Source organism: Streptomyces sp. S6 (assembly GCF_054880855.1).
The window spans coordinates 1-49,840 of sequence record NZ_JBTYMC010000013.1 but is presented as its reverse complement, the minus strand read 5'-3'; the positions used below and the strand labels follow the sequence as shown (position 1 = coordinate 49,840).

The window sequence follows — 49,840 nt, the reverse complement described above, 5'->3', positions numbered from 1 at the left end:
AGGGCCAGTACGCCGACTCGGAGATGAACGGCCTCCTCACGCAAGCCCAGTTGGACCACATCCGCACCTCCGTCGCCAAGTCCCCCCTGTTCGAACGGGTGGCGGCCAACACCGCCGCGGCCCTGCGCGCCGGCGTCGCCCTCAACCCCGGCCACCCCTACTTCAGCGCCGAACCCCCGGCCCCCCACCTCCGGTTGAGCTTCGCGGCGGTCGCCGGGACGGCGGAGATCACCGAGGGGGTACGGCGGCTGCGCACGGCCTGCGACGAGGTGCTCCCGTAGGCCGAAACTCCCTCGACACCCCCTCGGCGGCCTGCCAGCCTCCTCCCATGAACGACACCTTTCCCCTCGCCGAGGGCTACGAGATCTCCCACGACACCGCCCGCGTCGACGCCGAGCGTGTGCACCACTGGCTGTCGACCGGCGCCTACTGGGCGCTCGGCAGGGCCCGGGAGAAGCAGGACGCGGCGATCGCCGGGTCGCTCAACTTCGGGGTGTACGAGGAGGGTTCGGGGGAGCAGGTGGCGTACGCGCGGGTCGTGACGGACCGGGCGACGTTCGCGTGGCTGTGTGACGTGTACGTCGATCCGGGGGTGCGGGGGAAGGGGATCGGGACGTCGATGGTGGCCGCCGTACGGGATCACCTGGAGCCGTTCGGCATCCGCCGGATGCTGCTCGCGACGCACGACGCGCACGGCGTGTACGCGAAGCTCGGGTTCGAGCCGCTGGAGAAGCCGGATCGGTGGATGGCCCTGTATTTCGGGTGAGAACAGGTGGGTTCAGGGCGTGCGGGTGTAACTCGTCGTCAGGACAAGGTCCTTGGCGGGGCCGCCGACCCGCCAGACCGAGTCCCAGTGGTCCGCGTCCCGGACGCTGAACTCGCCCCGGTAGAGGTCGGCCGCGCAGGGGTGGCCGGCGATGTGGTGGCCGGTGGTGAGGTCGAGGGTGTGGAAGGGGCGGCCGTCGGAGAAGCGGACGTCGGCCGTGCCCGGCACCGGCCCCGGCAGGAAGCGCAGGGTGCGTGTGGCGGGCCGGGGCACGCCCTGCCAGGTGAACGTGCCGGACTCCAGGTGCAGCAGCCCGCCGGCGCCGTCGCCGTCCGGCCGGAACTCGGTCGCCCCCGTGAACGCGCCCTCGTCCCCGCTCGCCAGGTCCCGCACGGTGCGCCGGACGTGCCAGGTTCCCGCCAGATGGCCCAGCACATCGGTGACCGGCCAGAACTCGCTCATCCGTCCCTCGCTTTCGACACTTTCGGTCCCGCGCGACTCATTGACGCTCCCCCGCCCCCTGCCTATCTTGCCGTGCGAAGTCGTGCACATGCGTTCGAAGTGCTGAACGACGTCTGATATCTCGAACCTCTGTCTTCGATCATCGAGCCGCGGAGCCCCCCATGTCACGCACCCGCTGGAGACTCGGTCTCGGCGTCACCGCCCTGCTGCTGGCCTCGGCCGGCCTCCCGGCGACCGCCCGCGCCGCCGACCCCACCGACTACACCCTCACCGTCGACCCGGCCGCGAAGGGCGCGCGGATCGCCGACACGATGTACGGCGTCTTCTTCGAGGACATCAACCGGGCCGCGGACGGCGGCATGTACGCCGAACTCGTCCAGAACCGGTCCTTCGAATACTCGACCGTCGACAACCGCACGTACACCCCGCTGACCTCCTGGACGGTCACCGGCTCGGCGAACGTCGTCGACGACACCGGCAGGCTGAACGACCGCAACCGCAACTACCTCTCCCTGGGCGCCGGTTCAGCGGTCACCAACTCCGGCTACAACACCGGCGTCAACGTCGAGCAGGGCAAGAAGTACGACTTCTCCGTCTGGGCCCGCACCGAGTCGGGCACCGCGCTCACCGTCACCCTCCAGGACGCGGACGGCGCCCTCGCGACCGCCCGACGGATCGCCGTGCGCGCGGGTGGCTGGGCCCAGTACCGGGCGACGTTCACCGCCGAACGCACCAGCAGCGCCGGCCGGTTGACCGTCGCCTCCACCGAGGCCGCCGCGCTCGACATGGTCTCCCTGTTCCCCCGGGACACCTTCCGGGGTGAACCCAACGGGCTGCGCAAGGACTTGGCCGAGAAGGTCGCCGCCCTGAAGCCCGGGTTCGTGCGCTTCCCCGGCGGGTGTCTCGTCAACACCGGCTCCATGCAGGACTACAGCGAGGCGTCGAACTGGCAGCGGGTGCGCTCGTACCAGTGGAAGGACACGATCGGCCCGGTCGAGACGCGTGCCGTGAACTCCAACGTCTGGGGCTACAACCAGAGTTACGGGCTCGGCTACTACGAGTACTTCCGCTTCGCCGAGGACATCGGCGCGATGCCGCTGCCCGTTGTCCCCGCCCTCGTCACCGGGTGCGAGCAGAACAAGGCGATCGACGACCCGGCGCTCCTGAAGCGGCACATCCAGGACACCCTGGACCTCGTCGAGTTCGCCAACGGGCCCGCCACCTCCAAGTGGGGCAAGGTCAGGGCGCAGATGGGGCACCCGAGGCCGTTCCACCTCACCCACATCGAGGTCGGCAACGAGGAGAACCTCCCCGTCGAGTTCTTCGCCCGCTTCAAGCAGTTCCGGGCCGCCATCGAGGCCAAGTACCCGTACCTGACGGTGATCTCCAACTCCGGCCCCGACGACGCAGGTTCGATCTTCGACACGGCCTGGAAACTCAACCGGGACGCCAAGGTCGGCATGGTCGACGAGCACTACTACAACAGCACGCAGTGGTTCCTCCAGAACAACGACCGCTACGACACGTATGACCGAGGCGGCCCCAAGGTCTTCCTCGGCGAATACGCCTCCTGGGGCAACGCGTTCAAGAACGGCCTCGCCGAAGCCGCCTACATGACCGGCCTCGAACGCAACGCGGACGTCGTGCGACTCGCCTCGTACGCGCCGCTGTTCGCGAACGAGGATTACGTCCAGTGGCGGCCCGACCTGATCTGGTTCAACAACCACGCCTCCTGGAACTCCGCCAACTACGAGGTCCAGAAGCTCTTCATGACCAACGTCGGCGACCGCGTCGTCCCCTCGACCGCCACCGGCACCCCCGCCCTCCAGGGCCCGATCACCGGCGCCGTCGGCCTCTCCACCTGGGCGACCAGCGCCGCCTACGACGACGTCGAGGTGACCGGCGCCGACGGGACGCTACTCCTGAGCGACGACTTCTCCGGTGACGGGGACGCCTCGAAGTGGACGCACACCGGTGGCGGCAACTGGGCTGTCCAGGACGGGAGTTACGTCCAGACGGACCCGGCGGCCGAGAACACCATGGTCTCCGCGGGCGACCCGCGCTGGCACGACTACGACCTGCACGTGAAGGCCACCAAGAAGTCCGGGAAGGAAGGGTTCCTCGTCGCGTTCGGCGTCAAGGACACCGGGAACTTCTACTGGTTCAACATCGGCGGCTGGAACAACACCCAGACCGCCGTCGAACAGGCCGTGGACGGCGGCAAGTCCACGCTGATCAGCAAGGCCGGCAGCGTCGAGACCGGCCGCGCCTACGACGTCGACGTCAAGGTCCGGGGCCGGCAGGTCACCCTCTCCATCGACGGCGAGGAGTGGGGGAGCTTCACCGACGACAAGCCGGCCGAGCCGTTCCGGCAGGTCGTCACACGCGACGCGAAGACCGGTGAGCTGATCGTCAAGGTGGTCAACGCGCAGGCCGCGCAGGCGCGTACGGAGATCGACCTCGGTACGTCCCGGGTGGCCGGGCGGGCGCGGGTGACCACCCTGAGCGCCGCCGCCGACGCCGTGAACACGGAGACGGCCACGCCGGTCGCACCCGTGACGTCCACGTTCGACGGGGTCGCCAGGAAGTTCACGTACACCTTCCCGGCGAACTCGGTGACGTTCCTGCGGATCAGACAGAGGTAGCCGGAGGGGTGTTCAGCAGGCCGCGCTCCTCGAAGACCTTCTTCGCGACGAACGTCGCGTTGAGGGCCTTCGGGAAGCCGCAGTACCCGGCGGAGTGCAGCAGCGCCTCGGTGATCTGCGCCGGCGTGAGGCCGACGTTCAGCGCGGCGTTGATGTGCACCTCCAGCTGGGGCTCGCAGCCGCCGAGCGCGGTGAGCATCCCGAGCGTCACCAACTGGCGGTCACGGGGCACGAGTCCGGGACGCGAGTAGATCTCGCCGAACCCCCACGCGACGACCTGGTGGCCGAGTTCGGGGTTGATGTCGGCCAGCGAGTCGATGACCCGCCGGCCGATCTCGCCGTCGACCGCGTTCAGTACTTCGAGGCCGCGGGCGAAACGCTCTTCACGGGTGGTGCTCTCGTTCTCGTTCGTCATGAGAGAGACCGTAGGAGTTGGAGCGCGCTCCAACGCAACTCCTCACACCCCGAAGTACTTCTGCGCCGCCCGCACCCCCTCCACCAGCGCCCCGACCTCGGCCTCCGTGTTGTAGACGTAGAAGCTCGCCCGGGTCGTCGCCGGGATCCCGTACCGCTTCACGATCGGCCGGGCGCAGTGGTGGCCGACGCGGACGGCGACGCCGCGCTCGTCGAGGATCTGGCCGACGTCGTGGGGGTGGACGCCCTCGACGGTGAAGGAGAGGGTCGCGCCCCGGTCGGCGAGATCGGTGGGGCCGATGATCCGCACGCCGGGGAGCTCCTGGAGGGCGTCGAGCGCCAGCGCCGTCAACCGGTCCTCGTGGGCGGCGACTTCACGCATGCCCAGCGCGTTGAGATAGTCGATCGCGGCGGCCAGGGCGACCGTCTGGGAGGTCATCGGGACGCCCGCCTCGAAGCGCTGGGGCGGCGGGAGGAACGTCGAGCGGTCCATCTCGACGATCTCGATCATCGAGCCGCCGGTGAGGAACGGCGGGAGCTGCGCGAGGAGTTCGGCCCGCCCCCACAGCACACCGATACCGTTCGGGGCGAGCATCTTGTGCCCCGAGAAGGCGAGGAAGTCCGCGCCCAGCTCCCGGACGTCGACCGGGCGGTGCGGCACCGACTGGGCGCCGTCCACCACCACGACCGTGCCGAACGCGTGGGCACGGTCGGCGAGTTCACGCACCGGGTTGACCGTGCCGAGGACGTTCGACTGGTGGGTGAGCGCGAGGACCTTCGTACGCTCGTCGAGGAGTTCGTCGATCCGCGTGAGGTCGAGACGGCCGTCGTCGGTGAGGCCGAACCAGTCCAGCGTGGCCCCCGTCCGCTGGGCGAGCTGCTGCCAGGGGACCAGGTTCGCGTGGTGCTCCATCTCCGTGACGACGATCCGGTCGCCGGGACCGAGGCGGCCCGCGTTGCCGAGGGAGTACGCCACCAGGTTGATGCCCTCGGTGGTGTTCTTCGTGAACACGATCTCGTCGTCCTCGGCGCCGACGAACGCCGCGACCGCGTGCCGCGCGTCCTCGTACCCCTCGGTCGCCTCCACCGACAACTGGTGCGCGCCGCGGTGCGGGGCGGCGTTGCGGGTGAGGTAGAACTCCCGCTCCGCGTCCAGGACTTGCAGCGGTTTCTGGGTGGTCGCGCCCGAGTCGAGGTAGACCAGCCGGGCGCCGGAGTCCAGGGTCCGGCGCAGGATCGGGAAGTCCTCGCGCACCACGTCCACGTCGAAGCCCACGGTCGGCCACCTCTCACGGTCTGTGCGTTGGTTCTCCGTGAGAATACGTGTTCGGCGGTGCCGCCTCGCGCATCACCGGCGCCCGGCCGCTGCCCGGGGTTCCTACAGGTACGGCCTGGTCAGGAGTTCGATCGCGTGGCCCGCCGGGTCCTTGAAGTAGACGCCCCGGCCGCCGTGCCCGGTGTTCGTCTCACCGGGGCGTTGCATCTGCGGGTCGGCCCAGTGGGTGATGCCGGCGTCGCACAGCCGCTGGTAGGCGCGGTCGAAGAGGTCGTCGTCCACGAGGAACGCGTAGTGCTGCATCTGGATCTCGACCGGCGGCTCCGCGAACTGGAGCAAGGTGCCGTCGGCGAGCTGGATGTTGGTGAACGGGCCCCAGGAAGGGGCCTCGCCGACTTCGAGGAGGTCCCGGAAGAACCGGGCGGACTCCTCGCGGTCCTTGGACACGATGATGGTGTGGTTGAAAGAGGCTGGCATGGGGTGGTCGCCCTCACTGCTCGGAACGGAAACTGCGGAACGCGTCTACGTCTCCGAGCGGACGGCGGGGCCCGGCCCCATCCAGGGGCCCTGAGGCCCCACCCGGGGGTCAGTCGCCCACCGGGTAGCCCATCCGTGAATGGCGCGTGCGCGCCGGTCCGGTGATCACGCCTCCGACCCTAGCGAAGCGGAACAGCCGGCGACAAGCGGGTAAACCTTTCCCGGACATCCGCACCCCCGCACAACCCACCCGCACCCCCACCCATCTCAGCCTGCGTGGAAACCCGCCCCCGCATCCGCCGCACCGCCTCCGGGCTCGCCGCGCTCGTCACGATCGCCGTGTTCTGCACGGCCGACGTCTTGGCCCGCAGCTACCCGTTCGGTCCGCGCACCCGCAGTGTCAACGACCTCGGCAACCAGTACCTGCCGTTCCACGCCCACCTGTGGGACCTCCTGCACGGCAGGTCGGACGGCGTTCTCGTCAACTGGCAGTCCGGGTTCGGCGCGAGCTTCCTCCCCGACTTCGCGACGTACGTCAGCAGCCCGTTCGCCCTCCTCGTCGGCGTCTTCCCGCGCGACGAGATCGACCTCGCCGTCTACGTCATCACCGCTCTGAAGACGGCGAGCGCGGCGGCGGCCATGACGTGGCTGCTGCTCACCCTGCGGCCGGGACCGCGCTGGGGCGCCGTCCTCATGGGGGTCTCGTACGCGCTGTGCGGGTGGAGCCTCGCCGACGCGTCGTACAACCTGATGTGGCTCGACGGGCTGATCGCGCTGCCGGTGCTGTGCCTGGTGGGGGAGTGGCTGATCGCCGGGCGGCGGCTGATCGCCGGCGTCCTGCTCGTCGCGCTCGCGTGGGTCGCCAACTTCTACACCGGGTACATGGCGACGCTCGGAGCCACGCTGGTGCTGGTCCTGCGGCTGGTGCTGATGTCCCCGGCCCGCCGCGAGACCTTCGCCGTGCTCGGCCGTGCCGCCCTCACCGTCGTCCTCGGCGTGGGGCTCGCCGCGCCGCTCGTCACCGTCGTCTACTTCGGCAGCAAGCACGCCTCCCCGACCCACTTCAGCGGCTTCGACCCCGCCGACGCCGAGGACGTCCTCGCCCGCATGATGCCGGGGACGTACGGGTTCGGCACGCCGGGGCTGTACGTCGGGACGACCGCGCTGCTGCTCGCGCTGGCCCTGCCGTTCCACACGAAGGTGCCGGTGCGGGTGCGGGTGGCCTTGTCGGGGCTCGTCGTCCTCATGTTCGCGTCGATGCAGTGGGGGCCGACGCAGCTCGCCTGGCACGGGTTCACGACGCCGCAGGGGTCGGGGTACCGGGAGGGGTTCGTGCTGTGCGCGTTCCTGGTGATCGCCGCCTGGTACGGGTTGTCGTACGGGGTGCCGGGGCGGCGGGCGCTGGGGCCGGCCGCCGGGATCCTGGTGGTGATGGCGGCGGTCGCGAGCGGCAGTTATCTGATGCGGCCGTTCGTGCTGCCGATGCTGGCGGTCGTGGCGGCGGGGGTGTTGTGGGGGTTGTGGCTGCTGAGGAAGGCGGACAGCGGGGGAGCGGTGAGTGGTGGGGGAGTGGAGAATGTGGGGGCTGATGATCGTACGAACGCCGGTCTGCGGCGTCTCCTCACCCGCCCCCTCCCCGCCACCCTCGCCGTAGCCCTCCTCCTGACCGTCCAACTCGGCGAGGCCACCGGCACCTCCGCCGTCATGACCCGCCTGCGCCTCGCCCACTTCGACGACTACGCCCCCTGGGGAGCCCGGCAGCAGGCCCAGGCGGACGCCATCGCCTCGGCGGACGGCTGGCCCGCCTACCGCACCGATCCCGGACGCGAGCAGACCGTCGGCAACGACCCGATGATGGTCGGCGGACAGGGCGCCCAGTACTACAGCAGCCACACCTCCGACGTCCTTTACCGCACGCTCACCGCGCTCGGCGACGGCTGGACCTCCGGCGGGCGCAGCCTCCAGAGCTTCGACAACGCCGTCACGGACACGGTCTTCTCGGTGGGCGCACGCGTGCACTCCCCGCCGGACCCGCACCAGAACTGGTTCCCGCAGGACGGCACCGGAGAGACGGTGACCAGGCAGGACGTGCCGCCGCTGGTGACGGTGAGGTCCGCAGGACCGCGCCCCGGGTTCGGTCCGTCGCCGTACCGCAACCAGGAACTCCTGCTGGGGACGCGCGTCTACACCGTCCCCCGGACGACCATCAGCCGGACGGCGATCACCGCCCGGTGCCCGGCGGGCAGCGAGGCGTACCTCTACGCCCCGCGCTTCGCGGGCACCGCGCGCCTCGACGGGAGCGACCTCACCGGCAGGTTCCGGGCGGGCCGCAACAAGATCGCGGCGATGCAGCGGCTGGGCACGGTTCCGGCGTCCGGCCAGGTCAGGATCGCCCTGTCCGCCAACGACGGCGGCGGCTCCCCGCGGCCCGGCGCACTCGGCTGCCTGGACACCGGCAGGCTGCGGACCGCTGTGGACCAGCTCCGGACCACCGGCGCGACGAAGGTGACCGTCTCCGACGACACGATCCGCGCCGAGCTCCCCCAGGGCAGCCGGGGCCTCGCCGTCGTCGCCGCCCCCCGCATCGCGGGCTGGCGATGCGCCGTCGGCGACGCCCCCGCCGTCCCCGCCCAGGACTTCCACGGCCTGATCGCCGCCCCCCTCAACCCCACCTCCACCACCCTGACCTGCACCTTCCACACCCCGGGCCTCCGCCTCGGCCTGAGCGTGGGCGCCCTCGGGCTGACCGGCGCCCTGCTGCTCGCCGCCTGGCAGACATTCCGCAGGCGGACCCGGACGACGGCACCGGCGGAGCCGCGTGAGCGGTTGGCGCCGGTCGCCTGACCGGGGCCCTGTGCGTGCCCGCGTCCGACGGCGGCGCCCCGGCCCCCTGGCAGTCGGCCGTGTGCCGTGAGATCGTCCGCAGGTGACCGATGTTGCTGGTGGGGATACGACCTCGGGACGACCGGACGACCGCGCCGCGTCCACCCTGCGCTTCGCGACGGAACTCGTCGCATGGGTGGCCACCCCCTGGGCCCTGGCCGGCCACTCATGGCTCCTCGCCGCCGCCTCCGTGGTGGCCCTGATCGGCCTTCCGACCCTCTTCTCCACCCCGGGGGACAAGGCCGGCGTGATCATCGCGGTGCCGGGCTGGGCCACGATCCTGCTGGTGCTGCTCCAACTCGCCGCAGCCGTGATCTCCTCGTGGCTGGCCTGGCCCGCCTGGGCGGCGCTCCCCGCGACCCTGCTGGCCGCCGGCACCCTGGTCACCGAGCGCCACCGCTGGCGGTGGCTGGTCTCCGCGGACCGACTCGCCTGAGGCGCTCAGGCACGTCGGCCGCCGCGAAACCGTATGCGATCGATTGCATAAACGTGCAGCGAGACGTATAGTCATGCCATTCAGGAGGAGGAGTTCATGGTGGTACGTGCGGCAGTCGCCGGGGCGAGCGGGTATGCGGGTGGTGAGGTGTTGCGCCTGCTGCTCGGTCACCCTGAGGTCGAGATCGGCGCGCTCACCGGGAACTCCAACGCCGGACAGCGTCTCGGTGGGCTTCAGCCGCATCTGCTGCCGCTGGCCGACCGGGTGCTGGCGGAGACGACGGCCGAGGTGCTCGCCGGGCACGACGTGGTCTTCCTCGCGCTTCCGCACGGGCAGTCCGCAGCCGTCGCCGAGCAGCTCGGGCCGGATGCGCTGGTCGTCGACATGGGGGCCGACTTCCGGCTGAAGGACGCCGGTGACTGGGAGAAGTTCTACGGCTCCCCGCACGCCGGTACCTGGCCCTACGGCCTGCCCGAACTGCCGGGAGGCCGCGCCGCGCTGGAGGGGTCCAAGCGCATCGCGGTCCCCGGCTGCTACCCGACGGCCGTCTCCCTCGCCCTGTTCCCGGCCTACGCCGCCGGACTCGCCGAGAACCAGGCCATCGTCGTCGCCGCCTCCGGCACCTCCGGCGCGGGCAAGGCGCCCAAGGCCAACCTCCTCGGCAGCGAGGTCATGGGCTCCATGTCGCCGTACGGCGTCGGCGGCGGCCACCGGCACACGCCCGAGATGATCCAGAACCTCAGCCTGGCTGCGGGCGAGCCGGTCACCGTCTCGTTCACGCCGACCCTCGCGCCCATGTCCCGAGGCATCCTCGCCACGTGCAGCGTCCAGGCGAAGCCCGGCGTCACCGCCGAGACCGTCCGCGCCGCCTACGAGAAGGCCCTCGCCGACGAGCCGTTCGTCCACCTCCTCCCCGAGGGCCAGTGGCCCGCGACGGCGTCCGTGCAGGGTTCCAACGCCGTTCAGATCCAGGTGGCCTACGACGCCGCCGTGCACCGGATCATCGCGATCAGCGCCATCGACAACCTCACCAAGGGCACCGCCGGCGGTGCCGTCCAGAGCATGAACATCGCCCTCGGCCTCCCCGAGGAGCTGGGCCTTTCCACGATCGGAGTCGCACCGTGAGCGTGACGGCAGCAAAGGGATTCACGGCGGCGGGCATCGCCGCCGGGATCAAGGAGAGCGGCAACCCGGACCTGGCCCTCGTGGTCAACACCGGGCCGCGCCGCGCCGCCGCCGGTGTCTTCACCTCCAACCGCGTGAAGGCCGCGCCGGTCCTGTGGTCGCAACAGGTCCTCACCAGCGGCGAGTTGACAGCCGTCGTCCTCAACTCCGGCGGCGCCAACGCCTGCACCGGACCGAAGGGCTTCCAGGACACGCACGCGACGGCCGAGAAGGTCGCCGAGGTGCTGGAGATCGGCGCGGGCGACGTCGCCGTCTGCTCGACCGGGCTCATCGGCGTCCTGCTCCCGATGGACAAGCTGCTCCCGGGAGTCGAGGCGGCTGCCGGTCAACTGTCCGAGCACGGCGGCGAGAAGGCCGCCATCGCCATCAAGACCACCGACACCGTCCACAAGACGTCCGTCGTCACGAAGGACGGCTGGACCGTCGGCGGCATGGCCAAGGGCGCGGGCATGCTCGCCCCCGGCCTCGCCACGATGCTGGTCGTCGTCACCACCGACGCGGACATCCCGAGCGACCTGCTCGACAAGGCACTTCGCGACGCGACCCGGACCACCTTCGACCGCGTCGACTCCGACGGCTGCATGTCGACCAACGACACCGTGCTCCTGCTGGCCTCCGGCGCCGCCGAAGTCACCCCGGAGTACACCGAGTTCGCGGAAGCCGTCCGCCAGGTCTGCGACGACCTCGGGCAGCAGCTCATCCGGGACGCCGAGGGCGCCAGCAAGGACATCAAGATCGAGGTGATCAACGCGGCGACCGAGGACGACGCCGTCGAGGTCGGCCGCTCCATCGCCCGCAACAACCTCCTCAAGTGCGCCATCCACGGCGAGGACCCCAACTGGGGCCGCGTCCTGTCCGCCATCGGCACCACTGGGGCCGCCTTCGAGGCCGACGAGTTGAACGTCGCCATCAACGGCGTCTGGGTCTGCAAGAACGGCGGCGTCGGCGAGGACCGCGAGAAGGTCGACATGCGCTACCGCGAGGTGCACATCGTCGCCGACCTCTCCGCCGGCACCGAGACCGCGACGATCTGGACCAACGACCTCACCGCCGACTACGTCCACGAGAACAGCGCGTACTCCTCATGAGCGAGACCCGCAAGCACAAGGCCCTCCCGAAAGCACAGATCCTCATCGAGGCGCTCCCCTGGCTGACTCGGCACAACGGCAAGACAGTTGTCGTCAAGTTCGGCGGGAACGCCATGGTCGACGAGGAGTTGAAGGCCGCGTTCGCCCAGGACGTCGTCTTCCTGCACCACGCCGGGCTCAAGCCGGTCGTCGTGCACGGCGGCGGCCCGCAGATCAACGCCGCGTTCGAGAAGCACGGCATCGTCAGCGAGTTCAAGGCCGGGCTGCGCGTCACCACCGAGGAGGCCATGGACGTCGTCCGCATGGTCCTCGCCGGACAGGTGCAGCGCGAGCTGGTCGGGCTCCTCAACCAACACGGGCCGCTCGCCGTCGGGTTGACCGGCGAGGACGCGCACACCATCACCGCCGTCAAGCACCGGCCCGAGATCGACGGCGAGTTGGTCGACATCGGCCGGGTCGGCGAGATCACCGCGATCGACACCGGCGCCATCGAGGCGCTGCTGGCCGACGGCCGGATCCCGGTCGTCTCGTCGATCGCCCGCAGCGAGGACGACGGACATGTCTACAACGTCAATGCTGATACGGCGGCTGCGGCACTCGCTGCGGCACTGGGCGCCGAAACCCTCCTCGTCCTCACCGACGTCGAGGGGCTCTACGAGGACTGGCCGAACTCCGACGAGGTGATCAGCCGCCTCACCGCTTCCCAACTGGAGAAGCTGCTCCCGGAGTTGAGCGCCGGCATGGTCCCCAAGATGGAGGGCTGCCTGCACGCGGTGCGCGGCGGCGTACAGACCGCGCGGGTCATCGACGGCCGCGTCCAGCACTCCATCCTGCTGGAGATCTTCACGGATGACGGGATCGGCACGATGGTCGTGCCCGACGAAGACGAGGGGGACTCGGAATGACCGGCAATCAGGAGCTGACCGCCCGCTGGCAGGGCTCGCTCATGAACAACTACGGCACCCCCCGCCTGCCCCTCGTGCGCGGCGCGGGCGCCAAGCTGTGGGACGCCGACGGCAACGAGTACCTCGACTTCGTCGGCGGGATCGCCGTCAACGCGCTCGGCCACGCCCACCCGGCGATCGTCGAGGCCGTCTCCACGCAGATCGCGTCCCTCGGCCACGTCTCCAACCTCTTCGTCGCCGAACCCCCCGTCGCCCTCGCCGAACGGCTCCTCGCCCGGTTCGGGCGCGACGGCAAGGTGTTCTTCTGCAACTCCGGCGCCGAGGCCAACGAGGGCGCGTTCAAGATCGGCCGGCTGACCGGGCGTACCCACATGGTCGCCACCACCGGCGGCTTCCACGGCCGCACCATGGGCGCCCTCGCGCTCACCGGCCAGCCTGGCAAGCAGGACGGCTTCCAGCCGCTCCCGGGCGACGTCACACACGTCCCCTACGGCGACGCGCAGGCGCTGGCCGCCGCCGTCACCGACGAGACCGCACTCGTCATCATCGAGCCGGTGCAGGGCGAGAACGGCGTCGTCGTGCCGCCCGCCGGGTACCTCAAGGCGGCGCGCGCCATCACCGCCGCGACGGGTGCGCTGCTCGTCCTCGACGAGGTGCAGACCGGCATCGGGCGGACCGGGAACTGGTTCGAGTACCAGGCCCACGAAGGCGTCCTGCCCGACGTCGTCACCCTCGCCAAGGGGCTCGGCGGCGGGCTGCCGCTCGGTGCGACCGTCGCCTTCGGGCGGGCCGCCGACCTCCTCCAGCCCGGTCAGCACGGGACCACCTTCGGCGGGAACCCCGTCGCCTGCGCCGCCGGGATCGCCGTCCTCGACACCATCGAGAACGACGGGCTGCTGGAGAACGTCAAGGCGCAGAGCGAGAAGCTGCGGGACGGGATCGAGGGTCTCGGACATCCGATGATCGATTATGTCCGGGGCGCGGGGCTCCTCCTGGGTATCGTGCTCACCGGGCCGTATGCCGCGCAGGTGCAGCAGGCGGCCCAGGATGCCGGGTTCCTGGTCAACGCGCCTGCCGCCGACGTCGTACGGCTCATGCCGCCGCTGAATCTGCGGGACGAGGAGGTGGCGGCGTTCCTCGGGGCGCTGCCCGGTGTCCTCGATGCCGTGAACGGGGACCGAGCCGGAGAATGAGACGACGATGAGTGATGCCGCCGCTGGGCCGGCCGTTCCGCAGACGCGTACGGCGCGTCATCGGAGGATCGTGGACATTCTCAACCGGGAGCCGGTGCGGTCGCAGAGCCAACTGGCGAAGCTGCTGTCCGATGACGGGTTGAGTGTCACGCAGGCCACTTTGTCGCGTGATCTCGACGAGTTGAACGCGGTGAAGATCCGTAACACCGACGGGGACCTGATCTATGCGGTGCCCAGTGAGGGCGGGTTCCGTACGCCTCGGGCGCCGTTGGGGGAGTCCGCGAAGGAAGAGCGGATGCGGCGGCTCTCTCAGGAGTTGCTGATCTCCGCGGAGGCTTCCGCGAATCTGGTGGTGCTGCGGACACCTCCGGGGGCTGCGCAGTTCTTGGCGTCCGCGATTGATCAGGCTGAACTGCATGACATCTTGGGGACCATTGCCGGGGATGACACGTTGCTGCTGATCAGCCGGGAGGCTACCGGGGGGCAGGCGCTCGCGGATCATTTGTTGCGGTTGGCTCAGAACGGGGGCTGAAGGGGTATCTCAACCTAGCCTTGTCGCAAGGCCCCCGGTGCATCTGACCTCGTCTCCCGCTGTGATCAGTAGGGCCTCTACGTCTGGCAGCGACTCCAGCCACTCCAGACCCTGCCTCGATCCCATTGCGAATGCCGCTGTCGCCCAGCAGTCCGCCCAGGTGAGAGTGGGGGCCACAACTGTTACCGCTACCAAGTCCGTTACCGCCGAGTGGCCTGTCTTCGGGTCGACGATATGCGCACCCCGCTCCGCCGTGCCCGATGTCGCCACCGCCAACTCCGGGGCGCCCGCTGCGGATACCACCGCCGCCAAGCCTCCCGGGCGGAGTGGGTCCGACACGCCCACCCGCCACGGGCGTTCGGGACCCGGTACCCCCAACAGCTGTACGTCTCCGCCTCCGTTGAGGCTCACCCCCGTCGCGCCGGCCGCCGCGAGCATGCGGGCTGCTCTCTCTATGGACCAGCCCTTGACGATGCCCGTGGGGTCCAGGTGGCCCTCGTAGCGCATGCTGAACCAGCCGTCGCTCAACTGCTCGGCCCGGGCGCCGAGTTCGAGGATCTCGGTGACTTCGGGGGAGCAGTCGGACAGGGTGAGTTCGCCTCGGGACAGCCGGGAGATCTCGCTGTCCTCGCGGTAGGTGCTGAAGACCGCGTCGGCGCGGTGGAGGGAGGCCACGGCTTCGGCGAGGGCGGTGCGGACCTGGACGGGATCCCCGCCGCGGACGTCGAAGGAGAAGACAGTCCCCATGACTTCTTCCACATGACGTACCGCGGCGGGAGTTTCGGAGGGGTCCGGCACCGGGGTCAGATCCCGGCCTGGTCGAGGGCTGACTGGAGGGACTTCTTGTACCCCTCGGAGGTGGAGGTGGCGCCGGAGACGGTGTCGAGGTTCGCGGACTGCTTCGTGAGGACTTCGGAGTTGAGCTTCGGCACCGACAGCTCGGTCTTCTGCGTCGAGGTCCCGCCCGAGGGCGCCTTGACGGCCTCCGCCTTGGTGACCTTGCCGCCCGCGACGGTGATGCGGACCTGGACGTCGCCGTACTGCGTCTGCGAGACGTTGCCGGTGAAGGTGCCGGACGCCTGCGCCTGGCCGCCACCCGACTGCTGACCCCCGCCCGACTGCTGTGAACCACCCTTCGAGGCACCGGCGTTGGCCTTGTCGATCGCCGACTGGAGGGACTTCTTGTACCCCTCGGACGTGGAGGTCGCCCCCGACACCGTGTCGACGTTCGCGGACTGCTTCGCCAGCACCTCGGAGTTGAGCTTCGGCACCGACAGCTCGGTCTTCTGCGTCGAGGTCCCGCCCGAAGGCGCCTTGACGGCCTCCGACTTGGTGATCTTCCCGTTCGCGACGGTGATGCGGACCTGGACGTCCCCGTACTGCGTCTGCGCCACGTCACCCGTGAAGCTGCCGGACGCCTGCGCCTGACCGCCGCCCTTCTGGCCGCCACCTTGCGCACCACCCGAGTTGGCCTTGTCGATCGCCGACTGGAGGGACTTCTTGTACCCCTCGGAGGTGTACGTCGCCCCCGAGACGGTGTCGATGTTCGGCGACTGCTTGGCGACGACGTCGGCGTTCAGCTTGGGAACGGCGTCCGCGGTCTTCTGCGTCGACGTACCCCCCGACGGCGCCTGCACGGCTTCCGCCTTGGTGATGCGGTTGTTGTCGATCGTCAGCTTGACCTGGACGTTGCCGAACTGCGTCTGGACGGCGTCCCCCGTGACCGTGCCCGTGACGGGCGCCCCGGCGCCGCCCTGGGCCGAGTCCTGCGCCTGCGCGCCCGAACCTGACGCCTGCGGGGAGGACGAACCGGGGTCGGAGGACGGCTTGAGCGTCAGCAGCAGCACGACCCCGGACACGGTGGCGGCACTGGCCAGCACGACACGCCGAAGCGGGTGGCTCTTCCTCATGTGTTTCTGGGCTCCTGTTATCCGTGGAAGGAGAGGTCAAGTGGGAGGTGGCGTGCGGCAGTCGGACCCGGAGGTCACATCTCGAACGACTCGTGGTGGATACGGCGGGCCGGGACCCCGGCGCCGCGCAGCGACTCGTACACCGACTGCGCGAACCCGCCGGGACCGCACATGAAGACGTCGTGCTCGGCGATGTCCGGGATCTTCCGCTCCAGGGACTCGGCGGAGATGTCCGGGCGTTCGCCGTCCGGGCTGTTCACGGCGTACATGAGGCGTGCGCCGCGCTCGTCGGCGATCTTCGCGAGTTCGTCCCACAGGGCGAGGTCGCGGGTGGTGTTGGCCCGGTAGAGGAGGGTCAGGTCGCCGGGGGCGCCCGGCAGGGTCTCGAACAGGGCGCGCATCGGGGTGATGCCGACACCGCCGGCCACCAGCAGCACCTTGCCCCGGCTGCGGCGGGACGCGGTCATCGCGCCGTACGGGCCCTCGGCCCACACCTTCGTGCCGGGTGCCAGTTCGCGCAGGGCCGCGCTGTGGTCGCCGTTCGCCTTCACGGTGATCCGCAGCATGCCGGGGCGCGGGGCGGCGGACAGCGAGTACGGGTGCGAGCTGAAGCGCATGCCGGGGGCGAGGAACCGCCAGCGGAAGAACTGGCCGGCCTCCGCGCCCATCCGGTGCAGTTTGCGCCCGCCGATCAGCACCGACACGACGCCGGGTGCCTCCTCGACGACCGCCTCGACGTACATGCGGTGCCGCAGGTTCAGCCGGATCGGCGTCAGCAGGCGGTACCAGACCACCAGCGCGGTGACCGTGCCGTACAGGCCGTACCAGACCGTCTTCGCCGTCGAGTTGACGACGAACTCGTTGCCCGTGGTGAGCTGGTGCCAGAACGTCATGAACACGGCCGAGTACGTCATCAGGTGGATGTGGTACCAGGTGTCGTACGGCATCCGCTTGCGGACCCCGCCGACCGAGACGACGCCGATCAGCACCAGCAGGCCCGTGCCGATGGCCGCTTTGCCCATGTCCGGGAGCTGGTTGACGAGGTCCAGCGTCTGCTGCACGAAGTCGCCGAGCGTCTTGCCCGCCTGGAGCGCGTAGCCCCACACGATCAGGAACACGTGCGCGAACGTCAGGCACAGCGTGTACCGGCCGCTCATCGCGTGCCACCGCGCGACCCGGTCCGAGCCGACCCACCGCTCCAGCACGGGCACCCGCGCCATCTGGAGCACGACGAGTGCCATCAGATATCCCGCCAACAGGCCGGTGATCCGGCCCGCGTTGAGAATCATGCTGTCGGTGTTCGCGACGTTCGGCGTGTTGTCCCACCACAGCCACAGCACACCCACGGCGCCCGCCCACACGGCGAGCAGGAGCGGGACGGCCGGGGACCGGCGCGGGCGGATGCGGCGCATCGTCTGGCGGCGGGCGGCACGTCCGCCTGCGATCGTGGTGGTCACGGTTCCTCCGGGGGACTTGACCCTTGGCCCACGAATACGTGGCGGAGGCGGGGAGTGTTCAGCCGGTTGGAGAGTCCGCGCGGAGTTTTCTACGGATCTTTCTACGAGCCTTCTTGCCGGGCGCAGGTCGTCACGGGCGTCACCGAGGTCACTTGAGCTGCGGGGAGCGGCGTTTCCCTGCCGTCCTTCTCCTTGATCCGTACGCCCTGCCGGCCCGCGCCGAGTAGTTCACCGCAGCGGTCACCGGTCGTCGTGCCCACCCGTACCAGGTGGGTGGGCGCCGGGTCGTCCGCCGTCGTCGTCCATACGACGATCACCGCTGCCGCCGCCAGGGTGATTCCGGCCAGACAGCACCACGTCGCGTAGCGGATGTACCGGGTGACCCGGGCGATTTCGCTCTTCGTCCACGTGCGGAGCGCCTGGCCCGCCAGCAGGATCCGGCTGTCCGGGGTGCCGTGCGCGGCGCGTACGGCCAGCACCGAGCCGGTGAGCAGGAGGACGAACGCGGTGACGACGAGTGCGCCGGCCGTCTGCCGGGACCAGTCCGGCACCTTCGCGAGGTCGTCGCCGCCTTTCAGGGTGACCAGGATCGCGAGGAGCGCGGTGAGGCCGGTGAGGCCGGAGCGCCAGCCTTCCGCTTGTCTTCTCAGCTCCGGGAGTTGGGTGAACTCCAGTTCTCTGGCGAGTTCGGCCCAGCGGCGGTTGCGTCTGTCTGTTGGGGATGCGGGTGCGGGTGCCATCAGGGGGTGCCTGCTTGGAGGTTGGTGAGGGTCCAGCTGGCTCCGCAGCCTATGAAGGGGACGTCCGGGGGGAGTTGGGGGTGGGGGTGGCCGCACTCGCAGTAGTGGACTTCTTGGAGGAGGGTGGATTCGGGGGTGGGAGCGGGGTGTTGGCGTCGGCTGAAGATGCCTTTTGTGCCGGTGCCGGGGAGGCCGTAGGCGTACTGGGAGGTGGTGGGGCCCTGGCAGCGGGGGCAGGTGCCTTGGAGGGTGAGGGAATTGCCGTCGGGGGAGGGGTGGTGGGTGAAGGGGGTTGGGGTGTCGCCGAGGTGGGTTTCGGCGTAGGGGGTGTCGTGGGTGTGGGTGGTCATGAGCTTGTCTGGTCCAAGGTCAGGTTGAACATGTCGGCGTAGAGGGATAGGCGGTTCGTCACCCAGGTTTCGGTCATGCCGGTGGCTTCTGCGGCGAACTGGATGTGTTGGTGGGTGACTTGGCCTTCCAGGGCGGGGAGGAGGCCGTCCAGGTGGCGGGTGAGGATGGAGAGGTCTTGCCAGAGGGGGATGAGGTCGGGGGTGGTGGGGAGGGGGGTGGGGGTTTCGGTGAGGGGGAGGTAGGGGGTGATGCGGGCGGCTGTGCGGGGGAGGGGTTCGCCTAGGCGGGCGGCGATGCTGAGGAGGTCGAGGGGGGTGTAGGGGGAGGTGGGTGGGGTGACGCGGTGGGTTTCGTCGAGGGCCAGGAGGTCGTGTTGGTCGGGGACTTGGGTGGGGAGGTCTTCGAGGTGGGCGGGGATGAGGGCGCCGATCTCGCGGAGGGGGAGGAGTTGTGCGTAGGCGGTGGCTGGGGCGATCGCCCTGTGGTGTGCGTAGGCCGCCAGGGCTCGGGGGCGCAGGGGCTTCCACACAGGGGTGCCGAGGGTTTGGTTCGGATTGCCCAAGTGGGACATCAGGGCGGTCACCATGTGCCCGGCCGGATGAAAGCCAACGAGGGACGCGGGGAGGTGGGGCAACGCGAACCCGAAGCGTTCGGTGTAGGCGCTCGCTGAATCCCACACCTCGCCCAGCGTCTCGTTGAGGCTGTTCGCGGCATTGAACAGGATGGCGGACGTCAACTCGTCGGCGGGATAGTCCTCCTCGGTCAGGGACGGTTCCGTGCCGGACAGGACATAGCGGTCGTGGAGCGGCAGGGCGTGCCATTCGAGGACGATCGAGATGTCGTCCGGCACGTCGACGCCGGCTCGCCGCAGATCAGCCATCGCGAGGTCCGGATCCTTGATGCCGGAATCCGCGACGTACGCCAGGGACAGGGACTCGACGGTCAGCCCGTTCTCCAGGACGACCCCCAGGAACGCGAGACGCCTCACCAGGATGGCCGCGTCGACCGATGGCCGCACTCGGGCCGCCTCGGTATCGGAGACGTACCGGCGTTCGTGGCATAGCCCGAGGTCTGCGGCCACTTGCGCGAGCCGCTTCTCCGCCGTTCGCAGGTCGGTGCCCAGAGTGTCGGCGAAGTCCACGGTCGCTGCCCACGGCAGCAGGTCTCCCCGGACGAAGGTGTCCACCACGTCCTGGAGGTCGTTGTCGAGGAGGGTCCAGGGAAGGATTGCCTCCCGGGTCGGGACCGTCCAGCCCAGCCAGGAGAAGTCGGTGAGATCCTGGAGCACTTCCAGCACGCTCAGGCCGACGTTCTTGGCAACCTGATGCAGGTCCATGGCCGTGGTGGGCAGAGCCCGGACAGGCCTGGTTTTCCCGGTGGGCGCGAGGAGGAAGATCCGCTGGAGGTTCACGTTTGTGCAGACGTAGTCCTGGTGGTGTTCCGGGACCACGGGCAGAGGTGTGGGAAGGAGAGGCTGGAAGGGGGTGAGCTGCCGCACCAACTCGCCGAGGGAGAGAGACGATCGGGCCGAGAGTGCGATCAGAGAGCCCCAGTGGAGGGCGCCATCGCCGCCGACCACCTGGGACATCGTTCCGCTGCCCGGATCGAGGAGCTTGAGGAGAGCGTCGTTCTCCGGCACCTGGGTCACCGTCTCTCCCCGGTGCGGGAGAGGTGCGTACTGCTGATGCATGACCCTCAGCCCTCTGAGCCGGCGCTGCACGTGTTCGGGGCTCGTCTCCTGCACAGCGGACCGGTACAGCACGTGATGCCAGGGGACGGGGATGTGCTGGACGAGGTCCGCGTCCCCCGGCACAGGAACCGGATACCCGGCGAGGTCGGCCGGCGCCGCCAGTTCCTGATAGCGCTGTGACATTCCGAAGACCTTCGCGCGCCAGGGCAGGTAAGTTCCTTGTCCCACAGCCGAGTTGGGGTTCTCGATCAGGGCCTCGTCTCGATGGAACCAGCCCACCTGGTCCAAGGGTGTGGGCTTCCTCCCTGGTACCTCGGCTCGCACCCCCTCACCTCGCCATTCCGAATCCAGCACTCTCGCCACAGCAGGACTCCGCTGATCCAGCCGCCACGTCCAGCGCTGCGACAGCAACGACGAACTGGGCAACACCCCCGCCCCCCTCCGCCACAGCGACTCCACCCACCTGGCGTCGTACCCCTGCAACTCCTTCCGGCTCACACTGAGTTTCCCCGCCTGCTCCCCACTCAGATTCACCACATACCCGAACGGCTCCTGATCGGTGGCGATCCCGTCGCACAGAATCGCCCCACCTCCGTCCACCCACCAAAGCATCCCGGGAACCGCTTCCGCATGCGGAAGTTCCTCCGCTTGCAAAGCCCCCGGACTCCACTCGTTCTCCAGTCCGCCCGAATCCTTGGCCTCCATCCGGAATTCACTCACCCACACCAGATCCTGCAACACCCGCACACACGAAAGATCCCGAATCCGCTCATCCTCCCGCAAATAGAGCCGAACCCGAGTACCCCCCTCCGCCACCCCGTCATCACGCCCATCATGCCGCTGAACCCGAAACAGACTCCCACTGCTCGGAATATCCACCCGCAACGCATACTCCGCAGGAATCCCCTCCGGACTCACCTGCCTCGTCACAATGCTCATCTCTTCGGCGAGCATGAAATAACTGAACACCCCGATCCCGAACCGGCTGTTGGGATAAAGCCGCAACTCAGGATCATGCCGCAACCACTTCGACTGCTCCCGCCGAAAAGAAGACGACCGCTCGAACCGACTCCCCGCCCGAGTGAACGTCTGCTTCAGCTGCTCCCTGCTCATCCCCACACCATTGTCCCGGCACTCCACATACCGCCCCCGCTCATCCTCCCCCTGACTGAAGACGATCCGCCCGCTCCACTCGACAGGATGAGCCCCCACACTCTCCAGATACCGCCACCGCATCTCCCGATACCGGCACGCGTCCATCGCGTTCTGATACAGCTCCCGAAGAGCCAACTCCGGCTCACCCCCGTAAAGCTGCTCCCCCATCAACAACTCCCGCACCTCGGTCTGCGCGAGATGAAACCGCAGCAACGGCACCTCGTAAGACTCCCGCCCCCCGATCCGGGACGGCCGCAGATCCCGATCGGTCACCCGCCCCGGCACATCCGCGAGCACCCCACCCCCGGACACCCGCCCGGCCACCCGATCCGCCTCCTCGACCACCTCCACCAGAGCCGCATGCACGGCCTGATGCGGACAGAGCGCATCCAGATGCAGCGCACTCCCTTCCCGATGCCAGCTCAACTCCCGTGCCACCCCCACCACTTGCTGAGGCAACACCGCATCGGACACAGCAAGATGATCCGCGACGACATCGGGCAGCACCCGCACATCCACCGCCAACAACGAGGCGAGCCGCAGCAAGGACCCCAACTCCCCGACCCGCAGCACCTGATGCCCCTTGCCGGGCAACAGGACCTTCCGGGAGGCCCCCCACACCTCATCGGACCCCACCCCCGAGGCCACCGCCCGCAACAACTCCCCGAGATCCAGCGCCCGATCCTCCGCGAGCCCCAACCGAGACGCCAGCGCCACAGCCGACGCCACCGGCATCACCTCGTCGTCCGTCTCGAACCGATCCGCGATCCACCGATGGACGAGCCACATGGTGAGCGCGGCGACATCCTCGACCCGCCCCCGAGCCCGACAGTCCGCCAACTTCCGGGCGATCCGCCCGTGCTGCTCGACGATCTGCTCGTAGTGCAGCCGATGCGCACTCCCACCCCGCCGCGAGACGTCGTACGGCTGCACCTCGACGGCCTGACTCACCCGCTCCGCCCAAGCCACCTCGTGCAGGAACGGCGCGGCGACCAGCGCGATCACCTCGACGGCGGACAACACGAGGTCGGGGGGCAGGAGTTCCGGCAGACGGTCACGCAACACGCGGACGGGGAAGGCGTCGTCGACCCAGGGATCGGCGTCCGGCAATCGCTCCTGCGCGCGATGCACGACCCGGGCACTGTCCTCGGCGAACTCCTCCAACACCCCCACCAGAGCGGCCCGTTCGCATTCCTCGACGTGGTTCCACAGGGGCGTCTCCCGAACGGCCCCCTGCCACGCCTCCAGCAGTGCGCGCCCCTCGCAGATCTCCGTCTTCCTGGTCCGCTCCTCCTCGTACGTCCCGTACCGGAACCAGGGCGTCTGCCGCACCCCGTGCCGCCGGGCGGACTTGACGGTCGCGGCGCGGGCGGCGGCGAGGACGTCCTCGACGGTCCGGGCCGGTGTCATGGGCCCGAGGGCCTCGGCGAGCCCCTTGGCGAAGAAGCTGCCCTCGCCGGTGTAGCCGCTGTACTCCCCGGCGGAACACCCGGCCATGACGGCGAACCCGCCCCGAGGCGGCCCGCTGTCGGCCTGGTTGGCGAACTGGACGCCGTCGCCCACGAGTTCGGTACGGCAGGCGTCGATGAACCAGAGAACGGTCCCCGCCTCGCAACCCCGCAGCAGGGGACTGATGTTGGCCGGCATCAGGGAGTCGAGGTGCAGCTCGCTCCACACCCCGTCGGCCGGGGCGATGGCGTCGGCGGGGACGAGGTAGTCCGTGCCGCCGACCCGCAGCCCGTGCCCGCTGAAGTACAGCAACAGCGTTCCGCCGGAGGGGACTTGACGGGCCGCACCGTCGATCGCCAGCTTGATCCGACTGCGCCCGGCGTCAGGCAGTACCTCGACCTCGTACCCCGACCCCCGCAACGTCGCCTCCAGCAGCCGCAGATCGGAGCCGACCGTCTCCTCCAGCGGCTCCAGCACCTCCACGGTCTCCGGCGCCCGCCCGACCCCGATGAGCAGAGCCCTGCGTGCCACCTGTGCCATGTCCCCAACCCCTCCCCGATCAGGAGAACATGATGGCACCGAGCGACCACGACGAAGGGGCCCTCGGCGACACCGAGAGCCCCACGACGCGAGCGGGGTCCTCAGCCGCCGCTGAGAACCCCATATCGCCGAAATCTCACCTCACGGAGAGCCCCGCGGAGAGCCCCATCCCCGCGAAGACACACGCGACAGCCGCCCCGGCCGGCGTTTCCTCGGGGCGGCCACCGCGACCTGTCACGTCACTGGTTGACCGTGCAGGCCGCCAGCGCGTCCAGACCGACCGGCTTCTCACCCTGTCGCCCGATGGCCGTCGCGATGCGGTTGATCGTGGAGACGCGCTTGTCCTTGAGCGGGCCGACGATCGCGTTCTGGACGAAGTTCGGGCCGCCCTGGCCGACCGTCTTCACGATCCGGTCGTTGGCCTCGTTGATCTGCGTCTGGAGCAGCTGGAGGTTACGGGTGACCTCGGCCTGCGCGGAGGCGGGGATGTTCGCCGGGAGCTGCGAGGCGACGTCCGGGCAGGAGATCTTGCCGGCACCGGCCGCGTTGCCGGCGTTGCCCGCGTTCCCGGCATTGCCCGCGTTCCCGTTGTTGTTCTTCCCGCCGTTGTTGTTACCCGCGTTGGCGTTGTTGCCCGCGTTCCCGGCATTGCCGTTGTTGTTGCCCGCGTTGCCCTTGTTCCCGCCCGCGTTCGTCCCCGCGTTGCCCACGCTGCACGCGGCCAGCGCGTCCAGGCCGACCGGCTTCACGCCCTGTCGCCCGATGGCCGTCGCGATGCGGTTGATCGTGGCGACACGCTTGTCCTTGAGCGGGCCGACGATCGCGTTCTGGACGAAGTTCGGGCCGCCCTGGCCGACCGTCTTCACGATCCGCTCGTTCGCTTCCTGGATCTGCGTCTGGAGCAGCTGGAGGTTACGGGTGACCTCGGCCTGCGCGGAGGCGGGGATGTTCGCCGGGAGCTGCGAGGCGACGTCCGGGCAGGAGACTGTCCCTGGGCCTGCCGCGAGGGTCTGGGCGTTCGCTGTGGTGTTGTCGTTCGACGAGTCCTGCCCGGCGAGAGCGGTGCCGGCGATGACCGCGCCGGAGAGTACGACCGCGGCGGCGCCGCCGATGAGACCGACGCGACGCTTGTTGTACTTCGGAAGAGCCCTGGACATGGCAATGCCTCACTTGGGTCAGGAGTGGTGGGTCAAACGCGGCGCCGTTGCGTTCGCCGTGAAGTACGGGCAAGCGGTTGACGTTGTTCAACCCCACCCCAAACGTCGGCCAAGGGATCTTCACAGGCGGGTCGGGAAAGTGAACGCCGTCACCTGCCGCGAACCCCGGATTGACGAACCATGCAGAGTTCTGCATACTCATGCATGTCAGCGAATGCACTGTGAGGAGAAACCCGTGACCGAGCGCGTCGTACTCGCCTACTCAGGCGGATTGGACACCTCCGTCGCCATCGGCTGGATCGCCGAGGAGACGGGCGCCGAGGTCATCGCCGTCGCGGTCGACGTCGGCCAGGGCGGCGAAGACCTGGACGTCATCCGCAAGCGCGCCCTCGCGTGCGGCGCGGTCGAGGCCGAGGTGGCCGACGCGAAGGACGAGTTCGCCGAGGAGTACTGCCTCCCCGCGATCAAGGCCAACGCCCTCTACATGGACCGCTACCCGCTGGTCTCCGCGCTGTCGCGGCCGACGATCGTCAAGCACCTCGTCGCCGCCGCCCAGAAGCACGGCGCCACCACCGTCGCCCACGGCTGCACCGGCAAGGGCAACGACCAGGTCCGCTTCGAGGCCGGCATCGTCGCCCTCGCCCCCGACCTCAAGTGCATCGCCCCGGTCCGTGACTACGCGATGACCCGTGACAAGGCGATCGCGTTCTGCGAGCAGAAGAACCTCCCGATCGCGACCACCAAGAAGTCCCCCTACTCCATCGACCAGAACGTCTTCGGACGCGCGGTCGAGACGGGCTTCCTGGAGGACATCTGGAACGCCCCGATCGAGGACATCTACGAGTACACGCAGAACCCGGCCGTCGCCCGTGACGCCGACGAGGTGGTCATCACCTTCAAGGCGGGCGTCCCGGTCGCCATCGACGGCAAGCCCGTCACCGTCCTCCAGGCCATCCAGCAGCTCAACGAGCGCGCCGGCGCCCAGGGCATCGGCCGGATCGACATGGTCGAGGACCGTCTCGTCGGCATCAAGTCCCGCGAGGTGTACGAGGCCCCGGGCGCGATCGCGCTCATCACGGCCCACCAGGAGCTGGAGAACGTCACCGTCGAGCGTGAACTCGCCCGCTACAAGCGGCAGGTCGAGCAGCGCTGGGGCGAACTGGTCTACGACGGCCAGTGGTTCTCCCCGCTCAAGCGCGCCCTGGACGGCTTCATCGACGAGGCCAACCAGCACGTCAACGGCGACATCCGGATGACCCTCCACGGTGGCCGCGCGGTCGTCACGGGCCGTCGCTCGGACACGTCCCTGTACGACTTCAACCTGGCCACGTACGACACGGGCGACAGCTTCGACCAGGCCGCAGCCAAGGGCTTCATCGACATCTACAGCCTGTCGTCGAAGATCGCGGCCAAGCGGGACCTCGCGTAACCGATAGCGTGACAACCGCCTCCCCACACGCACGCGTTGGGGAGGCGGTGGCACATCATCAGCTTTGAGGAGCAAGTGCAGTGAGCAGCAACAGCGGTGACGTACGGCTCTGGGGCGGCCGTTTCGCCGACGGTCCCGCCGAGGCCCTGGCGAAGCTGTCCGCGTCCGTCCACTTCGACTGGCGGCTCGCGCCCTACGACATCGCCGGCTCCCGCGCCCACGCGCGCGTGCTGCACAAGGCGGGCCTCCTCACCGAGGACGAACTCACCCGCATGATCGCCGGGTTGGACCAGCTGGAGGCGGACGTCGCCGACGGCTCCTTCGTCGGCACGATCGCGGACGAGGACGTCCACACCGCCCTGGAACGCGGCCTGCTGGAGCGCCTCGGCCCCGATCTCGGCGGCAAGCTCCGCGCCGGACGCTCCCGCAACGACCAGGTCGCCACCCTCTTCCGGATGTACCTGCGCGACCACGCCCGGATCATCGGCGGCCTCGTCGCCGACCTCCAGGACGCGCTGATCGGCCTCGCACAGGCCCACCCGGACGTCGCGATGCCGGGCCGCACGCACCTCCAGCACGCCCAACCGGTGCTGTTCGCCCACCACTTGCTGGCCCACGTCCAGCCGCTGGCCCGCGACGCGGAACGCCTGCGGCAGTGGGACGACCGTACGGCCGTCTCCCCGTACGGCTCCGGCGCGCTCGCGGGCAGCAGCCTCGGTCTCGACCCCGAGTCGGTCGCCGCCGACCTCGGTTTCGAGGGCGGCAGCGTCGGCAACTCCATCGACGGCACGGCCTCCCGTGACTTCGTCGCCGAGTTCGCCTTCGTCACCGCGATGATCGGGATCAACCTGTCCCGGATCGCCGAGGAGATCATCATCTGGAACACGAAGGAGTTCTCCTTCGTCACCCTCCACGACGCGTTCTCCACGGGCTCGTCGATCATGCCGCAGAAGAAGAACCCGGACATCGCGGAGCTGGCGCGCGGCAAGTCGGGCCGCCTGATCGGCAACCTGACGGGCCTGCTGGCGACTCTGAAGGCCCTCCCGCTGGCGTACAACCGCGACTTGCAGGAGGACAAGGAGCCGGTCTTCGACTCCTGCGACCAACTCGAAGTCCTCCTCCCCGCGTTCACCGGCATGATCGCCACCCTCACGGTCCACCGCGACCGCATGGAAGAACTCGCCCCCGCCGGCTTCTCGTTGGCCACGGACATCGCCGAGTGGCTGGTGAAGCAGGGCGTCCCTTTCCGCGTGGCCCACGAGGTGGCGGGCGAATGCGTCAAGGTCGCCGAATCCCAGTCCAAGGAACTGAACGACCTGACGGACGACGAGTTCGCCAAAATCTCCCCCCACCTCACCCCCGAGGTCCGCACCGTCCTCAACGTCCCCGGCGCCCTCGCCTCCCGCAACGGCCGAGGCGGCACGGCCCCGAGCGCGGTGGCTGTCCAACTGGGAGAACTGAAGGCGGACGTGGCACGGCAGCACGAGTGGGCCGACGCCAAGAAGAAGTAGCCCACATCGAGTGACCCCCCGCCTCCCCAGGCAGACAGGGAGGCGGGGGAAACCATGGGGGATCATCGACTGCTCCACAGATTCCGCGTCGCGCTCGCCCTCTTCGCGGCAGCGGGAGTAGCCGTCCTCTTCTGCTACGAGCTGTTCCTCAGGGACGCCGAACGCGAGGGATTCCTACGGGAGTTGACGACGGTCCTGGACGCCCGCGACGGCATCGCCGCGTGGGCGTGGCCAGCCAAAGCCAACCCACACTCGCCACCGAGTAGGTCCCCGCCTCCTGAGGCGAAGGGGGTCGAAGGGGCGCAGCCCCTCAAGGATGGGACGGGTAGGGGCGGCGGGGGCGAGGACCATCCCACCTCAACCCACGGGCCCCTCGACGTCCCCGGCCGGATGACCGTCCGCTACACCCAGCAACTCCCCACGAGCTACCTCGCACTCGCGGACCCGGACGCCCCGGTCCTCGACATCACCCGCGCCACCCACCCCGAGGTCTTCGCCCACTACGTGACGTACGCCCGCAGAGCCCTGGAGGACAGCCGGGAGGTCCCCCGCTGACCCCCGGGTTACGTTGGCGGGGTAAAGCACCCCCTGCGAACAGGACCCCCCATGCGTCTCTCCGCCCTGCCCACCCCCCGTCTCGGTCTCGGCCTGGCAGCAGTGGGCCGTCCCGGGTACATCAACCTCGGCCGGGACCGTGACCTGGGGCAGGACCGAACGGTCGACGCCCTCCGCACCCGCACGCACGAACTTCTCACGGCGGCCCACACGGCAGGCATCCGCTACCTGGACGCGGCCCGCTCGTACGGCAGGTCGGAGGAGTTCCTCGCGGAGTGGCTGCGCGCGAACCCGGACGTCGACGACGTGGCCGTCGGCAGCAAATGGGGCTACACGTACACGGCCGGCTGGACGACGGACGCCGAGAAGCACGAGGTCAAGGACCACACCCTCGCGACGTACGACCGACAGCGCGCCGAGACGGCGGAACTGCTCGGCGACCGGCTGGACGTCTACCAGATCCACTCGGTCACCCCGGACAGCCCCGCCCTGACGGACAAGGCCCTGCACGCCCGCCTCGCAGAGGACGGCACCCCCGTCGGCTTCTCCACCAGCGGCCCCGCCCAGGCGGACGCGATCAGGGCGGCGCTGGAGATCACGGTCGACGGAGAGCCCCTGTTCAGCACGGTCCAGTCGACGTACAACGCCCTGGAGACCTCGGCGGCACCGGCGCTCGCGGAGGCGCACGCCGCCGGCCTCACGGTGATCGTGAAGGAGGGCATGGCGAACGGCCGTCTCGCGGGCGACACGGCCCCGCCCGCCGTCCGGCAGATCGCCGAGGACACCGGAGTCGGCCCGGACGCGATCGCCCTGGCCTGGATCCTCCACCAGCCCTGGACGGGCCTGGCCCTCTCCGGCGCGGCGACGACCGCCCAGCTCACGGCCAACCTGAAGGCCGAGACGATCACCTTGGACGACACCCAGCGGGCCGCCCTCGCGGCGCTCGCGGAGACCCCGGCGGCGTACTGGGCGACCCGCGCCTCCCTGCCCTGGCACTGACTCACCCCTAGCCGGAAGTCCTGAGACGGCCACGCCCTGCATGAGACAAACATGTCTCACGTGGGTTATGGTCGTCTCATGGCCGTCGACCGTGACCACGTGCTGCGCACCGCCGCAGCCCTGCTGACCCGCAAAGCCACCGCCACGATGGACGAGGTGGCGAAAGCGGCGGGCATCAGCCGCGCCACCCTGCACCGCCACTTCGCGGGCCGGGACGCGCTGATCCGCGCCCTGGAGGCGTTCGGCATCGAGGAGTGCGAAAGCGCACTCGACGCGGCACGGCTCGACGAGGGGACGGCACAGGACGCCGTCCGCCGTCTGGTCCGCGAATTCGAACCGTCCGCCGCGCTGATCGCCTTCCTCTACACGGAGAACCAGCTCTTCGAGGACGGCAGCGTCAACGAGGGCTGGGCGCGGATCGACGAACGGGTCGAGGCGCTGTTCAGACGCGGCCAACTGGCCGGCGAGTTCAGGATCGACCTGAGCCCGGTCTGGCTCACCGAGGCCCTCTACGGCCTGCTCGGCTCCGCCGTCTGGCTCGTCCAGTGCGGAAAGGGCGCCCCCCGGGACTTCCACCACATGACCGTCGAGCTGATGCTCGGCGGTGCGCTAAGGAGAGAGGAATCATGACCAGCACCGTGCAGACGACGGGTACGACCGAGGTGACGAAGCGTCCGGGCCGCTGGCTCGGGCTCTCCGTCCTCGTGCTCGCCGTGCTGCTGGTGGCCGTGGACGCCACCGTCCTCGGCCTCGCGACCCCGTACATCAGCGAGGACCTCAAGCCGTCCGGCACGCAGTTGCTGTGGATCGGCGACGTCTACTCGTTCGTCATCGCCGGCCTGCTCGTCTCGATGGGCAGCCTCGGCGACCGCATCGGCCGCAAGCGCATCCTGCTCGTCGGCGCGACCGCGTTCGGCCTCATATCGATCCTCAACGCGTATGCCACGACACCGGAGTTGATGATCGCGGCCCGCGCGCTCCTCGGCGTCGCCGGCGCGACCCTCATGCCCGCGACTCTCGCGCTGATCCGCAACCTCTTCCCCGACCCCCGCGAGCGCAGCCTCGCCGTCGGCATCTGGGGAGCGACTGCCTCCGCCGGTACGGCGATCGGCCCGATCGTCGGCGGTTTCCTCCTCGAACACTTCTGGTGGGGTTCGGTCTTCCTCATCAACCTCCCGGTGATGGCCGCCCTCGTCGTCATCGGCGCGAAGCTCCTGCCGGAGTCCCGCAACCCGAACCCCGGTCCCTGGGACCTCCCGAGCGTGCTGCTCTCCCTCGTCGGCATGGTCGCGGTCGTGTACGGCGTGAAGGAGGCCGCCGCCCACGGCTTCACCCCGGTCGCGCTGACCGTCGGTGTCCTCGGCGCCGTCGCCCTCTACGGCTTCGTCCGCCGCCAACTCGCCCTGCCCGTCCCCCTGCTGGACATGAAGCTGTTCCGCAACCGGGGCTTCAGCGGCGCGGTCCTGGCCGACCTCCTGACCGTCCTCGGCCTCTCCGGCCTGGTCTTCTTCCTCTCCCAGTACTTCCAACTAGTCCAGGAACGCCGCCCGTTGGAGGCGGGGCTCGCCGAACTCCCGGCAGCGATCGGCGCGGTGGCGGCGGGCCTCCTGGCAGGCCGGGCGGCCCGCCGCTACTCGGTCCGCCTGGTCGTCTCGGGCGGCCTGGCGGCGATAGGCATCGCCCTCGCGGTCCTGACCCAGCTCCACACCTCGACGGGTTACCCCGTCCTCGGCGCCGCCCTCCTGGTCGTCGGCCTCGGCGCCGGCTTCTCCTTCACGGTCACGGCGGACGTCATCCTGTCGTCGGTCCCCAAGGAGCAGGCGGGCTCGGCCTCGGCAGTGTCGGAGACGGCGTACGAACTGGGCGCGGCGTTGGGCATCGCGGCCCTGGGCTCGATCGTGACCGGCGTCTACCGAGGCTTCGAGTCCCCGGCGGGTACACCGCAGGCGGCCCACGAGTCGCTGGGCGGCGCGGTGGAGTCGGCGGCAGCACTCCCGGAACACGCGGCGGAGGCACTGCTGACGTCAGCGAGAGAAGCGTTCATCGACGGCTTGTCGGCGGCGGCGGGAGTGGGAGCGGTGGTACTCCTGGCGGCTTCAGTGGCGGCTTGGTTCCTACTCCGCGGACGCAAGTTGGCCTAATAGGGGCGCGGGGAACTGCGCGAACAACCACAACGCGCCTGTTCCCCGCCCCCCAACAGAACCCCCTACGGCGATTAGGCTCCCTTACGCGGCCTTCGCCTTGGTCGCGTAAATGTCCACATACTCCTGCCCGGACAACCGCATCACCTCAGCCATCACGGAATCGGTCACCGCCCGCAGCACATACCGATCCCGGTCCATCCCCTCGTACCGCGAGAACTCCATCGCCTCCCCGAACCGGACCGTCACCTTCCCCGGCCGAGGAATCCCCGCACCGCCCGGCTGCAACTTGTCCGTCCCGATCATCGCGAACGGCACGACAGGCGCCCCGGTCATCAGCGTCAGCCGGGCGATCCCGGTCCGCCCCCGGTACAGCCGCCCGTCGGGCGACCGCGTCCCCTCGGGGTAGATCCCGAACACCTTGCCCTCTTCCAGCACCCGCCGCCCGGTCATGAGCGCGGCGACACCCCCACGCCCCCCGTCCCGGTCGACCGGGATCATGCCGGACCCGGTGAAGAACCACGCCATGATCCGCCCCTTGAGCGACGTCCCGGTGACGTACTCGTCCTTCCCGATGAAGAACACCTGCCGGTGACAGACCACCGGCATGATCAGCGAGTCGATGAACGTGAGGTGGTTCCCCGCGAGGATGACGGGCCCGTCGCCCGGGATGTTCTCGATCCCCTCCACCTGCGGACGGAACCACAGGCGCATGACCGGTCCGAGGGTTGCCTTGAGGAACGAGAAGCGGGACAACGGGCCCTCCGGTGTCAAGGGATTGTGTATAAGTCCGTGCAGCTAGGCACGTTACTCTCGGCTACCCGGGTGACGCACATCGGGACACCGAGGTCTTACGCAGAGTTGACACGGGTTTACCTGCGGGTCGGCTGTGAAACCTGTTCGTGTTCTCCCGCTGGTCATGTTCACGCCCCTACGATCACCCCGCACGTACGAGCCGACGACGAATGGGGAGAGTCCATGGCGACGCAGGACGAGGGCACGCGGGGCACGGGACGGCGCGCACTGCTGGGTGCGGCGATGCTGGGCGCGACGGGGGCGGTCGTGGGCGCCTCCGGCACCGCGAGCGCGGCGGGCCGTACGTACGGACACGGCGGTGGCCTCAAGAGCCTGCCGGTCCCGACGATCATCGGTCACCGGGGTGCCAGCGGCTACCGCCCGGAGCACACCTTCGGCTCCTACCAGCTCGCCCTCGACATGGGCGCCGACATCGTCGAGGCGGGCGACCTCGTCCCCACCAAGGACGGTCACGTCGTCTGCCGCCACGAGCCGGAGATCGGCGGGACGACGGACGTCGCCTCGCACGCCGAGTTCAAGGACCGCAAGCGCACGAAAGTCCTGGACGGCGTCTCCGTCACCGGCTGGTTCACCGAGGACTTCACGCTCGCGGAGCTGAAGCGGCTGCGCGCGGTCGAGCGCATCCCGGCCAACCGCCCGCACAACACGCTGTACGACGGCCGCTGGGAGATCCCCACCTTCGAGGAGGTCCTCAAGTGGCAGGACGAGCAGACGCGCCGGCGCGGCAAGCAGGTGTGGATCTATCCCGAGACCAAGCACCCCACCTACTTCCGGGGGCAGGGTCTCGGCCTTGAGGAGCGGGTCGCCAAGCTGCTGCGCAAGTACGGCAAGGACAAGGCGAACTCGCCGGTCATCCTCCAGTCCTTCGAGCCGACCAGCATCCAGCGCCTGAACAAGCTCGTCGCCAACCCCCTCGTCGTCCTCCTCGACGCGGCCGGCACCCGCCCCTGGGACTTCGTCGAGTCCGGCGACCCCCGCACGGTCGACGACCTGATCACCCCGAAGGGCCTCAAGGAGATCGCCGGGTATGCGCAGGGCATCGGCCCGACGCTCAACCTGATCATCCCGAGGGACGCGGACGGCAGGCTCACCCAGCCGACGACGCTGGTGCGCGACGCCCACAAGGCGGGCCTGATCCTGCACCCCTACACGATGCGCAACGAGAACCCCTTCCTGCCGGCCGAGTACCGCAAGGGCACGGACGCGGACGGGTACGGGGACGCCTTCGGCGCGTTCCGCACGTACTTCGCGACCGGCATCGACGGGGTCTTCACCGACAACGCCGACACCGGTGTGCTGGCCCGCGAGGAGTTCCGCAACTCCTGACGTAAACCTGTCGACGTCAGGTATGTCACAGGGACCACTGGGTGTCCGGGAGGTTGCGGCCCGGGGAGCGCGGGGATAGGAGTGGAGAACCACCGACGATCAGATGAGCGGGAGGCGTGCGCACATGGGCATGAGCGTGACCATCTCGGGTGCCACCGAGCAGGATGCCGAGCAGATCTTCAGGCTTCAGTACCTGTGTTTCCAGAGTGAGGCCGCCCTGTACGGCAACTATCGGATCGACCCGCTCGTCCAGTCCCTGGACTCCGTCCGCGAGGAGCTGACCACCGACTGTGTCTTCGTCGCCCGCCTCGGCGAAGAGGTGGTCGGCTCCGTCCGGGGCCACATCACCGACGACGGCGCCGCCTCCATCGGCAAACTCTGCGTCCACCCCCGCCTCCAGGGCCACGGCATCGGAGCGAGGCTCTTGCGAGCGGCGGAAGCGGCCCTGGCGGAGGAACGGGGCGCGAAGAGGTTCCGCCTCCACACGGGCCACCGCAGCGAGGGCAACCTGAGGCTGTACAAAAAGGTGGGCTACGAGACGGTGGGCACGTCGGAGGGAGCGGACGGCGTCCCGATGATCGTGCTGGAGAAACCGGCGGGGGAATACGTCAAAACGGCGTGAGGGTGAACCTCAGCCACTGCTCTGATCAGGCGCTTTCCGCAGCCAGCGCAAGGCCGACAACGGCAGCAGCACCGGGATGAACACGTACTCCATCCCGTAGTCCGACCACACGGTCGCATCCGGAAACGCGGACGGCTCCACCAGCGTCCACGTCCCGACGACCAGCACACCCGCGAGTTCGGCGGCGCAGCACACCTGCGCCGCCTTGCGCGAGGCCTCCCCGCCCCGCACCAGCGAGTACGTGATGAACCCGTACACCACTCCGGCGACGGCGGACAGCGAGTACGCCAGCGGCGCCCGGTCGAACTCGGTGGCGATCTGATAGGTGGCCCGGGACACGGCCCCGACGACCATCACCCCGTAGAACCAGACGAGCAGCATCCCCGGTCCACTGATGAGCCGCCGCCCGCGCAGCGATTCAGCTTCCCCAGATGTCATAGAGCCGCACCTCCAGCACCGCCAGCACGACGCCACTCGCCGCGACCGTCACCGACCCCCACCGCGTCCGCTCGGCCAGCGACATGAACGCCGCCGTCGGCACGCACGCGAAGGCCCCCAGCAGATACGCGACGAAGATCGTCGTCCCCTGCTCCGGCTTCTCACCCCGCGCGAGCTGGACGACCCCGACGACGAGCTGGACGACCGCCAGCACCGCCACCACGGCCATCCCGATGAAGTGCCAGTCCTTGGTCGGCTGGTCACGGTACGCCGCCCAGCCGCACCACGCGGCGAGCAGCAGCGCGGCGACGGACGTCACCACGGTCAGGGCAACAAGCATGCGCCGACCCTATTACGCCGGTATCGGCCCCCCGAGCCCGGGCTCGCTCAGGAAGTGTCCACGTCTGTCCAGCATACGGACAAAGGGCTCCCGGTCGGCACCATACGTCTGCTTTACTGATCGCATGACCACGACGAGCAGCCGCACCCTTGCGACCGAGGCGACCATGACGCCCGGTGCTCGCTGTCTGTGTCGAATGCGCGCCTTCTAGAGGGCCCCCACTCCACCCCCCTGCGCTCGCGCCCCTGAAGCGAGCCGCGCCGCCGCGTCCCACCCCGTACGGAATCAGCCCTACGGGACCGCGCGCGCCCGCCCCCCTCCCGTACCGGGGCACACCCACGCCCCGTACTCGACAGCGACGGAACCCCCCAGTGATCACCACAACGGGCCTGAGCAAGGTCTACCGCACCCGAGGCCGCGAGGTCCTCGCCCTCGACGGCGTCGATCTGCACGTCCGCGAGGGCGAGGTGTACGGCGTCATCGGCCAGTCCGGCGCCGGAAAGTCCTCGCTGATCCGCTGCGTCAACCTCCTGGAGCGCCCTACCGCCGGGACGGTGACCGTCGACGGCCAGGACCTCACCGCCCTCGCGGGACGCGGCCCCCGCGCGGGCAGGGAACTGCGCCGGGCCCGCAGCCGCATCGGCATGGTCTTCCAGCACTTCAACCTGCTCTCCTCCCGGACCGTCCAGGACAACGTCGAACTCCCCCTGGAAATCCTCGGGATCAACGGCAAGGCCCGTTCCGCGAAGGCCCTCGAACTCCTCGACCTGGTCGGCCTCGCCGACAAGGCCAAGGCGTACCCCGCCCAGCTCTCCGGCGGTCAGAAACAGCGCGTCGGCATCGCCCGCGCCCTCGCCGGCGACCCCAAGGTCCTCCTGTCCGACGAGGCGACCAGCGCCCTCGACCCGGAGACCACCCGCTCGATCCTCCAGCTCCTGCGCGACCTGAATCGCCAACTCGGCCTGACGGTCCTGCTCATCACGCACGAGATGGACGTCGTGAAGTCGATCTGCGACTCCGCCGCACTGATGGAGAACGGCCGGATCGTCGAGTCCGGCACGGTCAGCGAGCTCCTCGCCACCCCGGGCTCCGAACTCGCCGCCGCGCTCTTCCCGGTGAGCGGCGAGCGGACCGGCGCCGAGCGGACCGTCGTCGACGTCACCTTCCACGGCGAGGCCGCCACCCAGCCGGTCGTCTCGCAGCTCTCGCGGACCTACAACATCGACATCTCGATCCTGGGCGCGGCCATCGACACCGTCGGCGGCCTCCAGGTCGGCCGGATGCGCATCGAACTGCCCGGCCGGTACGAGGACAACGTGGTGCCCATCGGGTTCCTGCGTGAACAAGGGCTTCAGATCGACGTAGTGGGCCAGGAGCCCGTGCTGGTGAAGGACGGTGCCCAGTGACCTGGTCCGAGATGCAGCCCCTGCTGTCCCAGGCGTGTTGGGACACGCTGTACATGGTCGGCTGGTCCACCCTCATCGCCGTCGTCGGCGGTCTCCCGCTCGGCCTCCTCCTCGTCCTCACGGACCGGGGCGGACTGCTCCAGAACGTCGTCGCGAACAAGGTCATCGGCCAGATCGTGAACGTCGCCCGCTCGATGCCGTTCATCATCCTGATGGTCGCGCTGATGAACTTCACCCGCACCATCACGGGGACGACCATCGGCCGCGAGGCCGCGATCGTGCCGCTCGCGATCGGCGCCATCCCGTTCTTCGCCCGCCTCGTCGAGACGGCTGTCCGCGAGGTGGACGGCGGGCTCGTGGAGGCCGTCCAGTCGATGGGCGGCAACACCTGGACGATCGTCCGCAAGGTCCTCGTCCCCGAGTCGCTGCCCTCGCTCATCGCGTCGACGACGACCACGGTCGTCGCCCTCATCGGGTACTCGGCGATGGCCGGGACGGTCGGTGCGGGCGGGCTCGGTGACATCGCCATCCGCTACGGCTATCAGCGGTTCGAGACCGAGCTGATGTGGATCACCGTCCTCATCCTGGCCGTCGTCATCTCCGTCATCCAGTTCGCCGGCGACTACGCGGCCCGCTCGCTGCACCGCCGGGGCGGACGCTCGGGCCCGGCGCCGAAGCTGCGGCTGCTGAAGACCAAGACCGCCTGACGACACCCTCAAATCTCCCGCAACCACCCTTCGCGGGATCGTCACACCCTCAGGAAAGGCACTTTTCGTGCGTAACACCGCCAAACTCACCACCGCCGTCCTCGCCGCCGGAGCGCTCACCTTCGCGCTCAGCGCCTGCGGTGCGGACAAGGACAACGCCTCCTCGTCCAAGGACTACAGCGGCCCGCTCGTCGTCGCCGCGAGCCCCGTCCCGCACGCCGAGATCCTCAACTTCGTCAAGGACAACCTGGCGAAGAAGGCCGGACTCGACCTGGAGGTCAAGGAGTTCCAGGACTACATCGTCCCGAACACCGCGACCGAGGACGGCTCGGTGGGTGCCAACTACTTCCAGAACCAGCCGTACCTCGACGACTTCAACAAGAAGCGCGGCACGCACATCGTGCCCGTCGTCACGGTCCACCTGGAGCCGCTCGGCCTCTACTCCAAGAAGGTCAAGAAGGCCGACGAGTTGAAGAGCGGCGCGACGATCGCCATCCCCAACGACGCGGTGAACGAGGCGCGTTCCCTGAAGCTGCTCGCCGCGAACGGGCTCATCACCCTCAAGGACGGCGCCGGCAGCGAGGCGACCCCGCAGGACATCACCAAGAACCCCAAGGACCTCAAGTTCAAGGAGGTCGAGGCGGCCCAGACCGCGCGCTCCCTGGACGACGTCGACGCGGCCGTCGTCAACGGCAACTACGCCATCGCGGCCGGCCTCAAGCCCGCCAAGGACGCGGTCGTCCTGGAGTCCGCCAAGGGCAGCCCGTACGGCAACTTCCTCGCCGTGAAGGAGGGCAACGAGAAGGACCCGCGTGTCGTCAAGCTCGCCAAGCTCCTCACCTCGCCCGAGGTCAAGAAGTTCATCGAGGACAAGTACCAGGGCTCCGTCATCCCGTCCTTCTGAGCCGCGGACGCGGGGGAGAACAACCATGCTGCGCAAGACAGTTGTGACGGTGACGGCACTGGCCCTCGGCCTCACCGCGTGCGGCTCCGGCGGTGACGGCGCCAAGAAGGACGACGACACCCTCGTCGTCGGCGCCACCGCCGTACCCGCCGGGGAAGTCCTCGCCTACATCAAGGACAACCTCGCCGCGAAAGCCGGACTCAAGCTGGAGATCAAGGAGTTCACGGACTACGTCCTGCCGAACACCGCGCTCCAGGAAGGCACGCTGGACGCCAACCTGTACCAGAACAAGCCGTTCCTCGACGAGTTCAACAAGTCCAAGGGCACCGACCTCGTCCCCGTCGTCAACGCCTACCTGCCGCCCATGGGCGTCTACTCCAAGAAGATCAAGGACCTCGCGAAGCTCGCCGACGGAGCCACCGTCGCCGTCCCCAACGAGACCACCAACGAGGGCCGCGCCCTCAAACTCCTCGCCGCGGCAGGGCTCATCACCCTCAAGGCGGGAGCGGGCACGACGGCGTCCCCGGCGGACATCACCGCCAACCCGAGGAAACTCGTCGTCAAGGAGCTGGAGCCGGCCCAACTGCCCCGCTCCCTCGACGACGTGACCGTCGCCGTCATCAACAACAACTACGCCCAGGACGCGGGCCTCAAGCCGGCCGAGGACGCCATCTACCTGGAGTCCGCGAAGAACAACCCCTATGCCAACCTCCTCGCCGTCAAACGCGGCAACGAGAAGGACCCACGCGTACGGAAACTCGCCGAGCTGCTGACCTCGCCCGAAGTGCACCGGTTCCTCAAGGACAAGTACCAGGGCTCGGTCCTGCCGGTGACCTCCGGCTGACCCTGTGGTGTGCCGCCCGGCCCGCATACTGCATGCTGGGCAGTTCAGCGGAGAGCCCGCAAGGCTCTCTACGAAGGTTACGGAGCGGCGCAATGACGAGCACCTTCCCCACCATCTCCATCAGCACGGAGCGGTTGGTGCTGCGCCCCCTCGACGAGGACGACGTCCCGGCGCTGACCGAGATGGCAGGCGACGAACAGGTCATCGCCTGGACGTCCGTCCCGTACCCCTTCACCGAGACCGACGCCCGGCGCTGGATCACCGAGTACGCCCCCGCCGAACGCGCCGCCGGACGCGGACTCGACCTCGCCGTCACCGAGTTCCTCACCCAGCGCATCGTCGGCGTGCTCCAGCTGACCAAGACCAACTGGCACGTCCGCTCCACCGAGATGTCCTACATCATCGCCCCCTGGGCCCGAGGCGAGGGCTACGCCTCCGAAGCCGCCCTCGCCACCGCCCAGTGGCTCTTCACCGCCCAGGGCATGGAACGCATCGAACTCCGCACGGCGGCCGACAACTCGGCCTCCCAGCAGGTGACCCAGCGGATCGGCTGCATCAGCGAAGGCGTCCTGCGCGGCGCCTCCATAGTCAGAGTCCGCGCCGAGGACGGCACCTGGACCGAGGCCCGCACCGACCACATCATCTGGAGCCTCCTCCCCGAGGATCTCGACGGCACGGCCGACTCCCTCGCGGAAAGCGGCGGGTACGCGCCGTACGCGGACTGGAACTGACAGCCGCCGCACACCGCGCACGGCCCGACCAGGTACCCTCACGGAACCCGCTGCCTGCGTGAATCCCCGGGAGACTGACGACGATGGCCGACCGCGTCACGGTGATCGGCTGGGACGGCTCGCCCCTGAACGCGACGGCGCGCTCCGCCCTCTCCGCCGCCACCCTCGTCGCCGGTGCCCCCCACCACCTCGCGCTCCCCGAGGTGCCACCCGGCGCCGAACGCATCCTCCTCGGCAGCGTCGCCCTCGCCGCCCCCCGGATCGCCGGCCACCACCGGGGCACGGCCGTCGTCCTCGCCGACGGCGACCCCGGCTTCTTCGGCGTCGTACGGACCCTGCGCGCACCCGAGTTCGGCCTGGAGGTCGAGGTCGTCCCCGGCGTCTCCTCGGTCGCCGCCGCCTTCGCCCGCGCGGGCATGCCGTGGGACGACGCACAGGTGGTCGTCGCCCACCGCCGCACCCTGCGCCGCGCGGTGAACGTCTGCCGCGCCCACACCAAGGTCGCCGTCCTCACCTCACCGGGCGCGGGCCCCGCCGAACTCGGCCTCCTCCTGGAAGGCGTGCACCGCACGTTCGTCGTCTGCGAGGAACTCGGCACCGAACGCGAGCGGGTGAGCGTCCTGTCGTCCGACAAGGCCGCCGACCGCGACTGGCGCGACCCCAACGTCGTCATCGCCATCGGCGGCCCGGTCACGACGCGCGGCCAGGGGGAGTGGCTCCTGGGCCGCGACCCCGCCACCGGCCCCCGCGGACACGCGTACGCCGACGGCCGAGGCGAGGGCGAGTCCCAGCTCCTGAGGACGGCCCAACTCGCCCGCCTGGGACCGCGCGTGGGCGACCTCGTGTGGGACATCGGCTGCGGCACCGGCGCCTTCGCGACGGAGGCCGCCCGCACCGGCGCCGCCGTCCTCGCCGTCGACCGGGACATCGACGCCTGCGCCCGCACCGACGCGACCGCCCGGCACCTCGGCGTCCAGCTCCAGATCGTCCGGGGCTCGGCGCCCCACGTCCTGGAGAACCTCCCCGAACCCGACGTCGTCCGCGTCGGCGGAGGCGGCCCCGCCGTCGTCTCCGCCGTCGCCGACCGGCGCCCCGAACGCATCGTCACCCACGCCCTCACCCGCGACGCCGCCGAACGCGTCGGCCGCGACCTGACCGAGCACGGGTACCACGTCGAGTGCTCCCTCCTCCAGTCCGTCCAACTCGACACCAAGGCCTGGACGGAGCGCCGGCGCAGCGTCGCGTTCCTGCTCAGCGGGGTGCTTCCGGATCGCGGGCAGTGATCCTGTTGTCGTACCGCGCGCGGTAGGCTGGCCGATCGTCGTACCGCTTTCCGGCACCCGGCAGTTCATCAGCCAATGTCCGGAAAGCGCGTCCGCTTTGGACACGTGCGGTACGACACGAACCGGAGGGCCGCGCAACGTGGCGCAGTCCACAGCGGGGGGTCGCGGGGCAACCTGTCGCGACACGACCATGACCGGGACAATGCCACTGAATGGCTTTGTCGCTTTTTCGGGCGGGTCGTTCGTGCCGCTGGGCGCGCAGGCTCGTTCTCCATGCGGGGCGGTCGGTGCGCCGTTCCGGATGAGCTGGTCGTAGGAGCACTAACCGATGGGCGAGGGGTACGCATGACCGACACCGGCCAGATCCCGGGCGAGGGGCTGCCGGAGAACGCAGGCACGGTGAGCCGGCCGGGCGTTCCCACACCCACCACCTACGACTACCTCTCGGAAACCCCCGCCGAGGACGAGGACCTCCTCCTGCCCGGCGCCCAGAGCGCCTGGGGCAACGAAGTCGCCCCACCCGCACCGGAACCGGTCGTGGAGACCGTCCACGCGGGGGCCCCCGAGAGCTGGGCGTACGGCCCGGACACGCAGGTCGATGTACGAGGAACGGGTGTTCAGGCAGTGGGTGGCGAGCAGGTGAGCGGTGTTGACGGGGCTGGTGTCGAGGTCGGCGTTGACGCGGCCGGTGTCGGGGCTGTGGGTGTCGACGCGGTCGGTGTCGGGGCTGTGGGTGTCGGCGCGGTCGGTGTCGGGGCTGTGGGTGTCGGCGCGGCCGGCGCTGAGTCTCTCGGTGCCGAAGCGGTCGGCGGGCACGAGCCCGGACCGCAGGAGCCCGGATCGCACGAGTCCGGCGGGCGGGACACCGGTTCCGTCGATCTCGGTGACGTGCGGAGGCCGGCGATGAGCCGTCCCCGCAGGACCGCTCCCACCACCCCCATCCCGCCGATCACCCCCCGCCGTCCCCTGCACCTCGGCCCGCCCATCCCCGACGCCTCCGCCAGCCCCGTACGCTCCCTAGCGGACCGCGGCCCGGCCGACGCGCCCCGCCTCACGCCGACCGGCCCCGAGCACCCCGACACCCACCCGCAGACGTCCCCGCAGGGGGCGACCCCGTGGGGGGCGGCACCCCAGCCGGTGGCTTCGGCCCAGGTTGTGACCGAGGGCGGGGGAGCGGAGCTTGCTCAGGCTGAGGGGGTTGCTTCGGCTGGGGGAGTCGCGGAGGGGCAGGCTGAGGTGTCGGTCCAGCCTGAGGTGTTGGTCGAGTCCGGAGTGGTGGGGCAGGCTGAGGCGGTGAGCCGGCCTGAGGTGGCGGGGCAGGCGGAGATGCCGGTTGAGTCTGATGCGGCGGGTCAGACTTCGGTGCCGGTTCAGGTTGAGGTAGCGGGTCAGTCTGAGGTGCTGGTTCAGGCTGAGGCGGTGGGTCAGCCGGAGGCAGTCGATCAGTCTGGGGCGCGGGTTCAGTCCGAGGTGGCTGGTCAGTCCGAGGTTCTGGTCGAGGCCGGGGCGGCGGGTGGGGCCGAGGTGCTGGTTCAGGGTGAGGCGGTGGGTCAGTCTGAGGCAGCCGATCAGCCTGAGGTGCCGGTTCAGTCTGAGGCAGTCGATCAGTCTGGGGCGCGGGTTCAGTCCGAGGTGGCTGGTCAGTCCGAGGTTCTGGTCGAGGCCGGGGCGGCGGGTGGGGCCGAGGTGCTGGTTCAGGGTGAGGCGGTGGGTCAGTCTGAGGCAGCCGATCAGCCTGAGGTGCCGGTTCAGTCTGAGGCAGTCGATCAGTCTGGGGCGCGGGTTCAGTCCGAGGTGGCTGGTCAGTCCGAGGTTCTGGTCGAGGCCGGGGCGGCGGGTGGGGCCGAGGTCCTGGTTCAGTCTGAGGCAGTGGGTCAGTCTGAGGCGGCCGGTCAGTCTGAGGCGCCGGTTCAGGGTGCGGCGGCTGGTCAGCCCGAGGTGTTGGTCGAGGCCGAGGTGTTGGTCGAGCCCGGAGTGGTGGGTCAGGCTGAGGCAGTGGGTCAGCCTGAGGTGCCGGTTCAGTCCGAGGTGGCTGGTCAGTCCGAGGTGCTGGTAGAGGCCGAGGCGGCGGGTGGGCCCGAGGTGCCGGTTCAGCCTGAGGTGCCGGTTCAGTCCGAGGCAGCCGATCAGCCTGAGGCGCCTGTCCAGCCTGAAGCAGAGGCTCAGCCCCAAGCAGAGGTCCAGTCTGAGGTGCCGGTTCAGTCCGGGGCGGCCGGTCAGCCCGAGGTACCGGCTCAGCCTGAAACGCCGGTCGGGCCCGAGGCGGCGGGGCAGCCTGGGGCGGCCGATCAGTCCGAGGCGGCAGGTCAGCCTGAGGTGCCGGTTCAGTCCGAGGCGGCCGATCAGCCTGAGGCGCCGGTTCAATCTGAGGCGACCGGTCAGCCCGAGACGCCGGTCGGGCCCGAAGCAGGGGTCCAGCCCGAGATGCTGGGGCAGTCCGAGGCGTTGGTCCTGCCCGAGGCGCTGGTTCAGCCTGAGGCGGCCGGTCAGCCTGAAACGCCGGTCGGGCCCGAAGCAGCGGGGCAGTCTGAGGTGCCGGTCCAGTCCGAGGCGGCCGGTCAGCCTGAAACGCCGGTTGAACCTGAAGCAGGGGGCCAGCCCGAGACGCCGGGGCAGTCCGAGGTGCCGGTCCAGTCCGAGATGCCGGGGCAGTCTGAGGCGTCGGTCCTGCCCGAGGCGGCCGGTCAGCCTGAAACGCCGGTTGAACCTGAAGCAGGGGGTCAGCCCGAGACGCCGGGGCAGTCCGAGGCGCCGGTCCAGTCCGACAGCCCGGCGCACGCCGAGGGCGCGGCTCAGGATGAGGTCGTCGGCGCTGGCCAACCAGACGCTCCGGCGGGGGGTGAGGTTCCGGTCCAGTCCGAGGAGTCGGTGCAACCTGGGACGGCCGAGGCGGCTGCGGACCCGGTAGTCGGGCAGCCTGAGACGCCGGACGAGGTGGAAGCCGCCGCCGAACAGACCGAGGTCTCCGCTCCGGAGACGCCGGGTGCGGTCGAGGCGCCTGCCGCTGGGCACACCGAAGTGCCGGTCCAGCCCGAGGCGCCGGCCGAGGCGGAAGCATCCGTCGCCGAGCAGCCTGAAGCGGCCGTTCAGACGGAAGAGCCGGGAGAGGCCGAGGTCTCTACCGCCGGGCAGCCTGACGTGCCGGTTCAACCGGAGGCGTCGGCCTCCGAGCAGACCGAGCCCGGTACACCGGACGAGTCCGAGGCCAGCGCGCCGATCCAGCCTGAGACGCCGGTCGAGCCCGAGGCCAGTGCCCCGCCCCAGCCCGAGACGCAGGCCGAGCCCGAGGCGAGCGCCCCGGTCCAGCCCGAGGCGTCGGCCGAACCCCAGGCCCCCATCGCCGGACAGCCCGCCGAGCAGGCCCAGCCGGAGACGTCCCCCCAGCCCGAGGCCCCCGCTGCGGAGCAAGCCGAAGACACGGCCGCCCCCGAACAGCCCGAGGCACAGCTCGCCACCCCGGCCGATCCCGAACCCCTGCCCCAGACGGAGACCCCCGCCCCCGAACAGACCCCGGCACGCCCCGGCAGGCGCGCTCGGGCCCGCGCAGCGGCGAAGACCGGGGCCCAGACCGAGACTCCGGCCCCCCAGCCTCAAGCCGCGGCCCATGAAGCCCTGGCCCACCTTGAAGTCCCGGCCCAAGCCGAGGCGCCCGCCCAAGCCGAGGCGCTCACCCAGGCAGAGCCCCCGACCCAAACGGACACCCCGCCCCTCCAGCCCTCCCCGGCCCACCCCGAAGCCCCGACCCCCGTCGACCCCCCCGCCCAGCAGTCCGCCCCCACCGAGCCCGCCCCCGAATCGGCGCTTCCCGAAGCCACGGTCGTCCCCACGCCCCCAGCGGAACCCCGGACCCCGATGGACGACCCGGCCCCCACCCCTGCGGAAACGGTTGTCCCCACCCCCCTCACCCCCGAACCCCCCCACCCCGTGGGCGAGTTCGTGGCCGTGGAGGGACACGTCCCGACGCCCGCCCACCTCGCCCCGACCCCCCCGGTGACACTCCCGGCGCAGCGCGAGGACGACGAGCAGGACGGCACCGTCCAGAGCGCGGACGACCTGGCGACGACGGAGGAGAGCGGCCCGGCGGCCCCCGGCTACGACGACGCGGAACGCGAGGCCGTCCTGAAGGTCATGCGTGAACGCCGGGACATCCGCAACGGCTTCCGCGGCGACCCCATCCCGCACGAGGTGCTCCTGCGCGTCCTGGAGGCCGCACACACCGCGCCGTCCGTGGGCCACTCGCAGCCCTGGGACTTCGTCGTCATCAGGTCGCAGGAGACCCGCCAGTCGATGCACGACCTGGCGATGCGCCAGCGCGACGCGTACGCGCAGTCGCTGCCGAAGGGCCGCGCCAAGCAGTTCAAGGAACTGAAGATCGAGGCGATCCTCGAAACCCCGGTGAACATCGTCGTCACCGCCGACCCCACGCGCGGCGGCCGGCACACCCTCGGCCGCCACACCCAGCCGCAGATGGCCCCGTACTCCTCCGCCCTCGCGGTCGAGAACCTGTGGCTCGCGGCCCGCGCGGAGGGCCTCGGCGTCGGCTGGGTCAGCTTCTTCGACGAGCGCGAGATGGTCCGCGCCCTCGGCCTGCCCGAACACCTGGAGGTCGTCGCCTACCTCTGCGTCGGCTACGTCGACGAGTTCCCGCCCGAGCCGGAACTCCTCCAGGCCGGCTGGGCCAAGCGCCGCCCCCTGTCGTGGGTCGTCCACGAGGAGACGTACGGCCGCCGCGCCCTCCCCGGCGAGGACCCGCACGACCTCCTCGCCGAGACCGTTGCCAGTATCCGCCCGCTGGACGCGAAGGCGCTCGGCGAGGCGTGGGAGCGGCAGAAGCGGATGACGAAGCCGGCGGGCGCACTCGGCATGCTGGAGATCATCTCCGCCCAGCTCTCCGGCCTGTCCCGGCAGTGTCCGCCCCCCATCCCGGAGCCCGCGGCCGTCGCGATCTTCGCGGGCGACCACGGCGTCCACGCGCAGGGTGTCACCCCCTGGCCCCAGGAGGTGACCGCCCAGATGGTCGCGAACTTCCTCGGCGGCGGCGCGGTCTGCAACGCGTTCGCCAACCAGGTCGGCGCCGAGGTCTGCGTCATCGACGTCGGTGTCGCCACCGACCTCCCCGCGACCCCCGGCCTCCTGCCCCGCAAGGTCCGCGCCGGCACCTCCGACATGACCACCGGCCCCGCGATGACCCGCGAGGAGGCCAAACAGGCCATCGAGGTCGGCATCGAAACCGCCCGCGACCTGGTCGCCGCCGGCAACAAGGCCCTCCTGACGGGCGAGATGGGCATCGCGAACACCACGGCGTCCGCCGCCCTGATCTCGGCGTTCACCGGCGCCGACCCCGCGGAGGTCACCGGCCGGGGCACCGGCATCAACGACGAGACCCTGGCCCGCAAAACGGACGTGGTCCGCAGGGCCCTGGACTTCCACCAGCCGGACCCGGCAGACCCCATCGGCGTCCTCGCAGCCCTCGGCGGCTTCGAACACGCGGCAATGGTCGGCCTCTTGCTCGGCGGCGCCTCCCTCCGCACCCCCGTCATCCTCGACGGCGTAAGCGCAGGCGCAGCAGCCTTGGTCGCCCGAGCCATCGCCCCCGAAGTCCTCGCCGCCTGCATCGCCGGCCACCGCAGCGCAGAACCGGGCCACGTAGCAGCCCTCAACAAACTGGGCCTCCGCCCCTTGGTCGACCTCGACCTGAGGCTCGGCGAGGGCACCGGCGCCCTCCTGGCCCTCCCACTGGTCCAGAGCACGGCAAGGGCGATGCACGAGGTGGCGACGTTCGACTCGGCGGGAGTGACGGAGAAGTAGGGGGGAACGGCGAGAGGGGCCTGTAAAAACGCAGGCCCTCTTTCCTTACCCAAGAGGCGCGGGGACGTGCCTGATGTACGGCTACCGCCGCGCGGGCGCGACCAGCCACAACGAATCCGCACCAGTAGTCCTTCAGAGGCGCGGGGCGGTATCGAACATGCGGCTGCCGCCGCGTGGTCGCGACCAGCCACAACGGTGCCGCACCTGAAGTCTTTCAGGGGCGCGGGGCGGTATCGAACATGCGGCTGCCGCCGCGTGGTCGCGACCAGCCACAGCGCCGCCGCACCTGAAGTCTTTTAGGGGCGCGGGGAACTGCGCGACCAGCCACATCCGGCCCGCACTCGCCCACCCACCGAACCCCTTATCCCCGATTCCCACCCACCCCGTAAAATCCGCACGTCAAAGCCCCACCACCCACCCAGGAGCCCACCCATGGCCGCCGAACACCCCCCGTACCCCGTGGGCCTCCGCCTCACCGGCCGCCGAGTGGTCGTCCTCGGCGGCGGCCAGGTGGCCCAACGCCGCCTCCCGGCCCTGATCGCGGCGGGCGCCGACATCACCCTGATCTCCCCGGAAGCCACCCCCTCGGTGGAGGCGATGGCGACGACAGGCGAACTCACCTGGGAGAAGCGCCGATACGAACCCGGCGACCTCAGCACCGCCTGGTACGCCCTGATCGCCACGGACGACGACGACACCAACACCCGAGCCTCCGCGGAAGCGGAAACGCACCGCGTCTGGTGCGTCCGCTCCGACGACGCCGACCAGGCCACCGCCTGGACCCCGGCCACCGGCACCAGCGAGGGCGTCACCATCGCCGTCCTCACGACGGACGCGAAGAACAGGGACCCCCGCCACACGGCCCGCGTCAGGGACGCGGTCCTCGCAGGTCTCGGGGACGGCACCCTCGTCGCCCCCCACCACCGCACCCGCACCCCCGGCGTCGCCCTGGTCGGCGGCGGCCCCGGCGACCCCGACCTCATCACGGTCCGAGGCCGCCGCCTCCTCGCCGAGGCGGACGTCGTCATCGCCGACCACCTCGGCCCCAGGGACCTCCTCGCGGAACTCCCCCCGCACGTCGAGGTGATCGACGCGGCCAAGCTCCCGTACGGCCGCTACATGGCCCAGGAGGCCATCAACAACGCGCTGATCGAACACGCGAGGGCGGGCAGGTCGGTCGTCCGGCTCAAGGGCGGCGACCCCTTCGTGTACGGCCGAGGCATGGAGGAGGTGCAGGCGCTCGCCGCGGCCGGCATCCCCTGCACGGTCGTCCCCGGCATCTCCAGCTCCATCTCGGTCCCCGGCGCGGCGGGCATCCCGGTCACGCACCGGGGCGTCGCCCAGGAGTTCACGGTCGTCAGCGGCCACGTCGCCCCGGACGACGAGCGCTCCACCGTCGACTGGTCGGCCCTCGCGAAGCTGAACGGCACCCTCGTCGTCCTCATGGGCGTCGACAAGATCGGCCGGATCGCCGAGACGCTGATCGCCCACGGCAAGTCCCCCGACACCCCGGTCGCTCTCGTCCAGGAGGGCACGACGGCCGCACAGCGCAGGGTCGACGCGACGCTCGCGACGGTCGGTGAGACCGCCCGTACGCAGGACGTCCGTCCCCCCGCCGTGATCGTCATCGGCGAGGTCGTCGCCGTCGGCCCCCGCACCGTGGCGTAACCCCCGGTAACACAACTCGTTCCGAGCCGTTGGCACCGCACCCAGGACAAGGCAGTATCACTTCTGTGGCCGATCTCATCACCGTCGAAGACCCCGACGACCCCCGCCTGCGCGACTACACCGGCCTGACCGACGTGGAACTCCGCCGCAGACGCGAGCCCGCCGAGGGCCTCTTCATCGCCGAGGGCGAGAAGGTCATCCGCCGGGCCAAGGAGGCGGGCTACGAGATGCGCTCGATGCTCCTGTCCGCCAAGTGGATCGACGTCATGCGCGACGTCATCGACGAACTCCCCGCCCCCGTCTACGCGGTGACCCCCGACCTCGCCGAACGCGTGACGGGCTACCACGTCCACAGAGGCGCCCTGGCGTCGATGCAACGCAAGCCCCTCCCGACAGCCGAGGACCTCCTCCACACGGCCCGCCGCGTAGTGGTCATGGAGTCGGTCAACGACCACACCAACATCGGCGCCATCTTCCGCTCGGCGGCAGCCCTAGGCATGGACGCGGTCCTCCTGTCCCCCGACTGCGCGGACCCCCTCTACCGCCGCAGCGTCAAGGTCTCCATGGGCGCCGTCTTCTCCGTCCCCTACGCCCGCCTGGACTCCTGGCCCAGAGACCTCGACGCGGTACGAGAAGCCGGCTTCACCCTCCTGGCCCTGACCCCGGACGAAAAAGCAAAGCCCCTCGACGAGGCAGCCCCCCACAAATTGGACCGCGTAGCCCTGATGCTCGGCGCGGAAGGCGACGGCCTCTCCACCCAGGCCCTGATGGCAGCGGACGACTGGGTCCGCATCCCGATGTCCCACGGAGTGGACTCCCTCAACGTAGGCGCAGCAGCAGCGGTGGCCTTCTACGCAGTGGCAACGGGCCGCCCGGAAGCGTGACAAGGATTCCAGCCACCCACAACGGCACCGCACCCGAAGCCTGGTAGCGGAAGATGGCGCCGATGTCGGTGCGGTCGTTGACCGACTCCATGACTACTACTTGACGAGCCGTATGGAGGCGAGGGGTTGTATCGGTCTGCGGCGACCGCTGCGCGGGTGCGACCAGCCACAACGAATCCGCGCCCGAGGTCTTTTAGGGGCGCGGGGCTGTGTCGGATGTGCGGCGACCGCCGCGAGGCGCGACTACCCGCAAGGGTGCCGCACCGGTAGCCCTTAGGGCGAGGGGTTGTATCGGTCTGCGGCGACTGCCGCGTGGGTGCGACCAGCCACAACGAATCCGCGCCCGAGGTCTTTTAGGGGCGCGGGGCTGTATTGATGTGCGGCGACCGCCGCGCGGGCGCGACCAGCCACAACGGACCCGCACTCGCCCAGCCCCCTTCAGCCCCCACCTCACTCCCGCCCCTGCTCCTGCCACAAAACCCTCTCCCCGCCGCCCCGCAACCCCCGAGCCGGCCCCTGACAGGCCTGCACGAGCCCGATCCCCAGTGCCACCAGCAACGTCACCACCACGAACACGAACAACCGCTGCCGCAGCAACCGGGGATTGGCGGGCCGACGCCCGGTCCCCGTCGGCCGAGGCCGAGTAGCCGGCCGCCCGGCACCGGCACCCGCACCAGCCCCGGTCACACCCCGCTGCACAGGCCGCCCACCGGTCCG

General features: G+C 70.0%; 42 protein-coding genes and 2 pseudogenes. 27 read left to right on the top strand and 17 right to left on the bottom strand.

The genetic code is table 11. The annotated features are described in order from the left end of the window. Both ACVNF4_RS03570 and ACVNF4_RS03565 read left to right on the top strand, forming a co-directional pair. A pseudogene (locus ACVNF4_RS03570) lies at positions 1-281 on the top strand (hypothetical protein); the annotation flags it as partial. 47 nt (positions 282-328) lie between these two features. Continuing rightward, entirely contained in the window at positions 329-766 is a 438-nt protein-coding gene (locus ACVNF4_RS03565) for a GNAT family N-acetyltransferase (protein ID WP_461801165.1), read from the top strand. A 12-nt stretch (positions 767-778) separates the two neighbouring features. On the opposite strand, the gene ACVNF4_RS03560 is transcribed toward ACVNF4_RS03565, so the two are convergent. After that, positions 779-1,228, bottom strand: a complete 450-nt coding sequence (locus ACVNF4_RS03560) for a DUF6314 family protein (protein ID WP_461801164.1) — start codon at positions 1,226-1,228, stop codon at positions 779-781. A gap of 161 nt (positions 1,229-1,389) precedes the next feature. Here ACVNF4_RS03560 and ACVNF4_RS03555 point away from each other — a divergent pair, with 161 nt between their 5' ends. Then, positions 1,390-3,873 (top strand): alpha-L-arabinofuranosidase C-terminal domain-containing protein, encoded by a 2,484-nt coding sequence (locus ACVNF4_RS03555; protein ID WP_461801163.1) that lies wholly within the window; start codon positions 1,390-1,392, stop codon positions 3,871-3,873. Here ACVNF4_RS03555 and ACVNF4_RS03550 read toward each other — a convergent pair. The 3 genes from ACVNF4_RS03550 to ACVNF4_RS03540 form a co-directional block, all read right to left on the bottom strand. Further along, positions 3,860-4,288, bottom strand: a complete 429-nt coding sequence (locus ACVNF4_RS03550) for a carboxymuconolactone decarboxylase family protein (RefSeq protein ID WP_461801162.1) — start codon at positions 4,286-4,288, stop codon at positions 3,860-3,862. The genes ACVNF4_RS03555 and ACVNF4_RS03550 overlap by 14 nt on opposite strands. 42 nt (positions 4,289-4,330) lie before the next feature. Then, positions 4,331-5,563, bottom strand: a complete 1,233-nt coding sequence (locus ACVNF4_RS03545) for a cysteine desulfurase (protein ID WP_461801161.1) — start codon at positions 5,561-5,563, stop codon at positions 4,331-4,333. Positions 5,564-5,665: 102 nt separating this feature from the next. Beyond that, complete coding sequence (locus tag ACVNF4_RS03540; RefSeq protein ID WP_461801160.1) at positions 5,666-6,040, bottom strand: VOC family protein; 375 nt, start codon at positions 6,038-6,040, stop codon at positions 5,666-5,668. Between the two features lie 276 nt (positions 6,041-6,316). Between ACVNF4_RS03540 and ACVNF4_RS03535 the strand changes: the two genes are divergently transcribed. From ACVNF4_RS03535 to ACVNF4_RS03505, 7 genes are all read left to right on the top strand, one after another. After that, complete coding sequence (locus ACVNF4_RS03535; RefSeq protein WP_461801159.1) at positions 6,317-8,884, top strand: YfhO family protein; 2,568 nt, start codon at positions 6,317-6,319, stop codon at positions 8,882-8,884. Positions 8,885-8,966: 82 nt separating this feature from the next. Further along, the gene (locus ACVNF4_RS03530; protein ID WP_461801158.1) at positions 8,967-9,359 is read left to right on the top strand and encodes a hypothetical protein; all 393 of its coding nucleotides are present in this window, start codon (positions 8,967-8,969) and stop codon (positions 9,357-9,359) included. Between the two features lie 96 nt (positions 9,360-9,455). After that, entirely contained in the window at positions 9,456-10,484 is a 1,029-nt protein-coding gene (gene argC, locus ACVNF4_RS03525) for an N-acetyl-gamma-glutamyl-phosphate reductase (protein WP_461801157.1), read from the top strand. Further along, entirely contained in the window at positions 10,481-11,632 is a 1,152-nt protein-coding gene (argJ, locus tag ACVNF4_RS03520; protein ID WP_461801156.1) for a bifunctional glutamate N-acetyltransferase/amino-acid acetyltransferase ArgJ, read from the top strand. The genes argC and argJ overlap by 4 nt, the downstream gene beginning before the upstream one ends. Continuing rightward, the gene (argB, locus tag ACVNF4_RS03515; protein ID WP_461801155.1) at positions 11,629-12,537 is read left to right on the top strand and encodes an acetylglutamate kinase; all 909 of its coding nucleotides are present in this window, start codon (positions 11,629-11,631) and stop codon (positions 12,535-12,537) included. The genes argJ and argB overlap by 4 nt, the downstream gene beginning before the upstream one ends. Continuing rightward, a complete protein-coding gene (locus ACVNF4_RS03510; RefSeq protein ID WP_461801154.1) occupies positions 12,534-13,730 on the top strand; it encodes an acetylornithine transaminase in 1,197 nt (398 codons plus the stop codon). The genes argB and ACVNF4_RS03510 overlap by 4 nt, the downstream gene beginning before the upstream one ends. A gap of 7 nt (positions 13,731-13,737) precedes the next feature. Then, positions 13,738-14,262 (top strand): arginine repressor, encoded by a 525-nt coding sequence (locus ACVNF4_RS03505; RefSeq protein WP_461801153.1) that lies wholly within the window; start codon positions 13,738-13,740, stop codon positions 14,260-14,262. A 9-nt stretch (positions 14,263-14,271) separates the two neighbouring features. On the opposite strand, the gene ACVNF4_RS03500 is transcribed toward ACVNF4_RS03505, so the two are convergent. The 7 genes from ACVNF4_RS03500 to ACVNF4_RS03470 form a co-directional block, all read right to left on the bottom strand. Next, positions 14,272-15,009, bottom strand: coding sequence for an FAD:protein FMN transferase (locus ACVNF4_RS03500; protein WP_461801152.1), 738 nt, complete (start codon positions 15,007-15,009; stop codon positions 14,272-14,274). A 56-nt stretch (positions 15,010-15,065) separates the two neighbouring features. Further along, positions 15,066-16,172 carry an FMN-binding protein gene (locus ACVNF4_RS03495; protein WP_461801151.1) on the bottom strand — a complete coding sequence of 369 codons (1,107 nt, stop codon included), beginning with the start codon at positions 16,170-16,172 and terminating at the stop codon, positions 15,066-15,068. A gap of 74 nt (positions 16,173-16,246) precedes the next feature. Then, positions 16,247-17,629 carry a ferredoxin reductase family protein gene (locus tag ACVNF4_RS03490; protein ID WP_461801150.1) on the bottom strand — a complete coding sequence of 461 codons (1,383 nt, stop codon included), beginning with the start codon at positions 17,627-17,629 and terminating at the stop codon, positions 16,247-16,249. Positions 17,630-17,730: 101 nt separating this feature from the next. Continuing rightward, the gene (locus ACVNF4_RS03485) at positions 17,731-18,369 is read right to left on the bottom strand and encodes a hypothetical protein (RefSeq protein WP_461801149.1); all 639 of its coding nucleotides are present in this window, start codon (positions 18,367-18,369) and stop codon (positions 17,731-17,733) included. Next, positions 18,369-18,719, bottom strand: coding sequence for a hypothetical protein (locus ACVNF4_RS03480; protein ID WP_461801148.1), 351 nt, complete (start codon positions 18,717-18,719; stop codon positions 18,369-18,371). Before ACVNF4_RS03480 ends, ACVNF4_RS03485 begins: the two co-directional genes overlap by 1 nt. After that, a complete protein-coding gene (locus tag ACVNF4_RS03475; RefSeq protein WP_461801147.1) occupies positions 18,716-23,554 on the bottom strand; it encodes an HD domain-containing protein in 4,839 nt (1,612 codons plus the stop codon). The genes ACVNF4_RS03480 and ACVNF4_RS03475 overlap by 4 nt, the downstream gene beginning before the upstream one ends. Before the next feature lie 239 nt (positions 23,555-23,793). Next, positions 23,794-24,711: a hypothetical protein gene (locus ACVNF4_RS03470; RefSeq protein ID WP_461801146.1), complete on the bottom strand. Its 918-nt coding sequence runs from the start codon at positions 24,709-24,711 to the stop codon at positions 23,794-23,796. Positions 24,712-24,946: 235 nt separating this feature from the next. Here ACVNF4_RS03470 and ACVNF4_RS03465 point away from each other — a divergent pair, with 235 nt between their 5' ends. The 6 genes from ACVNF4_RS03465 (at position 24,947) to ACVNF4_RS03440 (ending at position 31,346) form a co-directional block, all read left to right on the top strand. Next, complete coding sequence (locus ACVNF4_RS03465; protein WP_461801145.1) at positions 24,947-26,140, top strand: argininosuccinate synthase; 1,194 nt, start codon at positions 24,947-24,949, stop codon at positions 26,138-26,140. An 80-nt stretch (positions 26,141-26,220) separates the two neighbouring features. Continuing rightward, positions 26,221-27,651 (top strand): argininosuccinate lyase, encoded by a 1,431-nt coding sequence (argH, locus tag ACVNF4_RS03460; protein ID WP_461801144.1) that lies wholly within the window; start codon positions 26,221-26,223, stop codon positions 27,649-27,651. Positions 27,652-27,705: 54 nt separating this feature from the next. Beyond that, complete coding sequence (locus ACVNF4_RS03455; protein ID WP_461801143.1) at positions 27,706-28,206, top strand: hypothetical protein; 501 nt, start codon at positions 27,706-27,708, stop codon at positions 28,204-28,206. A gap of 51 nt (positions 28,207-28,257) precedes the next feature. Next, a complete protein-coding gene (locus ACVNF4_RS03450) occupies positions 28,258-29,205 on the top strand; it encodes an aldo/keto reductase (protein WP_461801142.1) in 948 nt (315 codons plus the stop codon). Positions 29,206-29,283: 78 nt separating this feature from the next. Then, positions 29,284-29,835, top strand: a complete 552-nt coding sequence (locus tag ACVNF4_RS03445) for a TetR/AcrR family transcriptional regulator (protein ID WP_461801141.1) — start codon at positions 29,284-29,286, stop codon at positions 29,833-29,835. Next, on the top strand, positions 29,832-31,346 hold the full coding sequence (locus ACVNF4_RS03440; RefSeq protein WP_461801140.1) for an MFS transporter: 1,515 nt from the start codon (positions 29,832-29,834) through the stop codon (positions 31,344-31,346). Before ACVNF4_RS03445 ends, ACVNF4_RS03440 begins: the two co-directional genes overlap by 4 nt. An 84-nt stretch (positions 31,347-31,430) precedes the next feature. On the opposite strand, the gene ACVNF4_RS03435 is transcribed toward ACVNF4_RS03440, so the two are convergent. Further along, entirely contained in the window at positions 31,431-32,120 is a 690-nt protein-coding gene (locus tag ACVNF4_RS03435; protein ID WP_461801139.1) for a lysophospholipid acyltransferase family protein, read from the bottom strand. Positions 32,121-32,324: 204 nt separating this feature from the next. Here ACVNF4_RS03435 and ACVNF4_RS03430 point away from each other — a divergent pair, with 204 nt between their 5' ends. Further along, a complete protein-coding gene (locus ACVNF4_RS03430) occupies positions 32,325-33,488 on the top strand; it encodes a glycerophosphodiester phosphodiesterase (RefSeq protein ID WP_461801138.1) in 1,164 nt (387 codons plus the stop codon). A 124-nt stretch (positions 33,489-33,612) separates the two neighbouring features. Further along, positions 33,613-34,110, top strand: a complete 498-nt coding sequence (locus tag ACVNF4_RS03425; RefSeq protein WP_461801166.1) for a GNAT family N-acetyltransferase — start codon at positions 33,613-33,615, stop codon at positions 34,108-34,110. Between the two features lie 9 nt (positions 34,111-34,119). Here the strand turns inward: ACVNF4_RS03425 and ACVNF4_RS03420 are convergent, their stop codons facing one another. Both ACVNF4_RS03420 and ACVNF4_RS03415 read right to left on the bottom strand, forming a co-directional pair. Beyond that, a complete protein-coding gene (locus ACVNF4_RS03420; RefSeq protein ID WP_461801137.1) occupies positions 34,120-34,548 on the bottom strand; it encodes a hypothetical protein in 429 nt (142 codons plus the stop codon). Beyond that, a complete protein-coding gene (locus tag ACVNF4_RS03415; RefSeq protein WP_461801136.1) occupies positions 34,529-34,888 on the bottom strand; it encodes a hypothetical protein in 360 nt (119 codons plus the stop codon). The genes ACVNF4_RS03420 and ACVNF4_RS03415 overlap by 20 nt, the downstream gene beginning before the upstream one ends. A 371-nt stretch (positions 34,889-35,259) precedes the next feature. Here ACVNF4_RS03415 and ACVNF4_RS03410 point away from each other — a divergent pair, with 371 nt between their 5' ends. The 6 genes from ACVNF4_RS03410 to cbiE all read left to right on the top strand — a co-directional run bounded on the left by ACVNF4_RS03410 (position 35,260) and on the right by cbiE (position 40,763). Further along, a complete protein-coding gene (locus ACVNF4_RS03410; protein ID WP_461801135.1) occupies positions 35,260-36,294 on the top strand; it encodes a methionine ABC transporter ATP-binding protein in 1,035 nt (344 codons plus the stop codon). Next, the gene (locus ACVNF4_RS03405; RefSeq protein ID WP_461801134.1) at positions 36,291-37,001 is read left to right on the top strand and encodes a methionine ABC transporter permease; all 711 of its coding nucleotides are present in this window, start codon (positions 36,291-36,293) and stop codon (positions 36,999-37,001) included. The genes ACVNF4_RS03410 and ACVNF4_RS03405 overlap by 4 nt, the downstream gene beginning before the upstream one ends. A gap of 67 nt (positions 37,002-37,068) precedes the next feature. Then, entirely contained in the window at positions 37,069-37,905 is an 837-nt protein-coding gene (locus ACVNF4_RS03400; protein WP_461801133.1) for a MetQ/NlpA family ABC transporter substrate-binding protein, read from the top strand. 25 nt (positions 37,906-37,930) lie between these two features. Further along, positions 37,931-38,749, top strand: coding sequence for a MetQ/NlpA family ABC transporter substrate-binding protein (locus ACVNF4_RS03395; RefSeq protein WP_461801132.1), 819 nt, complete (start codon positions 37,931-37,933; stop codon positions 38,747-38,749). Positions 38,750-38,841: 92 nt separating this feature from the next. Beyond that, positions 38,842-39,480, top strand: a complete 639-nt coding sequence (locus ACVNF4_RS03390) for a GNAT family N-acetyltransferase (RefSeq protein ID WP_461801131.1) — start codon at positions 38,842-38,844, stop codon at positions 39,478-39,480. Positions 39,481-39,563: 83 nt separating this feature from the next. Continuing rightward, positions 39,564-40,763 (top strand): precorrin-6y C5,15-methyltransferase (decarboxylating) subunit CbiE, encoded by a 1,200-nt coding sequence (gene cbiE / locus ACVNF4_RS03385; protein WP_461801130.1) that lies wholly within the window; start codon positions 39,564-39,566, stop codon positions 40,761-40,763. Between the two features lie 321 nt (positions 40,764-41,084). On the opposite strand, the gene ACVNF4_RS03380 is transcribed toward cbiE, so the two are convergent. Together ACVNF4_RS03380 and ACVNF4_RS03375 are read right to left on the bottom strand one after the other, a co-directional pair. Then, positions 41,085-41,609, bottom strand: a complete 525-nt coding sequence (locus ACVNF4_RS03380; protein WP_461801129.1) for a hypothetical protein — start codon at positions 41,607-41,609, stop codon at positions 41,085-41,087. Positions 41,610-41,780: 171 nt separating this feature from the next. Next, the gene (locus ACVNF4_RS03375) at positions 41,781-43,913 is read right to left on the bottom strand and encodes a hypothetical protein (RefSeq protein ID WP_461801128.1); all 2,133 of its coding nucleotides are present in this window, start codon (positions 43,911-43,913) and stop codon (positions 41,781-41,783) included. Between ACVNF4_RS03375 and cobT the strand changes: the two genes are divergently transcribed. The 3 genes from cobT (at position 43,902) to ACVNF4_RS03360 (ending at position 49,123) form a co-directional block, all read left to right on the top strand. Beyond that, the gene (gene cobT / locus ACVNF4_RS03370; RefSeq protein WP_461801127.1) at positions 43,902-46,571 is read left to right on the top strand and encodes a nicotinate-nucleotide--dimethylbenzimidazole phosphoribosyltransferase; all 2,670 of its coding nucleotides are present in this window, start codon (positions 43,902-43,904) and stop codon (positions 46,569-46,571) included. The two genes, ACVNF4_RS03375 and cobT, sit on opposite strands and share 12 nt — an antisense overlap. Before the next feature lie 432 nt (positions 46,572-47,003). Next, positions 47,004-48,239, top strand: a complete 1,236-nt coding sequence (cobA, locus tag ACVNF4_RS03365) for a uroporphyrinogen-III C-methyltransferase (RefSeq protein WP_461801126.1) — start codon at positions 47,004-47,006, stop codon at positions 48,237-48,239. Between the two features lie 65 nt (positions 48,240-48,304). Further along, positions 48,305-49,123, top strand: coding sequence for a TrmH family RNA methyltransferase (locus tag ACVNF4_RS03360; RefSeq protein WP_461801125.1), 819 nt, complete (start codon positions 48,305-48,307; stop codon positions 49,121-49,123). Between the two features lie 450 nt (positions 49,124-49,573). Here ACVNF4_RS03360 and ACVNF4_RS03355 read toward each other — a convergent pair. Continuing rightward, positions 49,574-49,840, bottom strand: a pseudogene (locus ACVNF4_RS03355) (serine/threonine protein kinase); the annotation flags it as partial.

Coding starts and splice junctions, on each gene's coding strand:
- argC (WP_461801157.1), top strand. CDS start 9,456: ATGGTGGTACGTGCGGCAGTCGCCGGGGCGAGCGGGTATGCGGGTGGT.
- ACVNF4_RS03390 (WP_461801131.1), top strand. CDS start 38,842: ATGACGAGCACCTTCCCCACCATCTCCATCAGCACGGAGCGGTTGGTG.
- ACVNF4_RS03445 (WP_461801141.1), top strand. CDS start 29,284: ATGGCCGTCGACCGTGACCACGTGCTGCGCACCGCCGCAGCCCTGCTG.
- ACVNF4_RS03450 (WP_461801142.1), top strand. CDS start 28,258: ATGCGTCTCTCCGCCCTGCCCACCCCCCGTCTCGGTCTCGGCCTGGCA.
- ACVNF4_RS03550 (WP_461801162.1), bottom strand. CDS start 4,288: ATGACGAACGAGAACGAGAGCACCACCCGTGAAGAGCGTTTCGCCCGC.
- ACVNF4_RS03415 (WP_461801136.1), bottom strand. CDS start 34,888: ATGCTTGTTGCCCTGACCGTGGTGACGTCCGTCGCCGCGCTGCTGCTC.
- ACVNF4_RS03555 (WP_461801163.1), top strand. CDS start 1,390: ATGTCACGCACCCGCTGGAGACTCGGTCTCGGCGTCACCGCCCTGCTG.
- ACVNF4_RS03425 (WP_461801166.1), top strand. CDS start 33,613: ATGGGCATGAGCGTGACCATCTCGGGTGCCACCGAGCAGGATGCCGAG.
- ACVNF4_RS03470 (WP_461801146.1), bottom strand. CDS start 24,711: ATGTCCAGGGCTCTTCCGAAGTACAACAAGCGTCGCGTCGGTCTCATC.
- ACVNF4_RS03455 (WP_461801143.1), top strand. CDS start 27,706: ATGGGGGATCATCGACTGCTCCACAGATTCCGCGTCGCGCTCGCCCTC.
- ACVNF4_RS03510 (WP_461801154.1), top strand. CDS start 12,534: ATGACCGGCAATCAGGAGCTGACCGCCCGCTGGCAGGGCTCGCTCATG.
- ACVNF4_RS03565 (WP_461801165.1), top strand. CDS start 329: ATGAACGACACCTTTCCCCTCGCCGAGGGCTACGAGATCTCCCACGAC.
- ACVNF4_RS03440 (WP_461801140.1), top strand. CDS start 29,832: ATGACCAGCACCGTGCAGACGACGGGTACGACCGAGGTGACGAAGCGT.
- ACVNF4_RS03395 (WP_461801132.1), top strand. CDS start 37,931: ATGCTGCGCAAGACAGTTGTGACGGTGACGGCACTGGCCCTCGGCCTC.
- ACVNF4_RS03430 (WP_461801138.1), top strand. CDS start 32,325: ATGGCGACGCAGGACGAGGGCACGCGGGGCACGGGACGGCGCGCACTG.
- cobA (WP_461801126.1), top strand. CDS start 47,004: ATGGCCGCCGAACACCCCCCGTACCCCGTGGGCCTCCGCCTCACCGGC.
- ACVNF4_RS03420 (WP_461801137.1), bottom strand. CDS start 34,548: ATGACATCTGGGGAAGCTGAATCGCTGCGCGGGCGGCGGCTCATCAGT.
- ACVNF4_RS03500 (WP_461801152.1), bottom strand. CDS start 15,009: ATGGGGACTGTCTTCTCCTTCGACGTCCGCGGCGGGGATCCCGTCCAG.
- argB (WP_461801155.1), top strand. CDS start 11,629: ATGAGCGAGACCCGCAAGCACAAGGCCCTCCCGAAAGCACAGATCCTC.
- ACVNF4_RS03480 (WP_461801148.1), bottom strand. CDS start 18,719: ATGACCACCCACACCCACGACACCCCCTACGCCGAAACCCACCTCGGC.
- cbiE (WP_461801130.1), top strand. CDS start 39,564: ATGGCCGACCGCGTCACGGTGATCGGCTGGGACGGCTCGCCCCTGAAC.
- ACVNF4_RS03540 (WP_461801160.1), bottom strand. CDS start 6,040: ATGCCAGCCTCTTTCAACCACACCATCATCGTGTCCAAGGACCGCGAG.
- ACVNF4_RS03475 (WP_461801147.1), bottom strand. CDS start 23,554: ATGGCACAGGTGGCACGCAGGGCTCTGCTCATCGGGGTCGGGCGGGCG.
- ACVNF4_RS03485 (WP_461801149.1), bottom strand. CDS start 18,369: ATGGCACCCGCACCCGCATCCCCAACAGACAGACGCAACCGCCGCTGG.
- ACVNF4_RS03495 (WP_461801151.1), bottom strand. CDS start 16,172: ATGAGGAAGAGCCACCCGCTTCGGCGTGTCGTGCTGGCCAGTGCCGCC.
- ACVNF4_RS03560 (WP_461801164.1), bottom strand. CDS start 1,228: ATGAGCGAGTTCTGGCCGGTCACCGATGTGCTGGGCCATCTGGCGGGA.
- ACVNF4_RS03505 (WP_461801153.1), top strand. CDS start 13,738: ATGAGTGATGCCGCCGCTGGGCCGGCCGTTCCGCAGACGCGTACGGCG.